This window comes from Stenotrophomonas sp. YJH_SMC_138, from assembly GCF_059369855.1.
Genome location: NZ_JCAFTB010000008.1, coordinates 172,257 through 218,856, shown reverse-complemented (window position 1 = coordinate 218,856; position 46,600 = coordinate 172,257). Strand labels below are relative to the sequence as shown.

The 46,600-nt window shown below is 68.8% G+C and carries 40 protein-coding genes (1 of these 40 running past the window's edge); 21 read left to right on the top strand and 19 right to left on the bottom strand.

The genetic code is table 11. From position 1 onward, the window contains the following. Nucleotides 1-437 precede the first annotated feature (437 nt). Nucleotides 438-1,625 carry a benzoate/H(+) symporter BenE family transporter gene (locus AC5P7I_RS16985; protein ID WP_046433322.1) on the top strand — a complete coding sequence of 396 codons (1,188 nt, stop codon included), beginning with the start codon at nucleotides 438-440 and terminating at the stop codon, nucleotides 1,623-1,625. 23 nt (nucleotides 1,626-1,648) lie between these two features. Here the strand turns inward: AC5P7I_RS16985 and AC5P7I_RS16980 are convergent, their stop codons facing one another. The 6 genes from AC5P7I_RS16980 to egtB all read right to left on the bottom strand — a co-directional run bounded on the left by AC5P7I_RS16980 (nucleotide 1,649) and on the right by egtB (nucleotide 7,589). Further along, nucleotides 1,649-2,194 (bottom strand): DUF2628 domain-containing protein, encoded by a 546-nt coding sequence (locus tag AC5P7I_RS16980; RefSeq protein ID WP_014648914.1) that lies wholly within the window; start codon nucleotides 2,192-2,194, stop codon nucleotides 1,649-1,651. A 71-nt stretch (nucleotides 2,195-2,265) separates the two neighbouring features. Next, nucleotides 2,266-3,036: a GYF domain-containing protein gene (locus tag AC5P7I_RS16975; protein ID WP_262087893.1), complete on the bottom strand. Its 771-nt coding sequence runs from the start codon at nucleotides 3,034-3,036 to the stop codon at nucleotides 2,266-2,268. A gap of 26 nt (nucleotides 3,037-3,062) precedes the next feature. Beyond that, complete coding sequence (locus AC5P7I_RS16970; protein ID WP_262087894.1) at nucleotides 3,063-3,953, bottom strand: D-hexose-6-phosphate mutarotase; 891 nt, start codon at nucleotides 3,951-3,953, stop codon at nucleotides 3,063-3,065. A gap of 61 nt (nucleotides 3,954-4,014) precedes the next feature. Then, entirely contained in the window at nucleotides 4,015-5,262 is a 1,248-nt protein-coding gene (locus AC5P7I_RS16965; protein WP_262087895.1) for a lytic murein transglycosylase, read from the bottom strand. A gap of 84 nt (nucleotides 5,263-5,346) precedes the next feature. Continuing rightward, nucleotides 5,347-6,321 carry an L-histidine N(alpha)-methyltransferase gene (egtD, locus tag AC5P7I_RS16960; RefSeq protein ID WP_197575451.1) on the bottom strand — a complete coding sequence of 325 codons (975 nt, stop codon included), beginning with the start codon at nucleotides 6,319-6,321 and terminating at the stop codon, nucleotides 5,347-5,349. After that, the gene (gene egtB, locus AC5P7I_RS16955; protein WP_262087973.1) at nucleotides 6,318-7,589 is read right to left on the bottom strand and encodes an ergothioneine biosynthesis protein EgtB; all 1,272 of its coding nucleotides are present in this window, start codon (nucleotides 7,587-7,589) and stop codon (nucleotides 6,318-6,320) included. Before egtB ends, egtD begins: the two co-directional genes overlap by 4 nt. A gap of 151 nt (nucleotides 7,590-7,740) precedes the next feature. On the opposite strand from egtB, the gene AC5P7I_RS16950 reads away from it, so the two are divergent. Beyond that, nucleotides 7,741-9,021: a GGDEF domain-containing protein gene (locus AC5P7I_RS16950; RefSeq protein WP_075076415.1), complete on the top strand. Its 1,281-nt coding sequence runs from the start codon at nucleotides 7,741-7,743 to the stop codon at nucleotides 9,019-9,021. Nucleotides 9,022-9,024: 3 nt separating this feature from the next. Here AC5P7I_RS16950 and AC5P7I_RS16945 read toward each other — a convergent pair whose 3' ends face one another. Further along, nucleotides 9,025-9,417 carry a YchJ family protein gene (locus AC5P7I_RS16945; protein ID WP_041863982.1) on the bottom strand — a complete coding sequence of 131 codons (393 nt, stop codon included), beginning with the start codon at nucleotides 9,415-9,417 and terminating at the stop codon, nucleotides 9,025-9,027. A 102-nt stretch (nucleotides 9,418-9,519) separates the two neighbouring features. Here AC5P7I_RS16945 and AC5P7I_RS16940 point away from each other — a divergent pair, with 102 nt between their 5' ends. Next, nucleotides 9,520-10,299 carry a sulfite exporter TauE/SafE family protein gene (locus AC5P7I_RS16940; protein WP_032960169.1) on the top strand — a complete coding sequence of 260 codons (780 nt, stop codon included), beginning with the start codon at nucleotides 9,520-9,522 and terminating at the stop codon, nucleotides 10,297-10,299. A 96-nt stretch (nucleotides 10,300-10,395) separates the two neighbouring features. Here AC5P7I_RS16940 and AC5P7I_RS16935 read toward each other — a convergent pair whose 3' ends face one another. The 4 genes from AC5P7I_RS16935 to folE form a co-directional block, all read right to left on the bottom strand. Then, nucleotides 10,396-13,776, bottom strand: coding sequence for an ATP-binding protein (locus tag AC5P7I_RS16935; protein WP_262087896.1), 3,381 nt, complete (start codon nucleotides 13,774-13,776; stop codon nucleotides 10,396-10,398). A 16-nt stretch (nucleotides 13,777-13,792) separates the two neighbouring features. Next, nucleotides 13,793-14,494, bottom strand: coding sequence for a DUF4194 domain-containing protein (locus AC5P7I_RS16930; protein ID WP_005421303.1), 702 nt, complete (start codon nucleotides 14,492-14,494; stop codon nucleotides 13,793-13,795). Continuing rightward, entirely contained in the window at nucleotides 14,481-15,950 is a 1,470-nt protein-coding gene (locus tag AC5P7I_RS16925; RefSeq protein ID WP_032960145.1) for a DUF3375 domain-containing protein, read from the bottom strand. The genes AC5P7I_RS16930 and AC5P7I_RS16925 overlap by 14 nt, the downstream gene beginning before the upstream one ends. Nucleotides 15,951-16,062: 112 nt before the next feature. Continuing rightward, a complete protein-coding gene (gene folE, locus AC5P7I_RS16920; RefSeq protein WP_004141296.1) occupies nucleotides 16,063-16,674 on the bottom strand; it encodes a GTP cyclohydrolase I FolE in 612 nt (203 codons plus the stop codon). A 592-nt stretch (nucleotides 16,675-17,266) separates the two neighbouring features. On the opposite strand from folE, the gene AC5P7I_RS16915 reads away from it, so the two are divergent. From AC5P7I_RS16915 to AC5P7I_RS16890, 6 genes are all read left to right on the top strand, one after another. Next, complete coding sequence (locus AC5P7I_RS16915) at nucleotides 17,267-17,722, top strand: MarR family winged helix-turn-helix transcriptional regulator (RefSeq protein ID WP_012481667.1); 456 nt, start codon at nucleotides 17,267-17,269, stop codon at nucleotides 17,720-17,722. A 108-nt stretch (nucleotides 17,723-17,830) separates the two neighbouring features. Then, nucleotides 17,831-18,040 (top strand): DUF1656 domain-containing protein, encoded by a 210-nt coding sequence (locus tag AC5P7I_RS16910; RefSeq protein ID WP_010487502.1) that lies wholly within the window; start codon nucleotides 17,831-17,833, stop codon nucleotides 18,038-18,040. Continuing rightward, on the top strand, nucleotides 18,037-18,954 hold the full coding sequence (locus AC5P7I_RS16905; protein ID WP_164077275.1) for an efflux RND transporter periplasmic adaptor subunit: 918 nt from the start codon (nucleotides 18,037-18,039) through the stop codon (nucleotides 18,952-18,954). The genes AC5P7I_RS16910 and AC5P7I_RS16905 overlap by 4 nt, the downstream gene beginning before the upstream one ends. Beyond that, on the top strand, nucleotides 18,951-20,411 hold the full coding sequence (locus AC5P7I_RS16900) for an efflux transporter outer membrane subunit (RefSeq protein ID WP_032955852.1): 1,461 nt from the start codon (nucleotides 18,951-18,953) through the stop codon (nucleotides 20,409-20,411). The genes AC5P7I_RS16905 and AC5P7I_RS16900 overlap by 4 nt, the downstream gene beginning before the upstream one ends. A 3-nt stretch (nucleotides 20,412-20,414) precedes the next feature. Further along, on the top strand, nucleotides 20,415-22,454 hold the full coding sequence (locus AC5P7I_RS16895; protein ID WP_262087897.1) for an FUSC family protein: 2,040 nt from the start codon (nucleotides 20,415-20,417) through the stop codon (nucleotides 22,452-22,454). Between the two features lie 94 nt (nucleotides 22,455-22,548). Then, entirely contained in the window at nucleotides 22,549-22,947 is a 399-nt protein-coding gene (locus tag AC5P7I_RS16890; protein ID WP_049405551.1) for a hypothetical protein, read from the top strand. 226 nt (nucleotides 22,948-23,173) lie between these two features. Here the strand turns inward: AC5P7I_RS16890 and recD are convergent, their stop codons facing one another. Genes recD through recC form a run of 3 tightly spaced genes read right to left on the bottom strand, consistent with a single transcriptional unit; the run spans nucleotide 23,174 to nucleotide 32,069 of the window. Next, a complete protein-coding gene (gene recD, locus AC5P7I_RS16885) occupies nucleotides 23,174-25,054 on the bottom strand; it encodes an exodeoxyribonuclease V subunit alpha (RefSeq protein WP_164077274.1) in 1,881 nt (626 codons plus the stop codon). Further along, nucleotides 25,051-28,728, bottom strand: coding sequence for an exodeoxyribonuclease V subunit beta (gene recB, locus AC5P7I_RS16880; protein WP_262087898.1), 3,678 nt, complete (start codon nucleotides 28,726-28,728; stop codon nucleotides 25,051-25,053). The genes recD and recB overlap by 4 nt, the downstream gene beginning before the upstream one ends. Beyond that, nucleotides 28,725-32,069 carry an exodeoxyribonuclease V subunit gamma gene (recC, locus tag AC5P7I_RS16875; protein WP_262087899.1) on the bottom strand — a complete coding sequence of 1,115 codons (3,345 nt, stop codon included), beginning with the start codon at nucleotides 32,067-32,069 and terminating at the stop codon, nucleotides 28,725-28,727. The genes recB and recC overlap by 4 nt, the downstream gene beginning before the upstream one ends. Before the next feature lie 189 nt (nucleotides 32,070-32,258). Here recC and AC5P7I_RS16870 point away from each other — a divergent pair, with 189 nt between their 5' ends. The 6 genes from AC5P7I_RS16870 to AC5P7I_RS16845 are packed head-to-tail and all read left to right on the top strand — an operon-like array spanning nucleotide 32,259 to nucleotide 36,358. Then, nucleotides 32,259-33,047, top strand: coding sequence for an ABC transporter ATP-binding protein (locus tag AC5P7I_RS16870; RefSeq protein ID WP_014648934.1), 789 nt, complete (start codon nucleotides 32,259-32,261; stop codon nucleotides 33,045-33,047). Then, nucleotides 33,047-33,796, top strand: coding sequence for an MlaE family lipid ABC transporter permease subunit (locus AC5P7I_RS16865; protein ID WP_005414955.1), 750 nt, complete (start codon nucleotides 33,047-33,049; stop codon nucleotides 33,794-33,796). The genes AC5P7I_RS16870 and AC5P7I_RS16865 overlap by 1 nt, the downstream gene beginning before the upstream one ends. Before the next feature lie 59 nt (nucleotides 33,797-33,855). Further along, nucleotides 33,856-34,380 carry an outer membrane lipid asymmetry maintenance protein MlaD gene (gene mlaD / locus AC5P7I_RS16860; RefSeq protein WP_014039020.1) on the top strand — a complete coding sequence of 175 codons (525 nt, stop codon included), beginning with the start codon at nucleotides 33,856-33,858 and terminating at the stop codon, nucleotides 34,378-34,380. Then, the gene (locus tag AC5P7I_RS16855) at nucleotides 34,377-35,045 is read left to right on the top strand and encodes an MlaC/ttg2D family ABC transporter substrate-binding protein (RefSeq protein ID WP_014648935.1); all 669 of its coding nucleotides are present in this window, start codon (nucleotides 34,377-34,379) and stop codon (nucleotides 35,043-35,045) included. The genes mlaD and AC5P7I_RS16855 overlap by 4 nt, the downstream gene beginning before the upstream one ends. Then, on the top strand, nucleotides 35,035-35,346 hold the full coding sequence (locus AC5P7I_RS16850) for an STAS domain-containing protein (RefSeq protein WP_014648936.1): 312 nt from the start codon (nucleotides 35,035-35,037) through the stop codon (nucleotides 35,344-35,346). Before AC5P7I_RS16855 ends, AC5P7I_RS16850 begins: the two co-directional genes overlap by 11 nt. Before the next feature lies 1 nt (nucleotide 35,347). After that, nucleotides 35,348-36,358, top strand: coding sequence for an MlaA family lipoprotein (locus AC5P7I_RS16845; protein ID WP_100450830.1), 1,011 nt, complete (start codon nucleotides 35,348-35,350; stop codon nucleotides 36,356-36,358). A gap of 84 nt (nucleotides 36,359-36,442) precedes the next feature. Here the strand turns inward: AC5P7I_RS16845 and AC5P7I_RS16840 are convergent, their stop codons facing one another. The 3 genes from AC5P7I_RS16840 to AC5P7I_RS16830 form a co-directional block, all read right to left on the bottom strand. After that, nucleotides 36,443-36,988, bottom strand: coding sequence for a glutathione peroxidase (locus AC5P7I_RS16840; protein ID WP_014648938.1), 546 nt, complete (start codon nucleotides 36,986-36,988; stop codon nucleotides 36,443-36,445). A gap of 126 nt (nucleotides 36,989-37,114) precedes the next feature. Further along, nucleotides 37,115-37,504 (bottom strand): hypothetical protein, encoded by a 390-nt coding sequence (locus AC5P7I_RS16835; protein ID WP_041863989.1) that lies wholly within the window; start codon nucleotides 37,502-37,504, stop codon nucleotides 37,115-37,117. A gap of 61 nt (nucleotides 37,505-37,565) precedes the next feature. After that, entirely contained in the window at nucleotides 37,566-39,134 is a 1,569-nt protein-coding gene (locus AC5P7I_RS16830; protein ID WP_046433378.1) for a DNA recombination protein RmuC, read from the bottom strand. A gap of 55 nt (nucleotides 39,135-39,189) precedes the next feature. On the opposite strand from AC5P7I_RS16830, the gene AC5P7I_RS16825 reads away from it, so the two are divergent. Beyond that, nucleotides 39,190-39,792 carry a glutathione S-transferase family protein gene (locus AC5P7I_RS16825; protein WP_032958433.1) on the top strand — a complete coding sequence of 201 codons (603 nt, stop codon included), beginning with the start codon at nucleotides 39,190-39,192 and terminating at the stop codon, nucleotides 39,790-39,792. A 64-nt stretch (nucleotides 39,793-39,856) separates the two neighbouring features. On the opposite strand, the gene AC5P7I_RS16820 is transcribed toward AC5P7I_RS16825, so the two are convergent. Then, on the bottom strand, nucleotides 39,857-40,864 hold the full coding sequence (locus AC5P7I_RS16820) for a zinc-binding alcohol dehydrogenase family protein (protein ID WP_014648942.1): 1,008 nt from the start codon (nucleotides 40,862-40,864) through the stop codon (nucleotides 39,857-39,859). A gap of 91 nt (nucleotides 40,865-40,955) precedes the next feature. Between AC5P7I_RS16820 and AC5P7I_RS16815 the strand changes: the two genes are divergently transcribed. The 3 genes from AC5P7I_RS16815 to AC5P7I_RS16805 are packed head-to-tail and all read left to right on the top strand — an operon-like array spanning nucleotide 40,956 to nucleotide 43,006. Next, nucleotides 40,956-41,927 (top strand): LysR family transcriptional regulator, encoded by a 972-nt coding sequence (locus AC5P7I_RS16815; protein ID WP_014648943.1) that lies wholly within the window; start codon nucleotides 40,956-40,958, stop codon nucleotides 41,925-41,927. A 15-nt stretch (nucleotides 41,928-41,942) separates the two neighbouring features. Further along, nucleotides 41,943-42,572, top strand: coding sequence for a leucine efflux protein LeuE (leuE, locus tag AC5P7I_RS16810; protein WP_005411716.1), 630 nt, complete (start codon nucleotides 41,943-41,945; stop codon nucleotides 42,570-42,572). Next, nucleotides 42,569-43,006, top strand: a complete 438-nt coding sequence (locus AC5P7I_RS16805) for a hypothetical protein (protein ID WP_014648944.1) — start codon at nucleotides 42,569-42,571, stop codon at nucleotides 43,004-43,006. The genes leuE and AC5P7I_RS16805 overlap by 4 nt, the downstream gene beginning before the upstream one ends. 23 nt (nucleotides 43,007-43,029) lie before the next feature. Here AC5P7I_RS16805 and AC5P7I_RS16800 read toward each other — a convergent pair whose 3' ends face one another. Further along, entirely contained in the window at nucleotides 43,030-43,932 is a 903-nt protein-coding gene (locus tag AC5P7I_RS16800) for a LysR family transcriptional regulator (protein WP_032958441.1), read from the bottom strand. A 121-nt stretch (nucleotides 43,933-44,053) separates the two neighbouring features. Between AC5P7I_RS16800 and AC5P7I_RS16795 the strand changes: the two genes are divergently transcribed. Then, nucleotides 44,054-45,049, top strand: a complete 996-nt coding sequence (locus AC5P7I_RS16795; RefSeq protein ID WP_126411549.1) for an aldo/keto reductase — start codon at nucleotides 44,054-44,056, stop codon at nucleotides 45,047-45,049. 175 nt (nucleotides 45,050-45,224) lie between these two features. Further along, a protein-coding gene (locus AC5P7I_RS16790; protein ID WP_046433392.1) for an amino acid permease crosses the window boundary here: on the top strand, nucleotides 45,225-46,600 show its 5' portion. 52 nt of this gene lie beyond the right edge of the window; only the first 1,376 of its 1,428 coding nucleotides appear in the window; its start codon is at nucleotides 45,225-45,227; the stop codon falls past the right edge of the window.

The following is a 46,600-nucleotide window of genomic DNA, read 5'->3' as shown; positions in this document are numbered from 1 at the left end:
TAGCGAGCCGCCCATTATAGCCGGCTTTTCCGCTTCGTCAACACCTTTTTTCAAGGCCGTCTCACCGGAGTGGACGTTGTTGCCGATGCTGCTTCGTCGTTGGGCCCGAGGGCCTTTCGTCGTTGCGAGCCGCCTATTATGCCGGACTTTTCGAGTCCGTCAACACCTTCGTTCGATCAACTCGTTCGCCGGTGGTGGCGTCGCTGTTCGCGTGTCGTTTCCGGGGAAGCGATGCGCTGCAGCAAGGGAGCGAATTCTAGAGATCCTGCGGATTTCGTCAAGGCTTTTTTGCAGCGTGATGACAGAAGCACCACGCCATCACGCATGACGTACGCTCGAAGATCACTGCGGCGTTGCCCGCGCGTTGCGCGGTCAACGCCGCAACCCTAATCAATGCAGGGATGCACAATGCAGGGATGCACAGTGGAGACAGCACAATGAGCATGCAGGTGCGGCGCGCGTGGTGGCGCGATCTTTCGATGCCGGCAATCGTCGCTGGCTTCATTACGGTACTGGTGGGCTTCGCCAGCTCGGCCGTGATCGTGTTCCAGGCGGCACAGGCCGTCGGTGCCGACCAGGCGCAGATCGCCTCCTGGATGTGGGCGCTGGGGCTGGGCATGGGCGTGACCTGCATTGGCCTGTCGCTGCGCTATCGGGTGCCGGTGGTGACAGCGTGGTCGACCCCGGGTGCAGCGATGCTGGTGGTGGGTGCCGGCGGTGCTTCGCTCTCCGAGGCCACGGGCGCATTCCTGCTGGCCGCCGTGCTGGGCCTGCTTGCGGGTTTCTCGGGGGTCTTCGCGCGACTGATGCAACGGGTACCGATGGCGCTGGCCGCCGGCATGCTGGCCGGTGTGCTGCTGCGCTTCGGGCTGGATGTGTTCGTCGCCATGAACACCCAGCTGGTGCTCGCGCTGGCAATGTTCGCCACCTGGCTGGCCGGGCGCCGGCTGTTCCCGCGCTATGCGGTGATCGCCACGTTGCTGGTCGGCATCGCCGTCGCCGCGAGCCGTGGCCTGCTGCACGCCCAGCAGGTGCATCTGCAACTGGCGATCCCGCAGTGGGTGACGCCCTCGCTGTCGTGGACCGCCGTGGCCGGCATTGCCCTGCCCCTGTTCGTGGTCACCATGGCCTCGCAGAACATTCCCGGTGTGGCGGTGATGCGCGCGTCCGGCTACGACGCCCCGGTGTCGCCGTTGATCGGCTGGATCGGTGTAGTCAATACGCTGCTGGCGCCGTTCGGTGCGTATGCACTGAACCTGGCGGCGATCACCGCCGCCATCTGCATGGGCCGCGATGCGCACGAGGATCCGGCGCGCCGCTACACCGCAGCGATGGCGGCCGGCGCCTTCTACATTGTCATCGGGCTGTTCGGCGCCACGGTGGCCGCACTGTTCGCAGCCTTCCCCAGGGAGCTGGTGGCCTGCGTGGCCGGTATCGCGCTGTTCGGCACCATCGGCAACAGCCTGGCCAGCGCCCTGGCGGTGGAGCGCGACCGCGAGGCTGCACTCGTCACCTTCCTGGTCACCGCCTCGGGGGTCTCCCTGGCCGGGATCGGTTCGGCGTTCTGGGGACTGCTGGCCGGTGCGCTGTGCCTGCTCGTGTTGCGGGCACGGACAGCGGCCTGAGCAACCCTATCAGGCCGGCATGATCAGGCCGCCATGCGGGCGACGGTATTGATCACCGCGTTGGCCGCCATGCCGATCACCACCGCCCACACGCTGGTGCCGCCACGACGCTGCAGTTCGGCACGGATGCGGTTGTGCTGCCCGGCGTGGGCAGCCTTCACTTTGCCCAGCAGTCGCGTGCAGTAGCGCAGGTACAGGGTATTGGCGGTCACCGCGATGGCGAACCGAGGCACCGCCAGCAACGCCACCGTGAGCAGCGGGTTGGCGCGGGCCGCCAGCAGCGCGATACCGATCAGGACCAGCTCGAAGAGGATGGCTGCCAGGTACATCTTCCGGTGCAGCAGCCAGTACGTCGGCACCAGGAAGGCGGGCCAGTGCCACGGTCGCGGCGGCTTCGGCACCGGGCTGCCCAGGTGCCAGCGCTGGCGGTAGAGCGCCGCGTTGGGGCCGACGAGGAGGTTCAGGTAGTCCGCGTCGGACGGAGCGGGCGCGTCGTCCACCTCTGTGGCGGGCGCAAGATAGGGATTGTCATCCGCCGGGGAAACCGGCGGAGTATCCAGATGATTCATGTCGGCGATTCCTTGCCCAGGATGATCCCGCGGTAGCGGCAGCCACCGCTGGATCTGAAGCCTTCCCGGCCTCAGCCTGCCAGCGCCTGCCCCACCAGCATCATCGCAACGACGGCGATGGCCACCACCGCCGCCACCAGTGCATTGGTGTCACCCCGTCTGGCCAGCTCGCTGCGCAGGCGCGCCTCGTCATCTCCCACCAACGCGCGCGCGCGGGCGATCTCACGCTGGCAATGCGCCAGGTACCAGCGGTTGGCATACACCGCGGCGGTGATGTTGATGACGAGGGTGATGACCGTCGACACGCCTTCCGGAACGCCCAGCAACGCCTCGGCGATGCTGAAGAACACCAGCACGCCGGCCCAGATCGCCGCCAGCCGGTACATCCTGCGGTACACCATCCAGATCACGCCGATCAGGAACGCCGGCCAGTGCCAGGTGCCGTTGCCGTCGGCAATGCCCTGGTCGAGCCGCCAGCGCTGTCGATAGATCGGGAAGTTGCCGCCGACCACGGCGGCGTACAAGGCGATGTCGCCTTCCAGCTGCGGCGCGGTCGCGGCCACCGGCGAAGCTGCCGGCGCACGATAGGGGTCGGACGGATCAGCGGTCGATGCGCCGCTGGCGCTGACGGCCTGCGCCGGTTCAATCGACGGCGGGGTCGGATCCATCGGCGCCACCGAAGGATCCAGCTCGGCCAGCGGCCGCCACGATGCCATTCCTTCCCGCCACATCAGCGTACGGGCGGTTACCGTGCCGTCCTGCTGCAGACGGCGCAGCCCGGCCAGGTCCACCGGCCCTTCGCTCTGCTTGCTGTTGGCGTACCACCACTGTGCGTCCTGCATGCCATCCATTCCTGTCGATCCCATGGTTACTCCGAACACCCCGCCACGGCCTGCAGCGGTTCACTGGCCAGTACCTGCACCAACTGGTGGCGCGCGCCGGGTGCAAGGGCAATCTGCTCCGGCCCGGCATTGGCTACTTCCAGGCACACGTAATCGTGCCAACCGTCGCCGACATCGGCCATCTTCGCCGCCGCCTCCGCGCCCGGATTCCACGCCACCAGGGTCTGGCTGCCTTCGCTGCGGATCTCGATCCGCCGCTGCAGGACGGGATCGCGAAGCACGTAGTGGCCACCGGCACCGGTATAGATGCGGTCGCTGCGCCCCGGATCGCGCGGGTCACGCAGCGACCAGGGCCCCTGCTGCCGGCGCAGCTGCGTGTAATCCTCGTACTTGTCCAGATAGTGCAGGCCATCGAGGCCATCAACCTCGACACGACGGGCATCGCCTACCCGGAAGTAGCTGTGCAGGGCCTGTGTGAAAGCCACCGGGGACGGGCCGGTGTTCTCGGTGGTCAACTGCTGGCGCAGCTGGCGACCGATGCGCAGCTGCATCTGCAGGCGCAGGCCACACTCGGCAATCGACAGGGGCGCCAGCTGCAGCTCCAGTTCACCGTCATCGTCCTGGCGGGCCTGCAGCAGCTCCCAGCGCGCGGTGCGTACCAGGCCGTGTGCCGGCACGTCATCACCCTGGCCCTGGCGACCGAACCACGGCCAGCACACTGGAACGCCACCCCGGATCGGCGTGGGCAGCCCGGCCCGTTTCGGCGACAGCCACAGCAGGTCCGGCTGCCCCTCCGGGATGAACGACAGCAGCTGTCCACCGAACACGCTGATGGCCGCGGTGGCGCTGGGCGTGCGTATCTGCCAGGCCTCGAGCCCGTGGTACAGGCCGGTGCTGATGTCCGGGTTCGACTGCATGCTATGACGCTCCTTGAAGACCGCGGCGATGATGTCGCGGCCAGCCTGTGATCGGCAAGGTCTAGCGGGTGGCAGGCGTCCCTGCGGCTGCCTCCTGCTGCAACGCGCGCAGGATGCGCTGGCCGGCGCGCCCATCCGCATTGGCCCAGCCCAGGCGCTGCTGCTCGGCCTGGATCGCGCGGCGCGTGGCGGTGCCGATCATGCCGTCGGCGCTGCCGATGTCGTGGCCGCGGGCCAGCAGCAGGGTCTGCAGCTGGCGGCGTTCATCGCGGCCGATGCCGGGATCATCGGTCGGCCACGCGGTGGCCAGGCCGGTGCCGCCACGCAGCTGGTCGGCCAGCGTGGCGATGGCCAGTGCATAGCTTTCGGCGGCGTTGTAGCTGTAGATCGCATCGTAGTTGCGGAACACCAGCAGCGCCGGGCCCTTGATGCCGGCCGGCAGCAGCAGGGCGGCGCGCGCGTCGGCCGGCAGATTGGGCGGCACCAGCGCGCTGCCATCCAGCGCGGTCACGCCCTGCACGCGCCAATCGGCGAGGCCTCTACGTTGGGTGCGGCCCGCCTGGCTGGCATTGAAGCCGGGGGGAACACGGACCTCCATGCCCCACGGTTCGCCACTGCGCCAACCCGCACGCTTGAGGTAGTTGGCGGTGGACGCCAGCGCGTCGGGAATGCTGCCGACCAGATCGCGGCGGCCATCGCCATCACCATCGACCGCGATACGTGCGTAGGTGCTGGGCATGAACTGCGTATGCCCGAAGGCGCCGGCCCAGGAACCGGTGAGCCCCTGGGCCTGCAGGTCGCCGCGGTCGATCAGCTTGAGCAGCGCCAGCAGTTCGCCACGGAAGAAGGCCTGGCGGCGGCCGGCGCAGGACAGCGTGGCCAGCGACTGCAGCAGCGGGCGCTTGCCGAAGACGCGGCCATAGTCGCTCTCCACCCCCCAGACCGCAACGATGGTGGCCGGGTCGACGCCATACTGCGCGGAGACGCGATCGAGCAGATCGCGATGTTGCTGCAGCAGGGTGCGGCCATCATCGACGCGCTGGCGGTCGACCAGCGCGGCCAGGTAATCCCAGATCGGCGTGGTGAATTCCGGCTGTGCGTCCAGCAGTCCGAGCACGCTCGGGTCCGGCGTGAGCCCGGTGGTGATCTCGTTGAAGCGGTCGGCGCCGATGCCCTGGGTTGCGGCGGTGGCCTGCAGGCCCGCCAGGCAGCGGCTGAACGCCGGATCGTTGCTGGCGGCAGGGGCCGCAGGCAGCGTCGGGGTCGACGCGAGGGCGGCCGCCAGGCCGAGCGTGGTCAGAATGGGCATGGCGTCCTCCGTGTTGCCGTTGCACGGCCATCTTAGGGGCAGCAGTGCGGCCGAACCTGAAGGGGCACCGGCTGGCCGTCCCCCCTAGGCAACGCGCAGCAGGCGCAGGCCATAGGCGGGACTTTCGGCATCCCAACGCTGTGCGACCTGCAGGCCCGCCTGCTGCAACAGCGCGTCGAAGCTGTCATCGGTGTACTTGTGGCTGTACTCGACGCGGATGGGTTCACCGGCAGCAAAGTGGAAGGTGCGGCCACCGAGGTGGACGTCCTGCGGCCACTGGCTGACCAGGTCGGTTTCGATGCGCAGCCGCGCGGTGTTGTAACGGGCGCGGTGGCGGAATCCATCGAGATCGAAATCGCTTCCGATCTCGCGGTTGAGGCGGGCCAGCAGATTGAGGGTGAATGCCGCAGTGACGCCCTGCGCATCGTTGTAGGCCGCTTCGATCAGCGCCGTGTCCTTGTGCAGGTCGATGCCGATCAGGGCCAGGCCGTCGCGGCCCATCGTCTGACGCATCGCCCGCAGCAGGGCGACGGCCTCCGCTTCGGCGAAATTGCCCAATGTGGAACCGGGGAAGAACAGCAGCCGTCGCGCGGGTTCGCGTTCGGGCATGGGCACGGCGACGGCGCGGGTGAAGTCCGCGCAGACCGGCAGCATCTCGACCTCGGGCAGCGCCGGCGCCAGGTGGTCGATGCTGGACAGCAGTGCGGCCCGCGAGATCTCGATCGGCGTATAGGCCACCGGATCCTGCAGCGCGGCCAGCAGCAACGCGGTCTTGCGGCCACTGCCGCTGCCCAGCTCCACCACATGCAGGCGCGGGCCGACCACGCGCGCGATATCGGGCAGCACCCGCGCCAGCAGCGCCAGCTCGGTGCGCGTGGGGTAGTACTCGCGGGTCTGGGTGATCTGTTCAAACAGACGCGAGCCGCGGGCATCGTAGAAGTACTTGGAAGGCAGCTGCCGCGATGCGCATGACAGACCGGCCAGCGCATCGGCCAGGATCTGCTGGCGGCTGGGGGTCAGGTCGGTCAGCGCCTGCAGCGCGTCATGCACCGTGCTCATATGAGGTCCCTGGCCAGGCGCAGTCCGGAGAACTGCCAGCGCGCCGGCGGCATGAAGAAATTGCGGTAGCTGGCGCGCACATGGCCACGGGGCGTGGCACAGCTGCCGCCGCGCAGCACCCATTGCCCGCACATGAACTTGCCGTTGTATTCGCCGAGGTTGCCGTCAAAAGAGCGGAAGCCCGGGTAGGCACCATAGGCGCTGGCGGTCCATTCCCAGACATCACCGAACAGCTGCCGCAGCCCACTGCCCCCGGCTGCCTGCGGGTGCAGGTGATCGTCATCGGCGAAATGACCGCGCAGGGGCTGCGACGCGGCGGCCGCTTCCCACTCGAACTCGCTGGGCAGGCGCGCACCGGCCCAGCGGGCGCAGGCATCGGCCTCGTAGTAACTGAGGTGGCAGACCGGCGCATGCGGATCCAGCTCGCGCCAACCACCCAGGGTGTACTCGCGCTGCAGGGCATCATCCCAGTACAGGGGGTGCTGCCAGCCTTCGGCTTCTCGCAGCGCCCAGCCTTCGCTGAGCCACCAGCGCGGTTCGCGGTACCCCCCTGCCTCGATGAAGGTGCGGTACTCGGCATTGCTGACGGGACGCTCGGCCAGGGCATGCGCGGGCAGCAGCACGCGGTGCTGCGGCGATTCGTTGTCGTAGGCAAAGGCGGCGTGCCGGGGCCATGCCGCGGCACCGACGGTGACAATGCGTTCGGGCGATTCGATCCAGCCCTGCGTCGCGGCGGTGCTGGCAACGGGCCGCAGGTCGTCGCGATACGGTGGCTGCAGTGGATTGCACCAGAACGCATGCTTGATGTCGGTCAACAGCAGTTCCTGGTGCTGTTGTTCGTGCTGCAGACCCAACTGCAGGTGGTGCAGCGCCTGCGCGTCGAGGTCACCGGCTGCCAGCCGTGACTGCACCTGCATGTCGATCTGTTGCCGGTAGTCGCGCACCTGCTGCAGCGAGGGCCGCGACAGCAGCCCGCGCTGCGGCCGCGCATGCGCCGGGCCGATGCTCTTGTAATAGCTGTTGAACAGATAGTCCCAGGCCGGGTCATGCGCGGGCGTGGTGGCGAAACCGGCCAGCACGAAGCGTTCGAAAAACCAAGTGGTATGGGCCAGGTGCCACTTGCTGGGACTGGCGTCGGCCATGCTCTGCAGCATGGCGTCCTCGGCACTGAGCGGCGCGGCCAGCTGCAGGCTGCGCGCCCGCACCTGTGCAAAGCGGCGGGCGAGATCGCGCTGCGGGGCAGCGACGGCGGTGGGTACGCTGTCCATGCCGGAAGCATCGGCGCAGGACGGTGAGCGCAACGTCATGGCACCACATCACCACGTTCACATGACAGCGGGCACGCGCATTCAAGAAGCGCGTGGGGACGCCGCTAACGGCAATGTTGCGGCCGCATCGTCACCGCACTGGACTTACCGCGTGCCCCTGCATCCGCTCCGCCAGCCTGCGCATTACCTGTTCGTGCTGCCCGCCGTGCTGGTCGTCCTGGTGCTGTGGATGGCGCTGGGCACCGAGGATGTCGCCAGCCCGGCGCAGCGCATCCTGCCCTGGCTGCTGGCCTGTCTCGGTGCAGGCCTGGCCCTGCTCTACCACCAGATGCGCACGTTGTGCCTGCTGCTGGTGGTGGCGGTGGTATTCGCCCTGCTGCACCGGGACGTCGGTGGCTACCTGCGCAGCGGCCATGTCGACGCCCTGACCCCGCTGCGCTTCCACGCGATCTCGGCGTGGGTGCCGCTGCTGTTCGCCGGACTGGCACTATGGCCGGAACGCGGACGCCGACGCCAGGACCTGCTGCTGCGCAGCGTAGTGTGCGGCGCGGCGCTGATGATCTTCCTGCTGCTGGCGGCACAGCAGCCGCAGGGGATGCACGATCTGCTGTCGAACCGTCACTGGGCCTGGATTCCCGCCAACTGGAACGCGTTGGCGCAGTTGCCGGCGCTGCTGTTCCTGCTGGCGACCGCAGCATTGGGCTGGCAGGCGTGGCGGCATCCGAGGCCACTGCACACGGCAATGCTGCTGGCCCTGCTGTGCCTGTGGTGGATGCTGCCGCGGATCTTCCTGCAGCCGGTGCTGCTGCCGGCGCTGAGCAGTGCCGCCCTGCTGCTGATGCTGGGCGCGATGCTGCAGGAATCCTTCCACATGGCCTTCCGCGATGAGCTGACCGGCCTGCCGGGGCGACGGGCGTTCAACGAGACCCTGCAGCGGGCACGCGGTACCTACAGCATCGCGATGGTGGACGTTGACCACTTCAAGTCATTCAACGACACCCATGGTCACGACACCGGCGACGATGTGCTGCGCCTGGTGGCGTCGCGGCTGGCGCGGGTGGGCGACGGTGGCCGTGCGTTCCGCTATGGCGGCGAGGAGTTCGCGGTGGTGTTCCTGGACCGGCCGGCGGCAGCCTGTGTCGATGCCGTGGAAGCATTGCGGCAGAGCATCGAGGACACCCGCATGCAGCTTCGCGACCGCAGCACCCGCAGCCGTGACGACGAAGCCGGCCGCCAGCGGCGGGGACGCGGTGGCAGCGGCCAGGTGGTACAGGTGACGGTGAGCATCGGGCTGGCCGACAGCCGCGTGGATCCGCGGCCGATGGCCGTGGTCAAGGCCGCCGACCAGGCCCTGTATGTGGCCAAGGACGGGGGCCGCAACCAGGTGCGCGCGCACGGCGGCCAGCGCGTTCTGGCAGCGCACAGCGCGTAGTGCTCAGACCGCGTCGAGGTAGTACCAGCGGCCGTCGATGCGTTGGAAGCGGCTGTGCTCGGTCATCCTCACCGCGCTGCCGCCGCCGATGCGGTAGCGCGCGGTGAAGCGGACTTCGGCGCTGTCAGCACCAGTGACAGTGTGCTCGTGCACGGTCAGGCCCAGCCAATGGGTGCGCTGGCCGGGGGCATCGTCCAGCGACAGCTCGGCCGGACGCGTGTCCGGATGCCAGGACTGGCGCAGGTAGTCAGCCAGGCCACGCACATAGGCGCTGTAGCGCGAACGCATCAGGTGCTCTGCATCAGGCGCGGCTTCACCGGCATGGAAACGGCCACAGCAGGCGGCATAGTCGGCGGGAAGGCCACAGGGGCAGGGATCGGCGGGTTTTCGGCTCATGCCGGCATTGTCGCCGGGTTGCCGGGATTGATCCACGCGGGGCCGCAGTCGCCCGGAGCAGGACAGGCGTATGCTGTCGCGCCCCCTCCTTGATTGATCGCCGTGCTGGAACTGGTTCCCCCTGAGTTGTGGTGGCTGGTGGTGATCGCCTTCATCGCCGGCCTTGTGGATGCCGCCGTCGGTGGCGGTGGCCTGGTGCAGCTGCCCGGCCTGTTCACGGTGCTGCCGCAGCAGACGCCGGCGATGCTGTTCGGTACCAACAAGTTCAGTTCGATGTTCGGTACCGGTGCGGCCGCCTGGCGCTATGCGCGCAACGTGCGCTTCCCGTGGAAGCCGGTACTGTTCGCGGCCGGTACCGCCTTCATCTTCTCCTTCGCCGGGGCCACCGCGGTGAGCCTGCTGCCCAAGGACGCGGTGCGCCCACTGGTGCTGGTGCTGCTGATCGCGATGCTGGCCTACACGTTGTGGAAGAAGGACTTCGGCGCGTTGCACCGGCCGCAGGAGATCGGCCGCCGCGAACTGGCGATCGCGCTGGCGATCGGTGCGGCGATCGGCTTCTACGACGGCTTCTTCGGGCCGGGCACCGGCAGCTTCCTGATCTTCCTGTTCGTGCGCTTCTTCGGCCTGGATTTCCTGCGTGCGTCAGCGGCGTCGAAGGTGGTGAACCTGGCGACCAATGTGGCGGCAATCTCGTTCTTCGTACCGACCGGCAACATCCTGTGGCTGTTCGCGCTGCCGATGGCGGCGGCCAACATCATCGGCTCGGTGGTGGGCACGCGCCTGGCGTTGAAGGGCGGCACGCCGTTCATCCGCAAGTTGTTCGTGGGGCTGGTGGTGGTACTGATCGCGCGGATGGCGTGGGATACCTTCCGCGGTGCGTGAATGCGGTTGCCGGCCAGCGGCCGGCACTACCGGGTCATGAACGCTGCCCATGGGTAGTGCCGGCCGCTGGCCGGCATCCCCATTCAATCGACCGGGTCAGGCTTCGGCTTCTTCCGGTTCGTTGGCCTGCTGGCGGCTGCGCTCGGGCAGCTTCAGGCGCTTGCCTTCTTCGTCGTACTCGATCAGCAGCACGCCGGAGTCGTGGCGGCCGCTGATCTCGACGAAGCAGGCGCCACCGATGAACGGCTCCAGCGTCATCACCGACTTCAGCGGGGTGGCGACCACCATCTGGAAACCGAAGTTGTCGAAGATGTTCATCGCCAGCGCGGTGAACTCGTTGTCGGCCTTGTCGAAGGCTTCGTCGAGCACGACGGCGGCGTAGCTGGGCAGCTGGCTGTCGGCGCCGCCGAGCTGGTAGCGCAGTGCCGCAGCCAGGCAGGTGGTGGCCAGTTTCTGGCGCTGGCCACCGGACTTGCCCGCGCCACTACGGTAGATCTCGACCTGCTGGCGCGTTTCCGCATCCAGCTCGACGCCGATGAACTCCACGTGCATGCGTACGTCCAGCACCAGCTCGCGCCAGCGCTTGTCCTCGCCTTCCTGCGAACCCAGGCGGTTGACCAGCTGGCGCAGCACGGTGAACTGCGATTCGGCCAGCTCGCGCTGCTCGGTCTGCTGCTGCGCCAGCACCTCGCGCAGCTGCAGGTGGAACTCGCCGACTTCCGGCAGGCGGCGGTCGCTCAGTTCGATGGTCAGCAGCGTGCCACGGTTGAACGGCACCTGCTCCAGGCTGGCGTTCACTTCGTCCAGGCGCTGGCCGATCGACTTGCGGGCCTCGGCGCTGTGGCGCTGCAGGGCCAGCAGGTTGTTCTTGCTCTGGTTCTGCAGCAGATCGAAGAAGCGCTCTTCGTGCTGCGGCAGGCCGTCGCGCTCCAGGCGCTCGAGGCGGGCAAGGAAATCCTCGGCCGAGGCCACCGATACGGTGAAGTCGCCCGATTCCTCCGGCCACTGCTGGATGAAGCGACGGAAGCAACCGATCAGCTGGTTCTCGATGCGGTTGAGGTCCTGCTGCGAGGTCGACAGCTGCTCGTTCAGCGCGTTGCTGACCTGGCGCATGTGCGCCTCCAGCGTTTCCAGGCTGAGCGGGCCCTGCTCCTGCAGGCGCTCGGCGAGCCCGGCTTCCTGCTCCTGGGCCAGGCTCGGCAGCACCAGCGCACGGCTCTGCTGGCGGGCGCGGTCGAGGCGATCGCGCTCCTTGACCAGCTGGCCGCGCTCGACGCGGACGTCTTCATAGGTGCGGCGGGCCTGCTCGATGTCGGCGCGCACGGCGTCGATCTGCTTGGCCAGCTTGGCCAGGTCGGCATTGCCTTCGCGCAGGTCGCGCAGGGTGGCCTCGATATCGCTCAGCCGCTGCTGCGGGGCGGCGATGTCGATCTCGTTCCAGCTGATGCTGACCAGCTCGTGGCAGGCCAGCCGGCGCTCGTTGTCGCGGTCACGCTGGCCGCGCAGGCGCGCGATGTCGGTCTCGCAGCTGGCGATGCGCTTGGCCAGTTCCTGGGCTTCGCGCTCGAAGGCGCCCACCTTGTCGTGGTTGTTGAAGCCGAGGATCCAGCGACGGCGGTCGCCCACCGCACTGCGGTCGTCCTTCTCGAAGCGGTCGCCGGGATGCTTGACCTGGCCTTCTCGGGTGATGCCGCGGTCGACGTTGCGCAGCTGCTTGGCATCCACGCACTCGTAGTCGAAGCGCTTGCCGAGCTCACGGCGCAGCCAGCTTTCGAATACGTGCTCGCGCAGCTCCAGCTTGTGCAGCAGCGACTTCGCCGACGGCTCGCGCGCGAACGCATCATCGTTGCGGCGCACACGGTAGTAGGTGAAGCGCATGCCCAGGTGAGTGCGATTCACCCACTCGGCGACGTCGTTGTAGTGCTTGTCATCGACCAGCAGCGACAGCGCGAAGCCACCCAGCACACGCTCGATGGAACCCTGCCAGCCCTGCTCTTCCGAGCGGACCTGGATCAGCTCGCCGACGAACGGCAGCGCCGCCTCGGCAATGCCGGTTTCCTCGGCCAGGCGCGCGCGCAGCTTCTGCATCGGCGCCGGGATGTTGGAGGGCGTGCGCTGCATCGCTTCGAGTTCCGCACGGACTTCGCCGAAACGGCGCTCGTCATCGCGCTTGCCACCCAGGCGATCGCTGATCGCATCGTCCAGCGCCGAAGAGGCACGCTGGCGGTCCTGCAGTTCGTTCTGCGCACGCTCGACCAGCTCGGCGAAGCCGTGTGCGTCGTCCGGAAGTTCAGCCCCGAGCTGCTGCGCGGCCAGGCTTGCCTGCTCGCGCTTGGCTTGGCGGCGGTCACGCTCGGCTTCGGCGCGGCCCTGCTCGCGTTCCAGTTCCTCGATGCGCTCACCGCCCTGCTGGCGACGCTGCAGTTCCAGTTCGGCCAGGCGCTCGGTGTGGTTGTCCAGTGCGGCACGGCGCTGGGCTTCTTCCCCGAGCAGGCCACGGTCACGCACGTCCATCTCGCGCAGGCGCGCCTCGATCAGCGCCTGGCGGCGGCTTTCACGGAAGCTGTCGACGCCAAGCTTGAGGGCTTCGTCGTCGCCGCGCCGGCGGTGCATTTCCTTCAGGTCGTTGTAGTAGGCGCGTGCCGGCAGCAGGGTCTCCACCTGGCGGCGGGCGGTGACCACGGCCTGGTGCGCGCCATCGAGTTCGGCGAAGTCGCTGACCAGGCGCTCGGCGGCGTCGAAGGTCTTCGGCGTGTCGAGCATGAAGTCGCGCAGGAAGACGTTGAGGTCGCCCAGGTTCTTCGCCGACTGCGTCTTGTGCAGCAGGCGCAGCGCCATCTCGTTGTCGATGCCGAGCAGGTCGCGGAAGCGCTCGGCGTAGCCGGAGAAGGTGTCGAAGTGGTGCAGGTCGGACAGCTTCTGCTTGAGCTTGCGCAGGTCCAGGTCGAAGCCGCCAAGATCCTTGGCGATGTCGAACGGACGCTCGGCGATCATGTAGTGCTTGCGCACGTCACCGGCCGAGGTTCCGTTACCGGAGATCCACAGCAGGCGCACCAGGCTGACCACGCGGCCATCGCCGGCGCGGTACTCCAGCACCAGCGCAGTCCAGGTCGCGCCCTTGCGAAGGTACTGGGTGGCGATTTCGCCGGTGCCGCTGTCCTGCTGGTCGGCCCACGCGCCACGCACGTAGGACACCAGGTTGCGGTCGCGGCCACTGCGCTCGGCTTCACGCGCGGCGGCGTTGAAATCGACGATGGCCGGCGGCGTCAGCAGCGCGGACATGGCATCGAGCAGGGTCGACTTGCCCGAGCCGGAACGGCCGACGAACAGGAAGCCACGCTCGGCGATCGGTACTTCGGTCAGTCCGTTGAACGTGCCCCAGTTGTGTACCTGCAGGCGACGCATACGGAACTGCTGCAGGCGCGGGTCCGGCAGGCCTTCGTTGAACAGGGCGGGAGTGTGCTTGGAGATAGCCATGCGATGGTCGGGTCTCTCAGGCCTCGGCGGCCGGGGTTTCACGCAGCTGGCGGTAGACCGCCGAAAGCTGGGATACGTCTTCGGCGGAGAACAGCAGCTTCAGCGCCGGCGAGACTTCGTGGCGGTCTTCCTGGCCGCTGAGGCGGGTCAGGATGTGGTTGTCCTTCATCTTCTGCACCGCCGAGGCGACACGGCGGTTGAAGCCGGCGCGGTCGGTGGACAGGTTCTTTTCGTAGATGGCCAGCGCTTCGGCCATCTCGGCGTCGGCGACCACCGCGCGGTTGCCGCGCGCATCGGCCTCGGCCAGCTGCTGGCGCAGGTACAGCAGCAGCACCGAATCGATGAAGGTCAGCGGCGAGGTGCGCAGCAGCACCGGCGCATCCACGTCTTCGGTATCGGCCTGGCGGGTGAAGGCCACGCCGCTGTCACGGTCGAGCACCAGTTCCAGGAACAGGTCCGCCAGCGAGGAGCGGATGGCCGCCTCGCTGCGGATCAGTGCCGGCCACAGCTTGGCGTGGCGCAGCTGGTCGATGCTGGGGCCGATCAGCAGCTGGCACAGCGCGCGGCGTGCATCCAGCGGCAGGCGCCCGGTGTCGCCGAGGTAATACACGTCATTGCCACGGCGGGGCTGCGCCACGGCCGCCACCGGTTCGGCTTCGTAGGCGTCTTCCGCCACGTCGGCCTGCGGTGCGTCGATGGGATCTTCATGCCAGCTCATGGCGTCTCTCCTGGGTGAACCAAACCAGCGGGATGCGGGCGCGACGGACCTGGCCGTCGCCACCACGCCATTCGGCAAGCTCCTGCTCACCAGCGATCACGTTGCCGAAGCGCGTGCCCAGCGACAGGTAGCCGATGACGCTGCCGAGCCCCTGCGGTGCTTCGCGCTGCGACAGTGCCTGGGCGATGCTGAGCCGCGGCTGTGCATCGAGCAGGTCGTGCAGGTCGCGGCGCAGGGTGCGGAAGTCGATTTCAGACGAAGCGACCAGATCACCGACGCTCTCCAGGCTGATGGCTGCGGCGTCGTTGTACTCGACGTTGCCATCGACCTGGGCGCTGCGCGGATCGTGCAGCTTCCACTGCGACCACGAGCGCAGGCGGCTGGTGGTCAGCTGCAGGTCGCGGCCGATGCCGCGTTGTGCGGGGAATTCGTCGCGCAGGGCCAGCGCTTCGGACTGCGCCTGCTTCAGCAGCTGGTTGAGGCGGCGCTGTTCCAGATAGCCACGGCTCTGCACGAAGCCACGCAGGCTGCGCGCGAAATTCTGCAGCACGTCGTGCACCTGGCCACCGCGCTCGAGCATGGTGCTGGTGAAGCCGCGCAGGAAGTTGCGTTCATTGCGGTCCAGGCGGCGGGCGAAGCCACGCGCCAGCACCGCTTCCAGCGCGGCATCGAGCTGGGCGCTCTGTTCGGCGTCGTTGAGCAGGCGCCAGAAGGCCTGGAAGCTGCGACCGGCATCGCTCTCGCCGATCACATCCACGCCTTCGAACAGCTGCGACAGCACATCGCCGCGCTCGCCCTCGTCGTCGATGATGCGTTCGCGGAAGTCGCGGTTGAGCTGCTCGAAATCGTCGCGCACGCGACGGAAATCCTCGGTCAGCTCGTCGGCCAGGCCGATGATCTGGCGCGCACGCTCCAGCGCGCGCTTGCCATCCAGCGCGACCACGCGGCCGGCACCGACGCGGGCGATCTCGGCGTCGATGCGGTCGCGCTCGTCGCGCAGTGCTGACAGGCGTGCATCCGGGTCGGACTCGGTCTGCGCGGCCAACTGCGAGAGCTGTTCGATGACCAGCGCCAGGCGGCTTTCGGTGGCGGCCACGCGCGCCTGCTCAAGACCATCGGCGAAGCGGATGGCCTGCAGTGCCGCAGTCGACAGCTCGTACTGCTCCTGGTCGGCGCCTTCGGGCAGGCGGCGTTCCAGCCAGCCCTGGGCCAGCCAGTGCGCGATGTAGGCCTGCGCGGTACGCGGCAGCTCACGCGACAGTTCGTCCCCGTTGAGCTGGTCCAGCGCACGCTGCAGGCGCTCGTTGAGCACCGACGACGGCAGCGTGCGCTCGCCGTCCATCAGCAGCCCCTGCAGCAGGCCGATGATTTCCGGGGCGTGGTCGGCGGCAAGCAGCTTCCACTGGGGCTGTTCGCGCAGATGGCGATAACGGGAGATGCGTTCGCGGTGCTTCATGCAGCGAAAGGAGTCATGAGGGCTGGCGGGGACGAGCAGCCGCCCGCGGCGGCCGCGCGGGCAGCCGTGGGCATGCCGGCCCGCAGAGGCCGGCGCAGTGCGGTCAAGCGGCTCAGCGCTTGCCGCCCACTTCGATGAAGCGCAGGAACTCGGCGCGGGTACGCGCGTCGTCGCGGAAGCTGCCCAGCATCTTCGAGGTGACCATGCTGACGCCGCGCTTGTGGATGCCGCGGGTGGTCATGCATTCGTGGGCACCTTCGACGACCACACCGACGCCGATCGGCTGCAGCACATCCTGGATGCACTGGGCGATCTGCGCGGTCATCTTCTCCTGCACCTGGAAACGGCGGGCGTAGGCTTCGACGACGCGGGCCAGCTTGCTGATGCCCACCACCTTGCCGGCCGGCAGGTAGCCGACGTGGACGCGGCCGATGATCGGCGCCATGTGGTGCTCGCAGTGGCTTTCGTACTCGATGTCACGCAGGACGATCAGTTCGTCGTAGCCGGCCACTTCCTCGAAGGTCCGCTCCATGTAGGCGCGCGGGTCGTCGCGGTAACCGCTGAACCAGTCGCCATAGGCTTCGGCGACACGGCGGGGGGTATCCAGCAAGCCTTCGCGGGACGGGTCCTCGCCGGCCCAGCGCAGCAGGGTGCGCACGGCATCCTCGGCCTGGTCCTGGGTCACGTCGCCCTGCGGGGCGGCCTTTTCGTTGTTCTTGCTCATTGCGTACAGCGTCCCGAACGGGGGGCGAGCATCGTACCCGACCGGGGGGTGGGTCGTCCTGTTGGTCGGGTTCATCGGGGGTCTCTTCCGGCGCCTCGGTGCTGCTGAGCGAGAGGAGGAGGGGCAGGCCGGGCAGGACACGCCGCAAGTACGTCCCTGTAGGCTCGGCCACGGCATCCATGCCGTGGACGGTCCTGCCCGGCCTGCCCCTCCCCCTCTCCGACGGTTTCCTGCGGGCGCGGCCGGACCGCCCGAAAGCGGGGGCAAAAGCGGGGGTTCATGACTTCGGAAGCACCGCGGGCCGCTGCTGCGGTGGGTGCGGGCCGTTGGTCCGCACTGCTCCTGCCTTTAAAGAGCCAACCCACCGCGCTCGCGGGGTGATGGGAGGGCAGCGGGGGCCGGGCGGGGCAGGACCGTCCGCGGCATGGATGCCGCGGCCGAGCCTACAGGGACGTACTTGCGGCGTGTCCTGCACCGTCCGCCCCCCGCTGCCCCACCCGACACCAGGCAGGCGCAACGCTTTCCCCGCTACACCCCCATTCAGAAAAACCTATTGATAGGAATGAAATTAGTAGTATCCTATCTATCTCTTATGGACCGACCCCTCGACGAGCGCACCGTGCTGCAGATGCAGCTCAGCTCCGGCCTGCTGTACGCAGGGCGGCAGTGGCAGCGCCTGGCCGACAGCCGGCTCGGCAGCTACGGCATCTCCACCGCCTGCACCATGCCCCTGCTGATGATCGGCCGCTCCGGCGGTGGCATCCGCCAGGTGGCGCTGGCCCAGCAGCTGGGCATGGAGGGTCCTTCCCTGGTGCGCCTGCTGGACAAGCTGTGCGCCAGCGACCTGGTCCGCCGCGAGAGCGACGCCAGCGACCGCCGCGCCAACCTGCTGTGGCTGACCGACGCGGGCCATGCGCTGGTCAGCGAGCTGGAAGACCAGTTGATCGGCCTGCGCCAGGACGTGTTCGGCGAGCTTTCCATGGATGAACTGCACGCCGTGCTGAAGGCATGGCGCCTGCTGGCCGAGGCCGCCGACCGCATCACGTAAGACCGCTGCCCCCGAATACCGCCGCTGCCGTGCACACGCCAGCGGCTTTTACCCGTTGCCGTTGTTTCGTTGTTCCTCCCCTCCCCCACCTCGCCCCCGCCCCTACCGATGCCCGGTGAATTCAGTCTCCACGGAGTGTTCGTCCCGACCCTGCTCGGGCTGATGTTGTTGGCCTACCTGGTCAACAGCGGCCTGCACGCGCTGCTGCAGCGTGCCGGCGCCTATCGCCACGTATGGCACCCGGCGCTGTTCAACCTGGCCCTGTACGGGATCGTGCTTGGCCTGCTGTTCCACCTCCTGCGTTGGATGCAATCGTGAACAAGATCGTGAAGAAGACCCTGCCGGTGCTGCTCACCAGCGCAGCCGTGATCATCGCCCTGCTGGTGCTGCGCCAGCTGTGGGTCTATTACATGGATGAGCCGTGGACCCGCGATGCCCATGTCGGCGCCGACGTGGTGCAGGTGGCGCCGGACGTGTCCGGGCTGGTGGAAACGGTGCAGGTGGCCGACAACCAGGCGGTGAAGAAGGGTGACCTGCTGTTCGTGGTCGACCGCGCCCGCTACCGCATCGCGCTGGAGCAGGCCCGCGCCAACCTGGCCGAGCGCCAGGCATCGGTGGCGCAGCTGCGCCGCGAGATCGGCCGTGACCGCAGCCTGCAGGACCTGGTCGCCGCCGAGGACGCCGAAGTGCGCCGCGCCAAGCTGCAGGCCGCACAGGCTGCGCTGGCCACCGCACAGGCGGCGGTCGACCTGGCCGAGCTCAACCTGGGCCGCACCGAAGTGCGCGCACCGGCCGATGGCCGGGTCAACGACCGCACCATGCGCGTGGGCGACTACGTGGTAGCCGGCAAGCCGGTGCTGGCGCTGCTGGATACCGGCTCGTTCCGCATCGATGGCTACTTCGAGGAAACCCGCCTGCGCGGCGTGGCCCCGGGGCAGCGCGTGGACATCCGCCTGATGGGCGAGTCGGCCCCGCTGCGTGGCCACGTGGAAAGCATTGCCGCCGGCATCGAAGACCGCTACCGCAGCAACGGCAGCACCCTGCTGCCGAACGTGACCCCGGCCTTCGACTGGGTGCGGCTGGCACAGCGCATTCCGGTGCGCATCGCCATCGACGAAGTACCCAAGGGCGTGGAACTGATCGCCGGCCGTACCGCCACGGTGACCGTGGACACCGGCCGCCATCCGCACAACGACAAGGCCGGCACTGCGCCGACACAGGCGGGCCTGTGAACGCCGCCCTGCCCCGTCTCGGCCTGATCGTTGCGCTGGCCAGCCTGGCGGCCTGCAAGACCGTCGGCCCGGATTACGCCCTGCCGGAAGGCTCGGCCTTCAAGCGCCCGCAGGCCAATGCGGCCTTCATCGATACGCAGAACCCGCAGGTGGCCGCCAACCAGGCGCTGCCCGACCGCTGGTGGTCGCTGTACAACGACCCGGTGCTGGACGGCCTGATCACGCAGGCGCTGCGTGACAACGTCGAGCTGAAGGCCGCCGATGCACATCTGCGCCGTGCCGCGGCGGTGTACGAGCAGGCGCTGGACGCCGGTGGCTTCGAGTACGAGGCCGAGGCCGGGGTCAGCCGTGCGCAGCTGTCGGCCGAATCGTTCCTGCAGGAGCACGAGCTGCCGGTGATCAACCTGGCCGATGGCAAGTTCGCGGTCAGCTACCAGTTCGACCTGTTCGGCAAGCTCAAGCGCGGCGCCGAGGCAGCGCGTGCCGACGAGCAGTCCGTTGCTGCGGCGCGCGACCTGGCCCAGGTCAGCGTGGTCGCGCAGGTGGCCGACAGCTATCTGGAAATCTGCCACGCCAACCACGAGCTGCACGTGGCCGAACATTCGCTGCAGCTGCAGCAACGCAGCCGTACGGTCACTCAGCGCCTGATCGCGGCTGGCCGTGGCACGCCGCCGGAACTGGCCCGCGCCAATGCCCAGGTCGCGCTGCTGGAAGCCGCGCTGCCGCCGCTGCGCGCGCAGCGTTCCGCGGCCGCCTATTCGCTGGCCGCCCTGCTCGGGCAGACCCCGGGCCAGCTGCCGGCAGGCGTGATCGACTGTGCACACGCCCCCGGCCTGGCGCAGCCGCTGCCGGTCGGTGATGGCCGTGCACTGCTGCAGCGCCGCCCGGACGTGCGCCAGGCCGAACGCAAGCTGGCTTCGGCCACCGCGCGGATTGGCGTCGCCACCGCCGAGCTGTATCCGGACATCCGCCTGGGGGCCTCGCTCGGTGCCGCCGGCCTGCTGGAGGATTTCGGCACGCCGATGACCCAGCAGTGGTCGATCGGCCCGCTGATCTCGTGGACGCTGCCGTCGTCCGGCACGCACGCACGCATCCACGCTGCCGAAGCGGGCGCCGATGCGGCCCTGGCCGAGTTCGACCACACCGTGCTGCAAGCGCTGCGCGAGACCCAGACCGCGCTGGACCGCTACGCGCAGGACCTGCGCCGGCTGCAGTCGCTGCGCACTGCGCAGGAACAGGCCGCATTGGCCGCCGAGCAGAACCGCCGGCTGTACCAGGGCGGCCGCACGCCGTACCTGTCCAGCCTGGATGCCGACCGCAGCCTGGCCACCAGCGATGCCACCCTGGCGGCCGCCGAAGCGCAGGTCTCGCGCGACCAGATCCACCTGTTCCTGGTGCTGGGCGGTGGCTGGCAGGCAAGCGCCACCGCGCCCAACGCCTCGACCGCAGCGAAGTAAACCATGAACGCGCTGACCGACCGCCAGGCCTGGCTGTTCTCGATCAAGACCTACCTGGCCGCAGTGGCCGCGCTGTACATCGCCATGGCCGGCAACCTGTCGCGCCCGTACTGGGCGATGGGCACGGTGTACATCGTCAGCCAGCCGCTGCTGGGCCCAACCCGCGCCAAGGGCGTGTATCGCATCGTCGGCACCCTGGTGGCCGGCCTGGCCACCCTGCTGGTGCTGCCGGCGCTGGTGGAAACGCCGCTGGTGCTGAGCGCGGCGATGTCGATCTGGCTGGCCGGCTGCCTGTTCATGGCCCTGCTCAACCGCGGCCCGCGCGGTTACGCGTTCCTGCTGGCCGGCTACACCACCGCCTTCATCGGTTTCCCTGCGGTGACTTCGCCGGAGACCATCTTCGACACGGTGGTGGCACGCAGCGAGGAGATCATCCTCGGCACGGTCGTGGCGGTGCTGGCCGCTTCGCTGCTGTTCCCGGCCTCGGTACGCCCGATGCTGCGCGCGCGCATCGGCAACTGGATGGAGGACGCCGCGCAGTGGTGCCGGCAGATCCTTGAACGTGGACGCGCGCACGCGCCGCGCAACCGGCTGGCCGCCGACCTGGTGCAGTTCGAGGCACTGATCGAATTCCTGCGCCGCGATGATCCGCGCCATGCCGGGTCTGCGGTGTCGATGGAGCGCCTGCGTGAGCGCATGCTGCTGCTGTTGCCAGTGCTGTCCTCGATTGCCGATCGCCTGAGTGCGCTGCGCAGCGACGGCCAAGCCCTGCCCGAAGGGCTGCCGGCGCTGGTCGATGACATCCACGATTGGCTGGATGGCCCGACCAACGCCAGTGAATACGCCCGCCTGCGCGCGCGCATCAGCGCGCTGAAGCCGCAGGTGGACCGCGACCTGCAGCATCTGCAGCTGGCCAGCCTGCTGCTGCGCCTGGAGGAACTGGTGGACCTGTGGCAGGACTGCCGCACCCTGCAGCACGCCATCGACCACGGCACCGCGCCGCTGGACCGCGCGCATTACCGCATCCGTACCGAACGCGTAGCCGCTGACAAGCACGTCGACTACGGCATGGCGCTGTTCTCCGCGCTCAGTGCCGGCGTGGCACTGATGAGCTACTGCGTGCTGTGGATCGCGCTGGGTTGGGAGGGCGGTGGCAACGGCGCGATGATGGCCGCGGTGACCGCGGCGTTCTTCGCCGCGCAGGACGACCCGGCACCGAGCATGGTGTCGTTCCTGGTGTGGGCCATGGTCGCCTCGGTGGTGGCCGGCGTGTACCTGTTCGGCGTGTTCCCGGCCGTGCACGACTTCGGCCTGCTGGCGCTGGTGCTGGCGGTGGCGTTCCTGCCGCTGGGGCTGATGCTGCACCACCCCAAGAGCGCGCTGTTCGCACTGCCGCTGACGGTGAACCTGGCCGCGTTGCTGAGCCTGCAGAACACCTACAACGCCAACATCCAGACCTTCCTCAACTCGTCGATCGCGATGTTCATCGGCATTGGCTTTGCGGTGGTGATGACCCGCCTGTTCCGTTCGGTGGGTGCCGAGTGGACCGCGCGCCGGCTGGTGCGGCAGGGCTGGACTACGCTGGCCGAGGCCGCCGAAGGGCGCGGCCAGCAGGACCGCCAGCGCTTCGCCGCACGCATGCTCGACCTGCTGGGCCTGCTCGCGCCGCGCCTGGCGGCAACCCCGGAGGGCAGCGACATCGCCTCGGTGGATATGCTCAACGAAGCGCGCATCGGCCTGAACATCCTGCAGCTGCGCCGCGCGCGGCTGGAACTGCCCGAGCGCAGCCGCGAAGCGGTCGAGCACATTCTTGAGGAGATCGCCGCGCACTACCGGCGGCAGATTGCCGCACGCAAGCCGATGGTGGCGGCCGACGCATTGCGCGAGCGGCTGGATACCTCGCTGGGACGGGTCGGCAGCGTAGCCGCCTGCAAGGCACGCGACGAGGCGCTGATGGGCCTGATCGGCCTGCGCTTCGCGCTGTTCCCGGAGGCGAAGGCGCTGGCGCCGGGCCTGGCCATGAGTGCAGCCGAACAGCCGTAGCGCGATACCCTGTGCAGCCACAGACCTCGTTGCCGGGGTCGGATCCTTCGCCGCGGACGAAGGCTCTGACCCCTGCTCTGCCCAGGAAGCTCCAATGAGTTACGACATGATGGTGTTCGAGGCCAGCGCCGCGCCACGCGAGGCGGCAGCCTTCATCGCCTGGTTCGAAAAGCAGACGCAGTGGAACGAGCGCCACGAGTACGACGACCCGGCAGTCAGCAGCGCGGCGCTGCAGGCGTGGTTCGCGGAGATGGCGCAGGACTTCCCGCCGTTGAACGGCCCATTGAGCAACGACGATGACGACCGCGCCGAGGTGACCGAGTACAGCATCGGCCAGCAGGTGATCTACGGTGCGTTTGCCTATTCGGTGGCCGAGCGTGCGCATGGACGCGTGCAGGACCTGGCCGAAAAGCACGGCGTGGGCTTTTTCGACGTGAGTGCCGATGAAGCGGCGATCGTGTTCCCGGATGGGCTGGTGTTGATCGCGGAATAGGTGTGGCGGCAGGGCTGCGCCCTGCACCTGCCGAAACAACGTCAACAGCAACGTCAAATGCGTGCTATCCGTGGGTTGGCGGGGTGGGTCCACGCCATGCGTGGATGAACGTCGGAATGATCGAAGTACGCTTTTGTAGAGTCGAGCCATGCTCGACTGCTTTTGCCTGGCGATCAGGTGAAGGGGTCAGAGCCCGTTCCCGGTGGGAACGGGATCCGACCCCGATTCAGAACAACTGGCCCTGCACCGTGGGCTGTTCGAGGCGCGCCGGTGCTTCGGCCACCGCTTCCGCACCCAGCCGCCAGGCCAGGCCACCCAACCGGCTGGCGTGGCGTTTCAATGCGGCCTGCAGCACCTCTGCGCTGCCCGCCACATGCAGCACCTGGCGGGCGCGGGTCAGGCCGGTGTAGACCAGTTCGCGCGACAGCACACGGCTGTCCTGGCGTGGCAGCTGCAACCACACTTCATCGAACTCCGAGCCCTGTGCCTTGTGCACGGTCATCGCAAAGGCGCTTTCGTGCGCGGGCAGTGCCGCCGGGTGGAAGGCGCGCGGCTGCTCGACGGTGTCGCCGGGGAACCAGGCCACCATCGCGCCGCTGCTGTCGCGCAGGCAGATGCCGATATCGCCGTTGAACAGGCGGTGCCGGTAGCTGTTCTCGGTCACCAGCAGCAGGCGGCCCTGGAAGTAGCCCGGGGTGTTGCCCGCCAGGAGCTGCTCGATACGGCTGTTGAGGCCACGCGCGCCCTGCGGGCCTTCGCGCAGCGCGGTCAGCACGCGCAGGCGCCCGGCCTGCTGCAGGGCGAGCGCTGGATCGGCCGCGTCGGCCAGTGTACGCCAGTGGCCCAGCAGGTGCTCGCGCTGGCCGCGCAGCGGGTCTGCCTCGCCTTCATGGAAATGCACGCCTGCCAGTTCACCGCCGCGCAGCAGCTGCAAAGCGGCGACGGCGTCACCCTCGCGCACGGCATCTGCCAACGGGGCCAGCACCAGTGCATCGCTCTGCCGGTACCCTCGTTGCAGCTGCACGCGGCGGCCGGCGAAGGTGTTCGGTTCGGCCTGGGGCTGCAGCGTGGACGGCGCCAGCAATCCACGCAGCGCCTGCGCGTCATCGGCGCGGGTGCCGATGCCATCACCGCTGGCACGCAGGATCGCACTGAGTACGTCGCCGGCCTCCACCGACGGCAGCTGGTCGGGATCGCCGAGCAGGATCAGCCGCGTGCCGCTGGCGATCGCATCGACCAGCTTGGCCATCATCGGCAGATCGATCATCGAGGCTTCGTCGACCACCACCACGTCCACCGGCAGCGGATTGTCGGCGTGGTGGCGGAAGCGCGGCGAATCCGGGATCACGCCGAGCAGGCGATGCAGGGTGGTGCCGGAACTGGGCAGTGCCGCGCACAGCGCCGGGTCCACGCCGTGCTCCTGCAGGCGCTGCACGGCCAGCCGCAGGCTCTCGGCCATGCGTTCGGCGGCGCGCCCGGTGGGCGCGGCCAGCGCCACCTCGGGCAGCGGCTGGCCAGCGTGCCGGGCCTGTGCGGCCAGCAGCAGCAACAGCCGCGCGATGGTGGTGGTCTTGCCGGTGCCGGGACCGCCGGTGACCAGCGCCAGCGGATGGCGCAGGGTCACGCCGGCGGCGCGTGCCTGGTGATCCTCGCTGCCCAGTGCCTGCGGGAACAGCTGCGCGAACAACGGTGCCAGCGCGGCCATGTCCGGTGCCGGCAGCGGATGCCGGCCGATGCGCTGCAGCCCGGCCGCCAACTGCCGCTCGTACTCGCGATAGCGGCGCAGGTAGAGCAGGCCGTTCTCCAGCACCAGCGGCGCATCCTCGGCGATGGCATCGGCCTGCTCCGGCGTCGCTACCCAGGGCGATGCGCGCAGCTGCGCCAGCCAGTCCTGCGCGGCAGGCCACTCGGGCACGCCGTCCAGCAACCGCTGCGGCTGTGCCGGATCAAACCCGGCGTGGCCCTGCGACACCGCCAGCGAGGCGAGCGCGGCCGCCAGCGCCACACTGTCCGGCGTGTCGTCGCGCAACCGCTGCAGGCTGGTCGCCAACGCGTGATCGAGGGTGCGCAGCAGGCCCTTCTGGTGCAGTTCCTTCAGCAGGCTCATGCGCTGGCCCCACGGGCACGTGCGGCCAGTTCGGCCTGGGCCTGCTCGCCACCTGCGAACAGCGCGTCGAGTGCATCCACCAGCGCGAACGGGAAGCGGTCCACATGCACGCCGTTGCCGGCTGCATCCAGGCCGCGGCAGAACAGGTAGCGGATGCCCCCCATGTCGCGCTCGTAATCGTAGGCCGCGCCCAGACGGAAGCGCAGCCAGCGATGCAGGGCCACGGTATAGATCAGCGCCTGCAGGTCGTACTCGCTGTGGCGCATGGCAATGGCCAGCAGGTCCGGACTGTAGCCGGGCAGCCGGTTGGATTTGTAGTCGAGCACGTACCAGCGCCCGTCGCGCACGTAGGTCAGGTCGATCATGCCGGTCATCAGCCCTTCCAGGCGGCGGCGCTGGCCGAAGCCGCGACGCGCACTGGAAACCCCATGTGCATGCAGCAGCTGCAACAGCGCCGGTACCGTGGTCGGTTCGATGGCGAAATGGAAGTCGATTTCCGCGCGCCGCTCGCCTTCGCCCAGGCTGTGCAGCGCACCGCCCTCGGGCAGTGGCACGGTGAGCGTGTGGCCGACCAACGGCACCAGCACCGCCACGCCATCGTCCAGGTCGACGTCGGCATAGCCTTCATCGTGCAGCGCCTTGCGCAGCACCTCGGCCTGGCCCTCGGGCGCTTCCAGGCCCGGCTGCCAGCCCCCCCACGCAGCGAAGTCGACGTTCTCCATCGCCTCGTGCAGCACGTTGCCGAAGCGGCTGCCCATGAAGCGCGGGTCGACCGGCGGGCTGTCTTCGACGGCGGCGGGTTCCGGCAGCGCGGGCTCCAGCGGCAGTTCCGGGCCTGCGGGTTCGTCGGCGGCGGGCGCCGGCAGCTCGGTGGCAGCGGCTTCAATATCACTGCCAGCGCCCGCGTCGGCATGCGCCAGCTGGGTGAAGCTGTATACCCACCAGTCGTGCGGCACGCGCCGGGTCAGTGCACGCACTGCCGGAAGATCCCCTTCCACTTCGGCCGCCAGCTGCGGCAGCGCGGCCACTGTCTCACTGTCATCGATGTGCACGTCGGCGTGCGCGCGCAGCGCCTGCAGGTCGCCCAGCAGCGGCGCCAGGCGCGTCTTGCCAAGCCCGGCCAGATCACCCACGGCGATCCACAGCGCATGCTCGGCGCGGGTCAGTCCCACATACAGCAGGCGCGCATCCTCGGCCCGCTGCTCACGCTCGCGCTGTGTGCTGGCCGCTTCCCAGGCCTCGTCCCTGTCCAGCTTCCAGTGCAGCTGGCGCTGGCCATCGACGTGCACGGTGCAGTGCGAGGCGGTGTTCGGTGCGCCGCCGTCGATGCCGACGAAGGGCAGGAACACCAGCGGATACTCCAGGCCCTTGCTCTTGTGCAGGGTGATGATCTGCACGCGGCGTGCATCCGATTCCAGGCGCAGCAACTGCTGCTCGTCATCCTGGTCGGCGCTGGCCATCTGCCCCTGCAGCCAGTCCAGCAGGCCATGCATGCCCAGCGCCTGCGCCGAGGCTTCCTGCAGCAGTTCGCCCAGCTGCAGGTAGTTGGTCAGGCGGCGCTCGCCGTCGATCAGCGCCAGCAGGCGTTCGCCGTGCGCGGCACAGACATCGGCGATCACCGCGAACGGACCACCGCGCTGCCAGCGCTCGCGCCAGTGCAGCAGCTGCGCCTGGAACCCGCGCTGCAGGTCGCCCTCGCGCTCCATCGCCGCGATCGCACTGGCCCGCTGGCCCAGCAACACCGTGGCCAGCGCTGCACGCAGGCGGCCTTCGTCTGCCGGTTGCAGCAGCGCCAGCAGCAGCGCGCGCAGATCACGTGCCTCACTGGTGGCGAACAGGCTCTGCTTGCCCGCCGCCACTGCGGGTATGCCCACCGCAGCCAGCGCGCGCTGCACCAGCGTCGCCTCGCGATGCGAGCGCACCAGCACCGCGATATCACCAGGCTGCACCGGGCGCCCACGCAACACCGCTTTGCCCGCACGTGCCTCGACCAGGGCCTGGTGGATCGCAGCCACGCAGGCCTGGGTCGCTGCCTCACGCGAGGCATCGGCACTCATCGCCTTGTCACCCCCGCTGCGCAGCACGCGCAGGGTGAGTGCCTTGACGGCGTGGCCGTCGTGCAGATAGTCCTCATCGGTGCGCACGCCACCGGGACGCACCGGCTCGAACTGGATGTCACGCTCGAGGAAGGCGTCCTCACCCCCGTTGTCGTACAGCGCCTGCAACGCGCGCAGCACTGACGGTCGCGAGCGGAAGTTCTGGTCAAGCACCGGCGCCTGCTGCGCCACCTGCTTGGCCTTCAGGTAGGTGTGGATGTCGCCGCCGCGGAACCCGTAGATCGCCTGCTTGGGATCGCCGATCAGGAACAGCGCCGGTGCCAGGCCGAGTTCGCGCACCTCCGGCGAATCGCCGAACACGGTGTGGAAGATGTTCCACTGGCGATCATCGGTGTCCTGGAACTCATCGACCAGCGCGATGCGGTACTGCGTGCGCAGCTGCCTTACCAGCGGCAGCCGCTGCGGGCCTTCCAGGGCCAGTGCCACGCCATCGATCAGATCGTCATAGGTCTGCACCCGGCGCGTGCGCTTCAGCGCCTGCAGGCGCTGCATGGCTTCGGCGCGAAGCGCGTGCAGGAAATTCAGCGCAGTACCACGCAGCCAGGCATCGCGTTCGGCCAGCAGCGCGACATAGCGCGCCAATGGCACCTGCACTGGCGACGACGGCGTGCGGTCGGGGAACTTCTTGTTGGTCTTGTCGGTTAGCACCTCCGGCAGCAGTGCCGGCAGGCGCTCGCTGGCCAGCAGCTCGCGCGGGTCGCCGCGCTCGGCCCAGGCCAGCAGCTGCCGGCCCAGCGAGTGCAGCCAACCCAGCTTGTAGGACACCCCGTTGATCCACTTGTTGTCGACGGCATCGCAGAGGTCGATGAAGAACTGCTCGCCATGCCCGCGCAGCGCCTGCTGCAGTTCGGTGGCGGCGGCCTGCAAAGCCGGCTGTGGATCGGCCAGCGCCACCGGCCGCGGCAACGGGTGCAGAGGCGGCGCAGCCAGCAACGCGCGCAGATCGGTGGCCAGCGCGTCCGGGTTGGACCACAGCCAGGTCAGCGGCTCCAGCGTGGCCGCGTCGTTGGCATGCACCCGCCACAGATCGGCCGCCAGTTCCTCCAACAGCTCACGGTCGCTGGCCAGTAGTTCCGGCGGATCGAAGGTATGGCCGCTCTCCAGCGCATGCTCGCGCAGCACGCGGGTGCAGAAGCCGTGGATGGTGAAGATCGACGCCAGGTCGATCTCATCGGCGGCCACCTGCAGGCGGCGCTTCAGTGCGGTGGCGCTCTCGGTGCCCCCCTGCAGATGGCGCTGCAGCACCTGGCGGGTCAGCCTCGTGTCCGGTGCTTCGCCCTCGGCCGGTTCCAGATCGACCAGGCGCGCGGCCAGCGACAGGCGCTCGCGGATGCGCTTGCGCAGTTCCTGGGTGGCGGCATCGGTGAAGGTCACCACCAGGATCTGGCCGATGCGCAGGCCCTGCTCCACCACCAGGCGGGTGAACAGCGTGGCCAGGGTGAAGGTCTTGCCGGTACCGGCGCTGGCCTCGATCAGGCGGATACCATCCAGCGGCAGGGCCAGATAGGGATCGCCCGCCATGCGCTGGGAGTCCTCATCGACGATGGCGGTGCTCATGTGCTGCCCTCCTGGCGTGCATCGGCGCCAAGGGTGCGGCCTTCGCGCACCGCGCTGAAGACCACCTGGCTGTTGCGCAGCAGATCGGCATAGCCGGCGTCGGTGGCAAATGGATCGGCACCGCGCAGCAGCAGCTGCCAGGCGTCGCTGCTGGATTCACCCCAACTGCGGTCGCTGCCGTGCCACTGCTTCCAGCCTTCGCTGCGCTGCTTTTCGGCCGGCGCGTTGTACAGCACCCAGCCGGTGTAGGGGGCAAAGCGCAGCGGTTCGCGCAGTCCGCGTTGGCGCAACTGCAGCAATGCGCGCAATGCCGCGCGTGCAGCAGGAGCGCTCAGTGCCGGTAGTACATGCGGGCCGGGACCGGCGTCGCCGCCATCATGGAACTGCACCAGCGGCAGGGCATCGCCGGCAGCGTTGGCCAGCAGCCAATCCAGGCCCTGGCGGATCACCGCAGTGCCATTGAGGGTGCCAGCGCGCAGGCGCACCAGCCCGTCGGGGTGTCGATCGGCCACACGGCCATGCAGGCGCACGCCATCGATCTCCACTTCATAGCGGCGGCTTTCCAGCGGCTCGCCCCGCATCCAGCCCAGCAATGCACTGGCATACGGGCGGGTCTTCAACTGCTCCACCTCGAACTGGCGCTTGCCCAGGGGGCCCGACGGCAGCAGGCCACGCGCGCGCAGCCGCGGATACAACGGCTCGGTATCGCCACTGAGCGTGGCGCGTACCACCGCCGCCTGCACGCTGCGCTTTTCCGGCCCGCGCGAGGACAGCACCAGCGGTTCCAGGTCATCGACCTCCTCGACATCGTCGGCCAGGCGCAGGCCCAGCGACTGCGCCAGGAACTGCCCGGCCGGATCGCACAGGAAGCGGCGCAGGGTATCGAGTGCAACGTCGTCTTCCACCGCATCGTCGAGCGGCGGCAACGCGGCATCGAACCACGGCTGCAGGCCTCCGCGCGCGCCGGTGAGGCGACCGGCGGCCGGATGCCATTGGCGGCGATAGCTGAAGCGGCGTGGATCACCGTCACCGAACGCCGCCGGAGAGAACGGCTGCAGTGCGTGGCGCACGGTGAAGTCGCGGACCGCCGCAGGCGGATCGAGGTGATACGCAGCGGCGGCATCGATCAGTTCACTGACCAGCACCGACGGCTCACGCGCGCTGCCATCGCGCGGATCGGCACCGAGGTAGCTCAGGTAGAACACCTCCTGCGCGGCGGCGAACAGCTGCAGGAACAGGAAGCGGTCGTCTTCGCGGGTGGAGCGGTCGCCGGGCCGGCGGCGCGGCGTGTCCAGCTCGGCAGTGAGCTGGTTGAGACCGGCAGCCGGGTCACGGCGCGGGAAATCGCCATCATTGAGACCGAGCACGCAGATCACCCGGAACGGCAGCAGGCGCATCGGCACCATGCGACCAAAGCTGATGCCACCGGTCAGCAGCGGCGCGCGCGTATCGGCCTCGCCCAGTGCTCCGGCGAAGTGCGCGCGCACGACCTCCGGCGGCACCCCGTCCGTGAAGCCGGCCTTGGCGGCATCATCGGCGAACTGGTTGAGCAGCTTGCGCAGGCGCTCCAGGGCACGCTGGCTGTTGGGCGAACTGGGCGCAGTCGGCAGCAGCGCGTCCAGCAGCGACAGCAGGCGTTGCCGCCACTGCGCCGGCGTCAGCAGTTCGCCGAGGCGGCGCTGGTAGACCGCCAACACGCGCAACAGGCGCAGCAGCCGGTCCAGGGCGTCCAATGCGCCGCCCTCCAGCTCGATCCACGGGGCAACACCGGCCAGGTCGGCCTCGCTGCCGGTGGCATGACCGAGCACCAGGCGATCCAGCGCGAACTGCCAGGTGTAGGCGTCGTCGGCCGGGGCCTGGTGCTGGTTGCGGTGCTTCGCATCCAGGCCCCAGCGCGCGCCAGCCTGCTGCAGCCAGCCATGCAGGCGATCAAAGTCCACCGCCTCCAGCCCGGCCGCTTCGGCCAGCGGCGCGCTGGCCAGCAGGTCCAGCACTTCGTTCAGGCCGAAACGCGAGACCGGCAGGCCCAGCAGGTGCACGAACACGTCGGCCAGTGGCTCGCCGGCGAGCGGACTGCTGTCGGCCAGCGCATAGGGAATGTGCTCGTCCTCGCCCCCACGGCCGCCGAACACGGCTTCCAGATACGGCACATAGGGGTCGATGTCCGGTGCAAGCACGGCGATCTCCCGCGCCTGCAGCGGCGGGTCGAAGCGCGGGTCCTGCAGCAGGCTGCGCAGCTGGTCGTGCAGCACCTGCAGTTCGCGCAGGCGGGTATGGCAGGCATGCACCTGCAGGCTGGGATCGTCGCTGCGCAGCCCGTCGCGCAGCTCGCCCGAGGGCAGCGCACGGCGGTGGAACAGATCGCGCTGCAGGCGATGCAGCAGGCTGTCGGACAGTCCACCTTCGGCCAGCGTCGGCCGGGTGTCGTCCTCCGGATCCGAATACGCGGCAATCTCGCCGGCCGGGTGCACCACCTCGTAACTGCCCAGCACCGCCATGAAATCGCGCCCGGCCGCGCCCCAGGCTTCCAGCAGGCGGTTCTCACCGGCCGCTTCACCGAAGGGATCGGGCGCGCCGCTGCGCAGGCGCTCGGCCAGCGTCTGCAGGTCACCCCAGTACGACTGCACCGGCGTGGGCATATAGAAGTGCAGCTCGCCCACCCGCGCCTGGGTGGCCATCACCCGCAGCACATCGGGCGAGATGTTGAGCGTCGCGAACGCGGACATGCGTGGTGGCAGGCCCTGCGGCAACGGCTGGCCGGCGCCCTCGAAGCGGTCCAGGTAAGCCTGGATGCGGCGCGCGCGGTAGTCGTGGCCAGCGGCGATGCTGCGCCAGAGGATGGCCTGCGGGTCGGCCGGGTCGGCGCCGGCCTCCCAGCGCAGCAGCCAGTCGCGGCGCCAGGCCTGGTACTTCTCGAACACCGACGCCAGTTCACCGGCCAACGCCCACGGCTTCAATGCATCGCTACCGGCAAGATAGGACTGCAGCGCGCGCATCGGTGGCTGCGCCAGCAACGCCGGGTCGCGCAGTGCCTGGTACACCTTCCAGTGCAGGCCGGCCGCGTCCAGGTCGTCGCGTTCGCCGGGCACATTGGCGTTGAGTGCACGGGCAACGAACTCGCCCGGGGTCAGGAACTCAATATTGGCGGCCACGCCATATTCGGCAGCGAGTGTTGCTTGCAGCCAACGCCGCATCGCCACCTGCGGAATCAGCACCACCTCCGGCGCCAGCAGCGGCTGACCCGCAACCGGCGCACGCACGTTGCGCGCCAGCAGCGCGGCCAGCACGTCCAGGGAGTTGGAATGGTAGAGGCGGAAATCGCTGCCCGGGTCACTCATCATGCACAGTGTGCAGCACGGCAGGCAGTATTCAATGGCCGGCCCATCGCCGGTACGGATTGTTCCGGGCTGCCGGCCGATTATCCCGGCCTGGCAGGGATCTTGCCGTGCCACAATACTGGACCGTCCAGTCTGCTTATGTTCAGCCGACGGGCCCGATCCTTCGATGTCTAAAAAACGTTAATGGTGCCCATGTCGGCTTCCACCTCCAGTCTGGTGCAGTTATCCAACGTCCGCATCGACCGGAGCGGGCGCACGATCCTGCGCGACGTGTCGCTGCAGGTGCCCAAAGGCAGCATCACGGCCGTGCTGGGTCCGTCCGGCAGCGGCAAGTCGACCCTGCTGGCGGCACTGACCGGCGAACTGCGCCCGGTGGCTGGCGAGGTCACCCTGTTCGGCAAGCCGATTCCGCAGGACAGCGGCGCGCTGCTGGAAATGCGCAAGAGTGTGGGGGTACTGCTGCAGGGCAACGGCCTGCTGACCGACCTCACTGTGGCCGAAAACGTCGCGCTGCCGCTGCGCACGCATACCCGCCTGCCGACCGCCGTGCTGCGCCGCCTTGTGGAAATGAAGCTGCATGCGGTGGGCCTCCTGGCCGCTGCCGATGCCTGGCCGCGCGAGCTGTCCGGTGGCATGGCGCGCCGCGTCGCGCTGGCCCGTGCGCTGGCGCTGGACCCGCCGCTGATGATCTACGACGAGCCACTGACCGGGCTGGACCCGATCGCCTCTGGCGTGATCATGAGCCTGATCCAGCGCCTCAACCACAGCCTGGGCCTGACCAGCATCATCGTCAGCCACCACGTGCACGAGACCCTGCCGATCTGCGACCAGGTGATCGCCATCGCCAATGGCGGCATCGTGTTCCAGGGCACGCCCGAGGCGCTGCAGTCCAGCCAGGACCCGTTGCTGCGGCAGTTCCTGCACGGCCAGCCTGACGGCCCCATCCCGTTCGATGCCGCACCGCGCGCGAGGGTCGCCTGATGCCGTTCGTCCAAGCCACCCGCTCGCTCGGCCGCGCCGGCCTGTTCTCGCTGACCGTGCTGCGTGGTTCGCTGCCGACCCGTGATTTCCTGGCCGAACTGACCCGCGAGATCTACAAGATCGGCGCGCGCTCGCTGCCGATCATCGCCGTCGGTGGCGCCTTCGTCGGCCTGGTGCTGACGCTGCAGGGCTACCGCACGCTGACCACCTTCGGTGCGGCCGACGCGCTGTCGACCCTGCTCGGCCTGTCGCTGTACCGCGAACTGGCACCGGTGCTGACCGCGCTGCTGTTCATCGGCCGCGCCGGCAGCTCGATCGCCGCCGAACTGGGCCTGATGCGCGCCACCGACCAGATCAAGGCACTGGAGCTGATGGCGATCGACCCGGTGGCCAAGGCCGTGGCGCCGCGCTTCTGGGCGGCGGTGCTGACCGTGCCCCTGCTGACCGGCATCTTCTGTTCGCTGGCGATCAGTGCCAGCTACTTCGAAGCGGTACATGTGCTGGGCCTGGACAATGGCGTGTTCTGGTCGGCGCTGCGCAACAGCGTCGATTTCTGGGATGACTTCGGCGTGGCGATGCTGAAGTCGGCGATCTTCGGCGGCACCGCCGCGCTGGTCGCCGCCTACGTTGGTTTCCACGCCGAGCCGACCATCGAGGGCACCTCGGTGGCGACCACCCGTGCGGTGGTCAACGCCTCGCTGCTGGTACTGATGTTCAACTTCGTGCTGTCGGCAATGTTGTTCACCTAACCCCTCCACCGGCGGTGCGCAGGCGCGCGCGGCCACCACGACTCGATCAGGTAATCCACATGGCCATCCGCGGTCCCAGACTCGAATTCTCCGTCGGCGCCTTCCTGCTGCTGGCCCTGGCCTCGCTGATGGTGCTGGCCGTGGCCTCGACCAACCAGCGCTGGAGCTGGGGCAGCCAGGGCTACGAGCTGAAGGCGCGTTTCTCCCAGGTCGGCCAGCTGCGCAAGCAGGCGCCGGTGAAGATCGGCGGCGTCACCGTCGGCCAGGTCGCCTCGATCGACCTGGATCCGGTGAAGTTCGAATCCATCGTGACCCTGCGCATGGACAGCAAGGTCAAGGACCTGCCGGCGGACACCTCGGCCGGCATCTTCACCAGTGGTTTGCTCGGCGAGAGCTATATCGGTCTGCAGCCGGGCGGTGACCCGGACGTGCTCAAGGCCGGTGACGAGATCGTCTTCACCCAGCCGGCGGTGGACCTGATCCAGCTGGTCGGCAAGTACATGTTCAGTGGCGGCGCCGGTGGTGGCGCAGGCCAGAAGCCCAACGATGGCGCGCAGGCGCCTGCAACGGAACCGCAACCATGAAGATGAAACTGATCCCGGCCCTGCTCGCCTCGGCGCTGCTGGCGGCTACTCCATTCCTCGCCCAGGCCCAGGCCACCGCTCCCGCCCCCGCCGCTGCCGCGGCGCAGGGCCAGGCCGGCAAGGTGGTGATCGATGCCAGCACGCGCATCCTCACCACCCTGCAGCAGCGCCGCAGCGAGTTCAGCAGCAACCCGGCCAGCCTGCGCAGCTACATCGACAGCGAACTGAACCGCACCTTCGATCGCGACTATGCCGCGCGCCTGGTGCTGGGCCCGCACGCCCGCGGCGCCTCGGATGCCGACATCAAGCTGTTCGCCGATGCCATGGCCGACAGCCTGATGCAGCGCTACGGTTCGACCCTGCTCAACATCCAGGGCAAGCCGAGCTTCCGCCTGAAGGGTGAAAGCCCGCTGCCGGGCAACCGTGGTGTGCGCGTGAGCACCGAACTGGTGCGCGCCGGCAACGAACCGACCCCGGTCGAATACTGGATGCGCAACGTGAACGGCCAGTGGAAGATCTTCGACGTCAACATCGAAGGCATCTCCTACGTGCAGACCTTCCGCAACCAGTTCGATACCCCGCTGCGCCAGAAGGGCATCAAGCAGGTGGCCAGCGAGCTGCACAGCGGCAGCATGCAGGCCGGGCCCGCCGGCAATGGCAAGTAACGCACTTGCGCTGCTGGAAGGCGACACCCTGCGCCTGCGCGGGGTGCTTGACCGTGCCGCGGTGATCGCACTGTGGCCGCAGCTGCAGGCCCTGCCGGCCAAGCTGGCGCGGCTGGAGCTGGGTGAGGTCGAGCGCGTGGACAGCGCCGGCCTGGCGCTGCTGGCCGAGCTGGCGGCTCGTGCACGCAAGGCGGGCCATGCGCTGGCCATTTCCGGCGCGCCCGCCGGCTTCAACGAGCTGAGCGCAGCCTATCGGCTGTCGCCCGACCTGGATTTCAACGCTACTTCTGCTGCGAGCTGACATGAACGTCGTACGCACTTTCCCCCTGATCCTCCTGGCCACCGCCCTGACCGCCTGTGCCGGCAAGCCCGCGCGCAGCGATGCACCGGTCGCCAGCACCGTGGTTGCGCCCGGCCCTGCTGCTCCGGCCGCAACGGCCGATACCGGCGGGGTCGACGCTGCTCCGGTCGCCTCCGTGGCCAACCCTGCCGCGCCCACCGCTTCAGCGCCGACGGCTGCGCCGCAGGGCGCAGAGGCCAGCCCACCGAAGGCCGCAGCGTCCACCGCCGCCGCCGGCGACGATGATTTCGACGCCCTCTATGGTGGTACCGGCAACACCGGCAACGCGGCGGCCTACGATCCGTGGGAACCGTTCAACCGCAAGGTGCACACCTTCAACAATGCGGTCGACCGCGGCGTGGCGCGCCCGCTGGCCACCGCCTATACCCATGTGGTGCCGCGCTTCGCGCGCACCGGCGTCAGCAACTTCTTCAGCAACCTGCGTGCGCCGGTGACCATCACCAACCAGTTGCTGCAGGGCCGTGGTGCCGATGCGTGGGACAGCCTCGGCCGCTTCCTGATGAACAGCACGCTGGGCATCGGTGGCCTGTTCGATCCAGCCAGCAAGGCGATGGTGCCGCGTCGCAATGAAGACTTCGGCCAGACCCTGGGTGCCTGGGGCTGGCGTCGTTCGCGCTACGTGGAACTGCCGTTCTTCGGCCCGCGTACCGTACGCGACGTGTTCGGCCTGGCCGGTGACATCCCGTTGTCGCCGATCCGGCGCGTCGAGGAAGACAAGATCCGCATCGGCCTGCAGGGCCTGCAGCTGGTCGACACCCGCGCACAGCTGCTGGCGATCGACGATCTGCGCGACACCGCAGTGGACGAATACGCCCTGGTCCGCGATGCCTGGATGCAGCGCCGCAACTACCAGATCGAGAACGATCTGCGCAGCAAGCGCGACCGCGGCCATGACGATGCCAATTCGCCGATCCCGGTCGATGCGATGCCGATGCCGCAGTGGACCCACTGAGGCCGCGCGACGGTGCATGAAAAACCCCGCTTCGGCGGGGTTTTTCTTTTCCGGTGGGTGCCAACCCTGGTTGGCACGCCGTGCTCAGGCCGCCAGCGCGGCCTCGATAGCCTCGCGCAGGCGCGCGTCATCGGCGGCCACGTCCGGGGCAAAGCGTGCGACGACCTTGCCATCACGGCCGACCAGGAACTTCTCGAAGTTCCACAGCACCGCCGGTGCCGGATGGATCGGGATCTCCTTGCTGGCCAGGCGCTCACGCAGCGGGCCTTCGCCGATCGACTGCGGCTGCGCGGCGGTCAGCTGCTGGTACAGCGGGTGGGTGTCCTCGCCAGCCACGCTGATCTTGGAGAACATTGGGAAACTGACATCGTAGGTGAGCTGGCAGAACTGCTGGATCTCGGCCTCGCTGCCCGGCTCCTGGCCAAGGAAGTTGTTGGCGGGGAAGCCCAGCACTTCCAGGCCCTGCGCGTGCTTTTCCGCATACAGCGCCTGCAGGCCTTCGTACTGCGGGGTCAGGCCGCACTTGGAGGCGACGTTGACCAGCAGCAGCACCTTGCCCTGGTAGTCGGCAAGCGAGGACGGCTGGCCGTCGATGGTGGTGAGGGGAATGTCCTGGATCGGGGTGCTCACGCGGGGGCTCCGGCTACGGCGGGGAATGGCCCACCAGCATAGCGCCGCGCGCGCTGTTGTAGAGCCGAGCCCATGCTCGGCTGATGGTATGGCAGCCGAGCGTGGGCTCGGCTCTACAGGCAGGATTCAGTCCACGCAGATCGTGCCCTGCGCCTTGCCATCATCGATGCGCTGGCGGCACCCGAAGTTCTGGCGCACATCACGCTGGCAGGTACCGGTGGCGGCACTGCCGGCGGCCACCTCGGCTCCGGCCAGGCACTGGCCCGTGCAGTCGCTCTTGCGGCTGCAGGCCTTGCCGGCGTCCGCATAGGGAATCACGCACTGCTCGCGCTGCAGGCGGCCGAGCCGCTGCAGCGTGCCGCCAGCGGCCTGGCAGTCGACGTCACGTGCTTCGCGGTAGGCCTCGCTGGCTTCCGGCGCAGGAGCGGCCGTAGTCGTGTCGGCGACCGGGGGCGTGCTGCTGCATGCAGCCAGCAACGCTGCCAGGACAAGAACGGCACAGGAGCGCAAGCGCATGTCGATACCCGCCACGGACTCAGGGTGCCCAGCATAGCCAGGCGCAGGTGCACGGGACGTGTCAACCCGCATTGCCGTCCTCGTCGTCCTCCGGCGCGCCCAGCTGCTGCATCGGGTCCGGGGTCAGCTCCGGGGGCAGCGCGCGCTTGGCCTTGCTGCCCAGTTCGGCAAGCCGACGGGCGCGGCTGATGGCCGACTGCGGCGAATCGATCAGGCGATTGCGCGCATCGGCGTAGGCCTTGCCGGCATCGTCCAGCTTCTTGCCCATGGCGGTGAAGTCCTGCAGGAACCCGGTCAGGGCGTCCAGCACCAGACCGCCGGCCTCGCTGATCTTCAGCGCCTGCTTCTGCACCTTGTCGCGCGTCCACAGGCGCTCGGCCACGCGCAGCAGCGCCATCAGGGTGTTGGGCGAGGCGAACACCACGCGGTTGTCGAAGGCGAACGCCTGCAGGCTGCCATCGGCGCCCAGTGCGGCTGACAAGGCACCCTCGATGGGAACGAAGGCGATGGTGATGTCCAGCGTCTCGCTGCCCAACGCCTTCGGATAATTCTTCTCGCCCAGGTCCTTAACGTGCTGGCGCAGCGCAACCGCGTGCCTGCGCAACGCGTCTTCCGACTGCTCCGGGGTAGTGGCATTCATGGCTTCCTGCCAGGCGATCAGGTTCACCTTGCTGTCGATCACCACGCTGCGTTCGTCGGGGAACTGCACCACCACGTCCGGTCGCAGGCGCGCACCTTCGTCATCCACGGCATGCTTCTGCCGCTGGTAGTGCACGCCCTCTTCCAGCCCCGATCCGCGCAGTACGTTGTCGAGCATCAGCTCGCCCCAGTCGCCGCGGACCTTGGCATTGCCCTTCAGCGCATTCGTCAGCGCCGATGCCTGCGCCGCCATGTCCTGGTTGAGCGTCTTCAGTTCGCCCACCGCACCCAGCAGGCTGGCGCGTTGCCGCGCTTCCTCGCCATACAGCGTATCGACGCGGGTGCGGAAATCGCCCAGCTTGTCGGCGAACGGCTTGAGCAGCCCCTCGATGTCCGCGCGTGACTGCACTGTCGCCTGCCGCACGTTCTTCTCGAACTGCTGCCCGCGTTCGTCGAACACCTTGCCCGCCAGTTCGGCGAAGGCGCCCGACAGCTTTTCCTTGGCGGTATCAAGATAGCTGCGCAGTTCGGCACTGGCCCGTTCGGAGTGCTGCAGATTGGCCACCGCGCGGGCATGTTCACCGTGCAACTGCTGGTAGCGCTGCTGCGCCTGCTGCAGCTCGCTGCTGGTCTCCGCAACGGCAGCGCGCGCCTGCGCCAGGGCCGCTTCACGTTCGGCCAGCTGTGCTTCGCGACTGGCCGACAGCGCTGCTTCGCGCTCCACCCGGGCGGTCAGCGTAGTGACGGCCTGTGCGTGCTGTTGGCTGCGGCTCCGTTCGTTCTCCAGTTCAGCGCTCAGCGCATCGAGGCGGCCGCGCAGCTGGCCGGCATCGACCAGGGCGAGGCGATGCTGTTCGCGTTCGCTGTCCAGCAGCCGCTGCAGTTCGTCGGAGGGTGCACCGCCAGCACTGCGACGCCACAGCAGCACCAGCGCGACCAGGGTCGCCAGCAGCAGGACCACTGCCAGGATCAAGAGGACTTCGATATTCATGCGATCAGTTTAGCCCCGCTGCGCTAGGCTGGGTCGGTCTGCCCCGGAAGCCCCCATGCTCGCTCTGTACGGAAAACCCACCTCCATCAACGTGCGCAAGGTGCTCTGGCTGTGCGCCGGCCTCGACCTGCCACTTCACCACGAGCCAGCGCCGCCGACGGACCTGCTGGCCACACTGAACCCGAACCGGCAGGTGCCGGTGCTGCGCGATGGCGGCTTCGTGCTGTGGGAATCCAACAGCATCTGCCGCTACCTGGCCGTACGCGCTGGCCGTGATGACCTGCTGCCCCGCGCGGCACAGGATCGTGCGCGGGTCGAACAATGGATGGACTGGCAGGCCAGCGACCTCAACAGTGCCTGGCGGCACGTGTTCATGGCACGCGTGCGCCAGCATCCGGACTACCCGGACGATGCCCGCGCCGAGGCCAGCCTGGTCCAGTGGAACGGCTTGATGGGCGTGCTTGATGCCCAGTTGGCCGCTGGCGGCTACGCCGCTGGCAACACCTTCACCCTCGCCGACATCGTGCTCGGGCTGTCGACCCAGCGCTGGCGCAGCACACCGGGCCACAAGCCGGCGCTGGCACACGTGGGCGCTTGGTTCGAGCGCCTGCGCCAGCAGCCCGGTTTCGCCGAACACGTCGACAACGGCGTGGCCTGAGGCAGGGGTCAGATCCTTTCCCGGGAAAGATATCTGACCCCAAGGGTGCGGGAACGATCCGGCCTTACCAGCCTTCCAGCACGATCTTGCCCTTGGCGCGGTGGCTCTCCAGCAGCGCGTGGGCGCGCCGCAGGTTGGCCGCGTCGATGCGCCCGAAGTGCTCGCCCAGCGTGGTCTGCAGCACGCCCGTGTCGATCAGCTCGGCCACGCGGTTCAGCAGGTCGTGCTGGCGCTGCATGTCGGCGGTGCGGTACAGCGGCCGGGTGAACATCGACTCCCAGTGCAGTGACAACGCCTTGCGCTTGAGCGCCATCACGTCCACCTGGCCAGGATCATCGATCAGCCCCAGCTGGCCCTGCGGCGCCAGCAGTTCCACGATCTGCGCGTAGTACTGGTCGGAGTGGGTCAGGCTGGCCACATGCTGCACTTCGCTGATGCCGAGCCGCGCCAGTCCCTCGGCCAGCGGCAGGCGGTGGTCGATCACGTGGTGCGCGCCCATTGCGTATGCCCAGTCCTGGGTATCCGGACGCGAGGCGGTGCCGATCACGGTCAGCCTGGTCAGCTTCCGCGCCAGCTGCACCAGGATCGAACCGACACCACCGGCAGCACCGATCACCAGCAGGGTCTGGCCCTCGCCACCACCCTCGGGGATGCGCAGGCGGTCGAACAGCAGCTCCCAGGCGGTGATTGCAGTCAATGGCAGCGCCGCGGCGGCGGCATCATCGAGGCTGGCCGGCTTGCGCCCGACGCTGCGCTCGTCCACCAGCTGGTACTCGGCATTGCTGCCCGGGCGGTCGATGACGCCGGCGTAGTAGACCGCGTCGCCGGGCTGGAACAGGGTCACCTCGCTGCCCACCGCGTCGACGATGCCGACCGCGTCCCAGCCCAGTACGCGCGGGCCATCGGTGGCCACGCCGCGGCGGACCTTGGTGTCGACCGGGTTCACCGCCACCGCGCGTACCGCCACGCGCAGGTCGCGGGGGCCGGGCTGCGGCAGCTCCAGTTCGATGTCGATCAGGGCCCGGGCATCATCGATCGGCAGGCCGGCGTGGGTATAGGCAATGGCGCGCATGGCAGCGGTCCAGTGGGGAAGGAGGCGACAGGTTGCGCCGCGCGCGCTCCCTCGGAAAGGCGCAGAATCGGGCAGCACTTTCACTCTGGCGATGAAGATGATCCGCTTCGACGATCTGCAGCTGTTCGTCCGCACTGCCGCGCTGGGCAGCTTCTCGCAGGCCGCCCGCGAGGCCGACCTGCTGCCCGGGCAGGTCGCTGCGGCGGTGGCACGGCTGGAGCGCGAGCTGGACCTGCGCCTGTTCGTGCGCACGACCCGCAGCCTGCGCCTGACCGGCGAGGGCGCGCTCTACCTGCCGTATGCGCAGGAGGTGCTGGCCACCCTGCGCGAAGGCCAGGCCCGCGTGCAGGGCGAGGACACCGAGCTGCACGGCATCCTGCAGCTGTCGGCGCCGTCGGACTTCGGCCGCAACCTGCTGCTGCCCTGGCTGAGCGCGTTCCGCGCCGCGCACCCGCGACTGCGCCTGCACCTGCGCCTGTCCGACGAGGTCGCCGACGTGTTCCGCGAACCGGTCGACGTGGCCATCCGCATCGGCCACTTCGATGACGCCAACTACGTAGCCCTGCCCCTGCTGGAAGGCAACCGGCGCGTGCTGGCCGCCTCGCCCGGCTACCTGCAGCGGCGTGGCCCGCCCACGCGCCTGGAGGATCTGCGCGAGCACGACTGCCTGGTCTATCAACTCAATGGCCGCGCCTACGATCGCTGGTCGTTCGAGGTGGACGGGCGCCGCAGCGTGGTTCCGGTACGCGGCCCGCTGGTCTGCGACGACGCCGACGTGGTGCGGCGCTGGGCCGTGGCCGGCGAAGGCATCACCTACAAGTCCTGGCTGGACCTGCGCGAGGATGTGCTGGCCGGGCGCCTGCAGGTGCTGCTGGACGGCGTTGGCAGCAGCATCCCGCTGCAGCTGGTGTGCCCGCATCGCAAGCAGTTCTCACCCGCCGTGCGGCAGCTGCACGCGCAGCTGCGCCAGCACCTGCAACCGCTGCTGTCCGGGATGCCGGTTGGCCCCACCGGCCCCCTGTCGCCCGCCGCAGCGCTGGCCGACAATGGCGGCCCCCCGTAACAGAAGAGCACCGCCATGCCGTGGATGGGCATCCAGGACCTGTGGACGTTTCTGGTCGCCGTGCTGGTGTTTCTCGCCCTGCCCGGTCCCGGTACCTTCACGCTGCTGACTGCCACCGGCCGTGGCGGCGTGCGCGGCGGCTACACCGCACTGGCCGGCCTGCTGGTCGGCGACCAGATCCTGATGTGGCTGGCGCTGGCCGGCGTGGCCGCACTGCTGAAGGCCAATCCTCTGGTATTCCACGCCGTGCAGTACCTCGGCGCGGCCTACCTGGTGTGGGTCGGCATCAGCCTGCTGCGCACGCCCAAGCACGAGGGCGGCGACGCCGGCCCGATCCGCATGCAACCCGGCCGCTACTTCCAGCAGGCGATCCTGGTCAGCCTGCTCAACCCGAAGGCGATCCTGTTCTACATGGCCTTCCTGCCGTTGTTCATCGATCCGAAGGCACACCAGGGCATCGCCACCTTCGCCGCGCTGGCCGGCATCATCCTGGTGGTCAGTATCGCCTACTGCTCGATGCTGATCGGCGTGGGCAACCTGGCCCGCCGCCGGTTGATCCAGCACCCGCGGATCAGCGATGCGCTGCGTCGCGTGGCCGGCCTGTTCCTGGTGGGGTTCGGCATCCGCCTGGGGCTGAACGGATGAACGGGCGGCTGCCACTGCTCGGCATGACCCTGCTGCTGGCCGGTGCCGCCTCTGCCGGCACCGTGCAGGACCATCGCTGCCTGACGGGCGGTCGCAACGACAACATCCACCTGGAATGGCGCTGGCTGGAAGACGGCCGGGCCGACGTGCGTTACGCCGGCCAGCGCGAGCGCCTGCCCCTGCACCGGATCTCGATGGAGACCACGGTGCTGGCCGAGGATCGCCCGTACCAGTTCGACAGCGTGTGGGAAGAGCGCATCGACGGGCGCCTCAACGGCCGCTACCTGCTGAGCACGCAGGGCGCGCTGGTACTGGATCTGAGCTACGAACGCGCCCGTGATGGCCGTCGCACCACCTTCCACGATGACAGCCAGGCGTGGCAGGAGGATGGCTGCCATTGGCCGGGAGGCGTAGCGGCGCGCGTGGTCGATTGAAGCATGCCAACCAAGGTTGGCATCTACCGGTCGTGCATCTCCGCGCGCAGGTGGTCGATGAACACCCGCAGCTTGGGCGCCATCTGCTCACGCGCGGGGTAGTACAGGTGGAAGCCGGGGAATGGCGGCTGCCAGTCCTGCAGCACGCTCTGCAGTCGCCCAGCGTTGATGTCGTCGGCCATCAACGAGGCGAAGCCTTGGGCCATTCCCAGACCCGCCAGCACGGCACCATGGGCGACGCCGGCATCGTTGAACACCAGCCGCCCGCTCACTTGCACGTCCAGGTCGTGGCCGTCGCGGCTGAACTCCCAGGGCATCAGCCGGCCGTTGGCCAGCCGGTGCACGATGCAGGCGTGGCCCTGCAGGTCATGCGGGGTCTGCGGCACGCCATGGCGTTCGAAATAGGCCGGCGTGGCTACCACCACCTGCCGCTCGGGTGGCCCGACCGGCACCGCGATCATGCCCTGTGCGAGTGATTCGCCCAGGCGGATGCCGGCGTCGAAGCCCTCGGCCACCAGATCGGTCAGCGCGGGGTCGACGCACAGTTCCACCTGCACCTGCGGGTAACGCGCAAGGAAGTCGGGCAGCCGCGGCAGCACCATGCGATCGGCGACGATGCGCGGCAGGGTCACGCGCAGCCGCCCGGCAGGCACCGAGCGCGCGCTGTCCAGTTCGGCAAATGCCTGGTCGATCTGGTCCAGGCCGCCGCGCACGCGCTGCAGGAAACGCGCGCCGTGCTCGGTCAGGTTGACCCGCCGCGTGGTCCGCTGCAGCAGCCGCACGCCCATCCGCGCTTCCAGCGCGCGCACGCTCTGCGACAGCGCCGAGGTCGACACACCCAGGGCATCGGCGGCGCGGGTAAAGCTGGCGTGCTCGGCCACGTGGACGAAAGCGACCACAGCAGTGAGCGGGACGGAGGCATCCATTGTGAAGGCAGCCTTCAAGGTAAGTCCGGTGACACGCAGTTTATCCACATGATGGCGTGGAGGATGCTGTGCCCCTCGCCACTGCCCATCCAGACGTGGCGCCTTCCCCAAGGAGATCCACATGAAGACCCGTACTCTCGGCCCCGCCGGCCCCACCGTGTCCGCCCTCGGCCTGGGGTGCATGGGCATGAGCGCGTACTACGGCGGCCGCGGCAGTGACGATGACGGCATTGCCGTCATCCGGCACGCGCTGGACCGTGGCGTGACCCTGCTCGACACCGCCGATGTGTATGGCCCGCACACCAACGAGGTGCTGGTCGGTCGCGCGATTGCCGGCCGCCGCAACCAGGTGTTCCTGGCCAGCAAGTTCGGCATCGGCCTGGACCCGGCTGACCCGAAGGCGCGGCAGATCAACGGCCACCCGGACTATGTGCAGGCCGCCTGCGAGGCCAGCCTGCGCCGCCTGGGCGTGGACCACATCGACCTGTACTACCAGCACCGCGTCGACCCGACCGTGCCGATCGAGGACACCGTGGGTGCCATGGCACGCCTGGTGGAACAGGGCAAGGTGCGCTGGCTGGGCCTGTCCGAGGCCTCGGCGGCCACCCTCCGCCGCGCCCATGCGGTGCACCCGATCACGGCGGTGCAGAGCGAGTACTCGCTGTGGTCGCGCGAGCCGGAGCAGAACGGAGTGCTGGCCACCACGGCGGAGCTCGGCATCGGCTTCGTGCCGTATTCGCCGCTGGGCCGTGGCTTCCTGACCGGCGCCATCCGCAGCCCGGACGACTTCGACGCCGACGATTACCGGCGCACCTCGCCCCGCTTCGAAGGCGAAAACTTCCAGCGCAACCTGGCATTGGTGGACACCGTGCAGGCGCTGGCCGCCGAGCGCGGCATCGCCGCCTCGCAGCTGGCGCTGGCCTGGGTGCTGTCGCGCGGCGGGCACATCGTGCCGATCCCGGGCACGACGCGGCGGGCACGGCTGGACGAGAACCTCGCTGCACTGCAGGTGGAACTGGATGCGGCCACGCTGGACGCATTGGATGCGGCCTTCCCGCTGCATGCCGCGGCCGGCGAACGCTATTCGGACAGCGGCATGGCCAACATCGAGTCCTAGCGGGGGCCGGGACGAACGTACACCGGTGGCTGCCGCCGGATTATGCCGATTCCGGCAGCCTGGCCGGGGCGCAGCGCGTGCCCCGCCATGCATGACCCCCGTCAGTGGTAATGCTGCGCTGCGTTCGGTCACACTCGGGAACTTGTCGTTCTTAGTCACCCCTTCCGAGGCCTGCATGTCCCTGTTCCGGCGCAAGTCCCTAGATTCCGTCACCGTCCACGAAGCCGGCAGGCGTCTGATCCCGACGCTCAGCTGGCCGCACCTGATCGCGCTGGGTATTGGCGCCATCGTCGGTACCGGCATCTACACGCTGATCGGCGTCGGTGCCAACCTGGCCGGCCCGGCCGTGCTGATCTCCTTCGCCATCGCCGGTGCGGTCTGCGCCTGCGCGGCGCTGTCCTACGCCGAGCTGTCGACGATGATGCCGGCCGCCGGCAGTGCCTACACTTACAGCTACAGTGCGCTGGGCGAGGTGTTTGCCTGGGTGGTGGGCTGGAGTCTGATCCTGGAGTACTCGCTGGTGGTGAGTACGGTGGCGGTGGGCTGGTCCGGCTACTTCGTCGGCTTCCTCGAATGGGTCCACACCCAGTTCGGCTGGAACGTGCACCTGCCGGCCTGGCTGGCAGCCGGCCCGCACGTGGAAGGCGGCATGATCAACCTGCCGGCGATCATCATCACCTGGCTGGTGGCCGGCATGCTGATGGCCGGGACCAAGGAAAGCGCCACGCTCAATGCCATCCTGGTGGTGTTCAAGCTGATCGCGCTGGCGATCTTCGTGGCCGTGGCCCTGCCTGCGTTCGACAGCGCCAACCTGCAGCCGTTCATGCCGTATGGCTTTGCCAAGTCGATGGGCCCCGATGGCGTCGAGCACGGCGTGATGGCGGCAGCGGCGATCATCTTCTTCGCCTTCTACGGCTTCGATGCGATCTCCACTGCTGCGGAGGAGACCAAGAACCCGGGCCGTGACCTGTCGATCGGCATCATCGGTTCGATGATCGGCTGCACCATCGTCTACGTGCTGGTGGCGCTGGCCGCAGTGGGTGCGATGAGCTACGCCGTGTTCGGGCACAGCGCCGAGCCGCTGGCGCTGATCATGCGCCAGCTGGGCCATCCGACAGCGGCGATGGTGATCGGCGTGATTGCGATCATCGCGCTGCCGACCGTGCTGCTGGCCTTCCTGTACGGCCAGAGCCGCATCTTCTTCGTGATGAGCCGCGACGGCCTGCTGCCGCGTGGCCTGTCCAAGGTCAACGCGCGTACCGGCACGCCGGTGGCGACCACACTGTTCACTGCGGTGGTGGTGTCGGCGCTGGCCGGCGTGGCCCGCCTGGACGAGATCGCCGCGCTGGCCAATGCCGGTACCCTGGCCGCGTTCACTGCAGTGGGCGTCTGCCTGGTGGTGCTGCGCCTGCGCGAGCCGGACCGCGCGCGCACGTTCCGCACGCCGCTGGCCTTCGTGGTTGGCCCGCTGGCCGCGCTGGGTTGCATCTACCTGTTCATCAGCCTGCCGCACACCACCCAGCTGTACTTCCTGTTGTGGAACGTGGCCGG

What these genes read in the sequence shown, in the direction of transcription:
- AC5P7I_RS16985 (WP_046433322.1), top strand. Translation starts at nt 438, where the DNA reads ATGAGCATGCAGGTGCGGCGCGCGTGGTGGCGCGATCTTTCGATGCCG.
- AC5P7I_RS16980 (WP_014648914.1), bottom strand. Translation starts at nt 2,194, where the DNA reads ATGAATCATCTGGATACTCCGCCGGTTTCCCCGGCGGATGACAATCCC.
- AC5P7I_RS16975 (WP_262087893.1), bottom strand. Translation starts at nt 3,036, where the DNA reads ATGCAGGACGCACAGTGGTGGTACGCCAACAGCAAGCAGAGCGAAGGG.
- AC5P7I_RS16970 (WP_262087894.1), bottom strand. Translation starts at nt 3,953, where the DNA reads ATGCAGTCGAACCCGGACATCAGCACCGGCCTGTACCACGGGCTCGAG.
- AC5P7I_RS16965 (WP_262087895.1), bottom strand. Translation starts at nt 5,262, where the DNA reads ATGCCCATTCTGACCACGCTCGGCCTGGCGGCCGCCCTCGCGTCGACC.
- egtD (WP_197575451.1), bottom strand. Translation starts at nt 6,321, where the DNA reads ATGAGCACGGTGCATGACGCGCTGCAGGCGCTGACCGACCTGACCCCC.
- egtB (WP_262087973.1), bottom strand. Translation starts at nt 7,589, where the DNA reads ATGGACAGCGTACCCACCGCCGTCGCTGCCCCGCAGCGCGATCTCGCC.
- AC5P7I_RS16945 (WP_041863982.1), bottom strand. Translation starts at nt 9,417, where the DNA reads ATGAGCCGAAAACCCGCCGATCCCTGCCCCTGTGGCCTTCCCGCCGAC.
- AC5P7I_RS16935 (WP_262087896.1), bottom strand. Translation starts at nt 13,776, where the DNA reads ATGGCTATCTCCAAGCACACTCCCGCCCTGTTCAACGAAGGCCTGCCG.
- AC5P7I_RS16930 (WP_005421303.1), bottom strand. Translation starts at nt 14,494, where the DNA reads ATGAGCTGGCATGAAGATCCCATCGACGCACCGCAGGCCGACGTGGCG.
- AC5P7I_RS16925 (WP_032960145.1), bottom strand. Translation starts at nt 15,950, where the DNA reads ATGAAGCACCGCGAACGCATCTCCCGTTATCGCCATCTGCGCGAACAG.
- folE (WP_004141296.1), bottom strand. Translation starts at nt 16,674, where the DNA reads ATGAGCAAGAACAACGAAAAGGCCGCCCCGCAGGGCGACGTGACCCAG.
- AC5P7I_RS16915 (WP_012481667.1), top strand. Translation starts at nt 17,267, where the DNA reads ATGGACCGACCCCTCGACGAGCGCACCGTGCTGCAGATGCAGCTCAGC.
- AC5P7I_RS16910 (WP_010487502.1), top strand. Translation starts at nt 17,831, where the DNA reads ATGCCCGGTGAATTCAGTCTCCACGGAGTGTTCGTCCCGACCCTGCTC.
- AC5P7I_RS16895 (WP_262087897.1), top strand. Translation starts at nt 20,415, where the DNA reads ATGAACGCGCTGACCGACCGCCAGGCCTGGCTGTTCTCGATCAAGACC.
- AC5P7I_RS16890 (WP_049405551.1), top strand. Translation starts at nt 22,549, where the DNA reads ATGAGTTACGACATGATGGTGTTCGAGGCCAGCGCCGCGCCACGCGAG.
- recD (WP_164077274.1), bottom strand. Translation starts at nt 25,054, where the DNA reads ATGAGCCTGCTGAAGGAACTGCACCAGAAGGGCCTGCTGCGCACCCTC.
- recB (WP_262087898.1), bottom strand. Translation starts at nt 28,728, where the DNA reads ATGAGCACCGCCATCGTCGATGAGGACTCCCAGCGCATGGCGGGCGAT.
- recC (WP_262087899.1), bottom strand. Translation starts at nt 32,069, where the DNA reads ATGATGAGTGACCCGGGCAGCGATTTCCGCCTCTACCATTCCAACTCC.
- AC5P7I_RS16870 (WP_014648934.1), top strand. Translation starts at nt 32,259, where the DNA reads ATGTCGGCTTCCACCTCCAGTCTGGTGCAGTTATCCAACGTCCGCATC.
- AC5P7I_RS16865 (WP_005414955.1), top strand. Translation starts at nt 33,047, where the DNA reads ATGCCGTTCGTCCAAGCCACCCGCTCGCTCGGCCGCGCCGGCCTGTTC.
- mlaD (WP_014039020.1), top strand. Translation starts at nt 33,856, where the DNA reads ATGGCCATCCGCGGTCCCAGACTCGAATTCTCCGTCGGCGCCTTCCTG.
- AC5P7I_RS16855 (WP_014648935.1), top strand. Translation starts at nt 34,377, where the DNA reads ATGAAGATGAAACTGATCCCGGCCCTGCTCGCCTCGGCGCTGCTGGCG.
- AC5P7I_RS16850 (WP_014648936.1), top strand. Translation starts at nt 35,035, where the DNA reads ATGGCAAGTAACGCACTTGCGCTGCTGGAAGGCGACACCCTGCGCCTG.
- AC5P7I_RS16845 (WP_100450830.1), top strand. Translation starts at nt 35,348, where the DNA reads ATGAACGTCGTACGCACTTTCCCCCTGATCCTCCTGGCCACCGCCCTG.
- AC5P7I_RS16835 (WP_041863989.1), bottom strand. Translation starts at nt 37,504, where the DNA reads ATGCGCTTGCGCTCCTGTGCCGTTCTTGTCCTGGCAGCGTTGCTGGCT.
- AC5P7I_RS16830 (WP_046433378.1), bottom strand. Translation starts at nt 39,134, where the DNA reads ATGAATATCGAAGTCCTCTTGATCCTGGCAGTGGTCCTGCTGCTGGCG.
- AC5P7I_RS16825 (WP_032958433.1), top strand. Translation starts at nt 39,190, where the DNA reads ATGCTCGCTCTGTACGGAAAACCCACCTCCATCAACGTGCGCAAGGTG.
- AC5P7I_RS16820 (WP_014648942.1), bottom strand. Translation starts at nt 40,864, where the DNA reads ATGCGCGCCATTGCCTATACCCACGCCGGCCTGCCGATCGATGATGCC.
- AC5P7I_RS16815 (WP_014648943.1), top strand. Translation starts at nt 40,956, where the DNA reads ATGAAGATGATCCGCTTCGACGATCTGCAGCTGTTCGTCCGCACTGCC.
- leuE (WP_005411716.1), top strand. Translation starts at nt 41,943, where the DNA reads ATGCCGTGGATGGGCATCCAGGACCTGTGGACGTTTCTGGTCGCCGTG.
- AC5P7I_RS16805 (WP_014648944.1), top strand. Translation starts at nt 42,569, where the DNA reads ATGAACGGGCGGCTGCCACTGCTCGGCATGACCCTGCTGCTGGCCGGT.
- AC5P7I_RS16800 (WP_032958441.1), bottom strand. Translation starts at nt 43,932, where the DNA reads ATGGATGCCTCCGTCCCGCTCACTGCTGTGGTCGCTTTCGTCCACGTG.
- AC5P7I_RS16795 (WP_126411549.1), top strand. Translation starts at nt 44,054, where the DNA reads ATGAAGACCCGTACTCTCGGCCCCGCCGGCCCCACCGTGTCCGCCCTC.